At 63.5% G+C, this 44,310-nt stretch carries 49 protein-coding genes and 1 pseudogene; 23 read left to right on the forward strand and 27 right to left on the reverse strand.

Annotation, left to right across the window (positions count from 1 at the left end):
* Positions 1–296 (reverse strand): annotated as a pseudogene (locus AC0L3A_RS14045) (DUF2336 domain-containing protein); the annotation flags it as partial.
* A 253-nt stretch (positions 297–549) separates the two neighbouring features.
* Here AC0L3A_RS14045 and AC0L3A_RS14050 point away from each other — a divergent pair.
* Together AC0L3A_RS14050 and AC0L3A_RS14055 are read left to right on the forward strand one after the other, a co-directional pair.
* A complete protein-coding gene (locus AC0L3A_RS14050) occupies positions 550–738 on the forward strand; it encodes a hypothetical protein (RefSeq protein WP_473254596.1) in 189 nt (62 codons plus the stop codon).
* 15 nt (positions 739–753) lie between these two features.
* Entirely contained in the window at positions 754–1,515 is a 762-nt protein-coding gene (locus AC0L3A_RS14055) for a hypothetical protein (RefSeq protein ID WP_354127452.1), read from the forward strand.
* A 111-nt stretch (positions 1,516–1,626) separates the two neighbouring features.
* Here the strand turns inward: AC0L3A_RS14055 and AC0L3A_RS14060 are convergent, their stop codons facing one another.
* The 3 genes from AC0L3A_RS14060 to AC0L3A_RS14070 form a co-directional block, all read right to left on the reverse strand.
* On the reverse strand, positions 1,627–2,205 hold the full coding sequence (locus AC0L3A_RS14060) for an amino acid synthesis family protein (RefSeq protein WP_473254597.1): 579 nt from the start codon (positions 2,203–2,205) through the stop codon (positions 1,627–1,629).
* Between the two features lie 36 nt (positions 2,206–2,241).
* The gene (locus AC0L3A_RS14065; protein WP_473254643.1) at positions 2,242–3,105 is read right to left on the reverse strand and encodes a fumarylacetoacetate hydrolase family protein; all 864 of its coding nucleotides are present in this window, start codon (positions 3,103–3,105) and stop codon (positions 2,242–2,244) included.
* Between the two features lie 92 nt (positions 3,106–3,197).
* On the reverse strand, positions 3,198–3,899 hold the full coding sequence (locus AC0L3A_RS14070) for a GntR family transcriptional regulator (RefSeq protein ID WP_035995051.1): 702 nt from the start codon (positions 3,897–3,899) through the stop codon (positions 3,198–3,200).
* A gap of 111 nt (positions 3,900–4,010) precedes the next feature.
* Here AC0L3A_RS14070 and AC0L3A_RS14075 point away from each other — a divergent pair, with 111 nt between their 5' ends.
* The 4 genes from AC0L3A_RS14075 (at position 4,011) to AC0L3A_RS14090 (ending at position 8,514) form a co-directional block, all read left to right on the forward strand.
* Entirely contained in the window at positions 4,011–5,003 is a 993-nt protein-coding gene (locus AC0L3A_RS14075; protein ID WP_354127454.1) for a zinc-dependent alcohol dehydrogenase family protein, read from the forward strand.
* Between the two features lie 16 nt (positions 5,004–5,019).
* On the forward strand, positions 5,020–5,925 hold the full coding sequence (locus AC0L3A_RS14080; protein WP_473254598.1) for a VOC family protein: 906 nt from the start codon (positions 5,020–5,022) through the stop codon (positions 5,923–5,925).
* A gap of 75 nt (positions 5,926–6,000) precedes the next feature.
* Positions 6,001–6,978, forward strand: coding sequence for a tripartite tricarboxylate transporter substrate binding protein (locus tag AC0L3A_RS14085; protein WP_473254599.1), 978 nt, complete (start codon positions 6,001–6,003; stop codon positions 6,976–6,978).
* A gap of 129 nt (positions 6,979–7,107) precedes the next feature.
* Complete coding sequence (locus tag AC0L3A_RS14090) at positions 7,108–8,514, forward strand: carbohydrate porin (RefSeq protein ID WP_473254600.1); 1,407 nt, start codon at positions 7,108–7,110, stop codon at positions 8,512–8,514.
* A gap of 34 nt (positions 8,515–8,548) precedes the next feature.
* On the opposite strand, the gene arsC is transcribed toward AC0L3A_RS14090, so the two are convergent.
* The 3 genes from arsC to AC0L3A_RS14105 are packed head-to-tail and all read right to left on the reverse strand — an operon-like array spanning position 8,549 to position 10,006.
* Positions 8,549–8,950: an arsenate reductase (glutaredoxin) gene (arsC, locus tag AC0L3A_RS14095; RefSeq protein WP_473254601.1), complete on the reverse strand. Its 402-nt coding sequence runs from the start codon at positions 8,948–8,950 to the stop codon at positions 8,549–8,551.
* A complete protein-coding gene (locus AC0L3A_RS14100) occupies positions 8,947–9,651 on the reverse strand; it encodes an aquaporin (protein ID WP_473254602.1) in 705 nt (234 codons plus the stop codon). Before AC0L3A_RS14100 ends, arsC begins: the two co-directional genes overlap by 4 nt.
* Positions 9,644–10,006, reverse strand: coding sequence for an ArsR/SmtB family transcription factor (locus AC0L3A_RS14105; protein WP_219684896.1), 363 nt, complete (start codon positions 10,004–10,006; stop codon positions 9,644–9,646). Before AC0L3A_RS14105 ends, AC0L3A_RS14100 begins: the two co-directional genes overlap by 8 nt.
* 129 nt (positions 10,007–10,135) lie before the next feature.
* Between AC0L3A_RS14105 and AC0L3A_RS14110 the strand changes: the two genes are divergently transcribed.
* The 3 genes from AC0L3A_RS14110 to AC0L3A_RS14120 all read left to right on the forward strand — a co-directional run bounded on the left by AC0L3A_RS14110 (position 10,136) and on the right by AC0L3A_RS14120 (position 13,151).
* Positions 10,136–10,453 carry an ArsR/SmtB family transcription factor gene (locus AC0L3A_RS14110; protein WP_007593490.1) on the forward strand — a complete coding sequence of 106 codons (318 nt, stop codon included), beginning with the start codon at positions 10,136–10,138 and terminating at the stop codon, positions 10,451–10,453.
* Positions 10,454–10,504: 51 nt separating this feature from the next.
* The gene (locus AC0L3A_RS14115; RefSeq protein ID WP_473254603.1) at positions 10,505–11,857 is read left to right on the forward strand and encodes an NAD(P)-binding domain-containing protein; all 1,353 of its coding nucleotides are present in this window, start codon (positions 10,505–10,507) and stop codon (positions 11,855–11,857) included.
* Positions 11,858–11,969: 112 nt separating this feature from the next.
* Complete coding sequence (locus tag AC0L3A_RS14120; protein ID WP_473254644.1) at positions 11,970–13,151, forward strand: MFS transporter; 1,182 nt, start codon at positions 11,970–11,972, stop codon at positions 13,149–13,151.
* 12 nt (positions 13,152–13,163) lie between these two features.
* On the opposite strand, the gene AC0L3A_RS14125 is transcribed toward AC0L3A_RS14120, so the two are convergent.
* From AC0L3A_RS14125 to AC0L3A_RS14135, 3 genes are read right to left on the reverse strand one after another with little or no spacing between them, the layout of a single operon-like run.
* Positions 13,164–13,964, reverse strand: coding sequence for an ABC transporter permease (locus tag AC0L3A_RS14125; RefSeq protein ID WP_473254604.1), 801 nt, complete (start codon positions 13,962–13,964; stop codon positions 13,164–13,166).
* Positions 13,961–14,557, reverse strand: a complete 597-nt coding sequence (locus AC0L3A_RS14130) for an ABC transporter ATP-binding protein (protein ID WP_354127460.1) — start codon at positions 14,555–14,557, stop codon at positions 13,961–13,963. The genes AC0L3A_RS14125 and AC0L3A_RS14130 overlap by 4 nt, the downstream gene beginning before the upstream one ends.
* Positions 14,558–14,560: 3 nt before the next feature.
* Positions 14,561–15,595, reverse strand: coding sequence for a Cj0069 family protein (locus AC0L3A_RS14135; protein WP_473254605.1), 1,035 nt, complete (start codon positions 15,593–15,595; stop codon positions 14,561–14,563).
* A gap of 479 nt (positions 15,596–16,074) precedes the next feature.
* Between AC0L3A_RS14135 and AC0L3A_RS14140 the strand changes: the two genes are divergently transcribed.
* From AC0L3A_RS14140 to AC0L3A_RS14155, 4 genes are read left to right on the forward strand one after another with little or no spacing between them, the layout of a single operon-like run.
* Positions 16,075–16,308, forward strand: coding sequence for a hypothetical protein (locus AC0L3A_RS14140; protein WP_007593473.1), 234 nt, complete (start codon positions 16,075–16,077; stop codon positions 16,306–16,308).
* A 17-nt stretch (positions 16,309–16,325) separates the two neighbouring features.
* Positions 16,326–17,234, forward strand: a complete 909-nt coding sequence (locus tag AC0L3A_RS14145) for a DUF1259 domain-containing protein (RefSeq protein WP_007593472.1) — start codon at positions 16,326–16,328, stop codon at positions 17,232–17,234.
* Positions 17,235–17,249: 15 nt separating this feature from the next.
* Positions 17,250–17,909: a hypothetical protein gene (locus AC0L3A_RS14150; protein WP_157158569.1), complete on the forward strand. Its 660-nt coding sequence runs from the start codon at positions 17,250–17,252 to the stop codon at positions 17,907–17,909.
* A gap of 29 nt (positions 17,910–17,938) precedes the next feature.
* The gene (locus AC0L3A_RS14155) at positions 17,939–18,439 is read left to right on the forward strand and encodes a GlcG/HbpS family heme-binding protein (protein ID WP_473254645.1); all 501 of its coding nucleotides are present in this window, start codon (positions 17,939–17,941) and stop codon (positions 18,437–18,439) included.
* A gap of 130 nt (positions 18,440–18,569) precedes the next feature.
* Here AC0L3A_RS14155 and AC0L3A_RS14160 read toward each other — a convergent pair whose 3' ends face one another.
* Entirely contained in the window at positions 18,570–18,809 is a 240-nt protein-coding gene (locus AC0L3A_RS14160; protein ID WP_219684855.1) for a YjiS-like domain-containing protein, read from the reverse strand.
* On the opposite strand from AC0L3A_RS14160, the gene AC0L3A_RS14165 reads away from it, so the two are divergent.
* Positions 18,721–19,008, forward strand: a complete 288-nt coding sequence (locus tag AC0L3A_RS14165) for a hypothetical protein (protein ID WP_473254650.1) — start codon at positions 18,721–18,723, stop codon at positions 19,006–19,008. The genes AC0L3A_RS14160 and AC0L3A_RS14165 overlap by 89 nt on opposite strands.
* Positions 18,995–19,381, forward strand: a complete 387-nt coding sequence (locus AC0L3A_RS14170) for a hypothetical protein (RefSeq protein ID WP_473254606.1) — start codon at positions 18,995–18,997, stop codon at positions 19,379–19,381. Before AC0L3A_RS14165 ends, AC0L3A_RS14170 begins: the two co-directional genes overlap by 14 nt.
* Before the next feature lie 147 nt (positions 19,382–19,528).
* On the opposite strand, the gene AC0L3A_RS14175 is transcribed toward AC0L3A_RS14170, so the two are convergent.
* Positions 19,529–19,804 carry a hypothetical protein gene (locus AC0L3A_RS14175; protein WP_007593462.1) on the reverse strand — a complete coding sequence of 92 codons (276 nt, stop codon included), beginning with the start codon at positions 19,802–19,804 and terminating at the stop codon, positions 19,529–19,531.
* A 494-nt stretch (positions 19,805–20,298) separates the two neighbouring features.
* Between AC0L3A_RS14175 and AC0L3A_RS14180 the strand changes: the two genes are divergently transcribed.
* On the forward strand, positions 20,299–21,057 hold the full coding sequence (locus tag AC0L3A_RS14180; protein ID WP_007593456.1) for an alpha/beta fold hydrolase: 759 nt from the start codon (positions 20,299–20,301) through the stop codon (positions 21,055–21,057).
* A 632-nt stretch (positions 21,058–21,689) separates the two neighbouring features.
* Here AC0L3A_RS14180 and AC0L3A_RS14185 read toward each other — a convergent pair.
* The 3 genes from AC0L3A_RS14185 to AC0L3A_RS14195 form a co-directional block, all read right to left on the reverse strand.
* Entirely contained in the window at positions 21,690–21,884 is a 195-nt protein-coding gene (locus AC0L3A_RS14185) for a hypothetical protein (RefSeq protein ID WP_007593453.1), read from the reverse strand.
* Between the two features lie 602 nt (positions 21,885–22,486).
* Positions 22,487–22,945 (reverse strand): hypothetical protein, encoded by a 459-nt coding sequence (locus AC0L3A_RS14190; RefSeq protein WP_473254607.1) that lies wholly within the window; start codon positions 22,943–22,945, stop codon positions 22,487–22,489.
* Between the two features lie 15 nt (positions 22,946–22,960).
* Complete coding sequence (locus AC0L3A_RS14195) at positions 22,961–23,125, reverse strand: DUF2933 domain-containing protein (protein ID WP_354164706.1); 165 nt, start codon at positions 23,123–23,125, stop codon at positions 22,961–22,963.
* Between AC0L3A_RS14195 and AC0L3A_RS14200 the strand changes: the two genes are divergently transcribed.
* Both AC0L3A_RS14200 and AC0L3A_RS14205 read left to right on the forward strand, forming a co-directional pair.
* Positions 23,063–23,278 carry a hypothetical protein gene (locus tag AC0L3A_RS14200; protein ID WP_473254651.1) on the forward strand — a complete coding sequence of 72 codons (216 nt, stop codon included), beginning with the start codon at positions 23,063–23,065 and terminating at the stop codon, positions 23,276–23,278. The two genes, AC0L3A_RS14195 and AC0L3A_RS14200, sit on opposite strands and share 63 nt — an antisense overlap.
* 91 nt (positions 23,279–23,369) lie before the next feature.
* On the forward strand, positions 23,370–23,540 hold the full coding sequence (locus tag AC0L3A_RS14205; protein ID WP_007593448.1) for a hypothetical protein: 171 nt from the start codon (positions 23,370–23,372) through the stop codon (positions 23,538–23,540).
* A 322-nt stretch (positions 23,541–23,862) separates the two neighbouring features.
* On the opposite strand, the gene AC0L3A_RS14210 is transcribed toward AC0L3A_RS14205, so the two are convergent.
* The 3 genes from AC0L3A_RS14210 to AC0L3A_RS14220 are packed head-to-tail and all read right to left on the reverse strand — an operon-like array spanning position 23,863 to position 27,336.
* A complete protein-coding gene (locus tag AC0L3A_RS14210; protein ID WP_106942444.1) occupies positions 23,863–24,447 on the reverse strand; it encodes a DUF1254 domain-containing protein in 585 nt (194 codons plus the stop codon).
* A complete protein-coding gene (locus AC0L3A_RS14215) occupies positions 24,444–25,022 on the reverse strand; it encodes a DUF1214 domain-containing protein (RefSeq protein ID WP_007593444.1) in 579 nt (192 codons plus the stop codon). Before AC0L3A_RS14215 ends, AC0L3A_RS14210 begins: the two co-directional genes overlap by 4 nt.
* Before the next feature lie 25 nt (positions 25,023–25,047).
* A complete protein-coding gene (locus AC0L3A_RS14220; RefSeq protein WP_027516951.1) occupies positions 25,048–27,336 on the reverse strand; it encodes a transglycosylase domain-containing protein in 2,289 nt (762 codons plus the stop codon).
* A gap of 294 nt (positions 27,337–27,630) precedes the next feature.
* Here AC0L3A_RS14220 and AC0L3A_RS14225 point away from each other — a divergent pair, with 294 nt between their 5' ends.
* Positions 27,631–28,146 (forward strand): YcgN family cysteine cluster protein, encoded by a 516-nt coding sequence (locus AC0L3A_RS14225; protein WP_007593435.1) that lies wholly within the window; start codon positions 27,631–27,633, stop codon positions 28,144–28,146.
* Positions 28,147–28,301: 155 nt separating this feature from the next.
* Positions 28,302–29,882, forward strand: coding sequence for an MDR family MFS transporter (locus tag AC0L3A_RS14230; protein ID WP_354127466.1), 1,581 nt, complete (start codon positions 28,302–28,304; stop codon positions 29,880–29,882).
* A 3-nt stretch (positions 29,883–29,885) separates the two neighbouring features.
* On the opposite strand, the gene AC0L3A_RS14235 is transcribed toward AC0L3A_RS14230, so the two are convergent.
* The 3 genes from AC0L3A_RS14235 to AC0L3A_RS14245 form a co-directional block, all read right to left on the reverse strand.
* Entirely contained in the window at positions 29,886–31,523 is a 1,638-nt protein-coding gene (locus AC0L3A_RS14235; protein ID WP_473254646.1) for an alpha/beta hydrolase, read from the reverse strand.
* 78 nt (positions 31,524–31,601) lie between these two features.
* The gene (locus AC0L3A_RS14240; protein ID WP_473254608.1) at positions 31,602–34,103 is read right to left on the reverse strand and encodes a GAF domain-containing sensor histidine kinase; all 2,502 of its coding nucleotides are present in this window, start codon (positions 34,101–34,103) and stop codon (positions 31,602–31,604) included.
* 113 nt (positions 34,104–34,216) lie between these two features.
* Positions 34,217–35,872, reverse strand: a complete 1,656-nt coding sequence (locus tag AC0L3A_RS14245) for a thiamine pyrophosphate-requiring protein (protein WP_473254647.1) — start codon at positions 35,870–35,872, stop codon at positions 34,217–34,219.
* A gap of 441 nt (positions 35,873–36,313) precedes the next feature.
* Here AC0L3A_RS14245 and AC0L3A_RS14250 point away from each other — a divergent pair, with 441 nt between their 5' ends.
* Positions 36,314–36,526, forward strand: coding sequence for a hypothetical protein (locus tag AC0L3A_RS14250; protein ID WP_157158568.1), 213 nt, complete (start codon positions 36,314–36,316; stop codon positions 36,524–36,526).
* A gap of 153 nt (positions 36,527–36,679) precedes the next feature.
* The gene (locus tag AC0L3A_RS14255) at positions 36,680–38,122 is read left to right on the forward strand and encodes a hypothetical protein (RefSeq protein WP_473254609.1); all 1,443 of its coding nucleotides are present in this window, start codon (positions 36,680–36,682) and stop codon (positions 38,120–38,122) included.
* Between the two features lie 4 nt (positions 38,123–38,126).
* Here AC0L3A_RS14255 and AC0L3A_RS14260 read toward each other — a convergent pair whose 3' ends face one another.
* The 6 genes from AC0L3A_RS14260 to ku all read right to left on the reverse strand — a co-directional run bounded on the left by AC0L3A_RS14260 (position 38,127) and on the right by ku (position 43,724).
* Complete coding sequence (locus AC0L3A_RS14260; protein ID WP_219680761.1) at positions 38,127–38,810, reverse strand: class I SAM-dependent methyltransferase; 684 nt, start codon at positions 38,808–38,810, stop codon at positions 38,127–38,129.
* A gap of 8 nt (positions 38,811–38,818) precedes the next feature.
* Positions 38,819–39,814 carry a glycosyltransferase family 2 protein gene (locus AC0L3A_RS14265; protein ID WP_219680764.1) on the reverse strand — a complete coding sequence of 332 codons (996 nt, stop codon included), beginning with the start codon at positions 39,812–39,814 and terminating at the stop codon, positions 38,819–38,821.
* Positions 39,815–39,989: 175 nt separating this feature from the next.
* Positions 39,990–41,552, reverse strand: coding sequence for a hypothetical protein (locus tag AC0L3A_RS14270; protein WP_473254610.1), 1,563 nt, complete (start codon positions 41,550–41,552; stop codon positions 39,990–39,992).
* A gap of 182 nt (positions 41,553–41,734) precedes the next feature.
* The gene (locus tag AC0L3A_RS14275) at positions 41,735–41,899 is read right to left on the reverse strand and encodes a Flp family type IVb pilin (RefSeq protein ID WP_007593411.1); all 165 of its coding nucleotides are present in this window, start codon (positions 41,897–41,899) and stop codon (positions 41,735–41,737) included.
* A 547-nt stretch (positions 41,900–42,446) separates the two neighbouring features.
* Positions 42,447–42,683, reverse strand: a complete 237-nt coding sequence (locus AC0L3A_RS14280) for a hypothetical protein (RefSeq protein WP_354164366.1) — start codon at positions 42,681–42,683, stop codon at positions 42,447–42,449.
* A gap of 57 nt (positions 42,684–42,740) precedes the next feature.
* Positions 42,741–43,724 carry a non-homologous end joining protein Ku gene (gene ku, locus AC0L3A_RS14285; protein WP_007593405.1) on the reverse strand — a complete coding sequence of 328 codons (984 nt, stop codon included), beginning with the start codon at positions 43,722–43,724 and terminating at the stop codon, positions 42,741–42,743.
* A 234-nt stretch (positions 43,725–43,958) separates the two neighbouring features.
* Between ku and AC0L3A_RS14290 the strand changes: the two genes are divergently transcribed.
* The gene (locus AC0L3A_RS14290) at positions 43,959–44,114 is read left to right on the forward strand and encodes a hypothetical protein (RefSeq protein ID WP_007593402.1); all 156 of its coding nucleotides are present in this window, start codon (positions 43,959–43,961) and stop codon (positions 44,112–44,114) included.
* The last annotated feature ends 196 nt before the right edge of the window (positions 44,115–44,310 follow it).

Consider the following 44,310-nt stretch of genomic DNA (forward strand, 5'->3'; position numbering starts at 1 on the left):
AGCGGAACCCTGCGTCCCTCCTGCGCGGCTGACAGTCCGAGCTTCTGCATGATCGGGGCGGGCGTCGACGGATAGATCGCAAGCCGGGCCTTGACCGCCGCGCGCGTCGCGTCGTCGACCTGGTCGATCAGTCGTGTGGCGAGCTCGACGAACTGGCGCTGCTCGTCGTCGCTGTGGGTGCTCGACTGGACATAGAGGTCGGTCAGCACGCGCAGCAGCGTCGGACGAACATCGACGCCTTCGCGACGGGAGAGGGTCATCAGCCCGTCGAATCCTGGAAACAACGACTTGGTCATGGAGAGATACGCGACCTGGAAGAGATACTCGCCGCCAGCCTATCGCGGGCTCCTTTAAAGGCTCGTTAAGGAAAACGAGGCGTGAAGCCGAACGCTTGCTTTGAAGCGTTCTCGTGCCGCAACGGGACGGCGGGTCGCGCCCGTGCGGTTACGGTCCCGCCGGCACGTTTACACCCCGTTAACCATGAACTGATCTTAATGAATGCATGTTGCAGAGGCGCGCCGGGTCGCGCGGCAATTGAAGAGAGCTGATATGGGGACCATCATCGAATTTCCGGCCGGTCGCCGGGTGAGCGCGTCGGGGGACGTGGCTCCGCGCGCGGACATGGGCACGATTTTGATCCTTCCCGTGATCCGCATCGAGCGCGAGAGCGACGAGCCAAGCGGCAATCACGGGCCGGAGCAGGGCACAGCGCCGGGGCGCCGTCGTCGTCGCCGTTAGCCTTCGGCCTTTGCAATGCCGGAGAACCTCCGCCAGATCCGGCCCGTCGTAACGGCCATCATGCTCGCACTGCTGGGTGCGACGCTTGCCGCCTGTAGCGGCGGCGATTTCGGCCGCACCCGCGCCGACATGCGCAGCGACGACATGCATCGCTGGCTGGGCGCGGAAGTCACCTCCAGCGTTGGCCTGAAGCCATCCCAATTCCAGCTCACCGACGAGGAGCGCCAGCTTCGCGACCTCGCCTATCCCCTGATAGAGCCGCCATTGTCGCGGCCCGCCTGGAAGAGCGTGTTCGGCGACTACAAGGCGCTGCCCTCGCCCTGGCGGCAAAAGATCGTGTTCGACCGCACCATGTACGGTCGCACGCTGATCGACGAGCCGCACCGTTCGCATTCTTCGCGCTATACGCAGCTGATGGAGGACGTGCGCAACGACATCACCCGCTTCGAGCCGTTCTTCGCCTCCGCGATCCGCGTCATCGACCTCGACAAGAAGCGCAATGCCAGCATGGCGCGTGTCTCTTCCCTCTCGCCGCAGGAGAAAGAGGACGCGATCGAGCGCATGCAGGAGAATTCGCTGATCATCCAGTGGGTGCAGCAGTGCCTCGAGCAGCGCGTCTCGTCCTATCGCTGGGGTCTGGAGCGGCTGGTGATCCAGGCGCCCGACGGCATGGCCGCCGATGCCGACCGCCTCATCGGCGAGCTCGCCGCCCAGACCGCCAACCCGCCGGTCGCGGCCCAGCCGCCCTACGGCCGCGCGGTCGTCTCCAAGGGCTGATCGTTTGAAGGGTTGATCATTTTACGGCAGTGCGCCGGCGCTTGATTGCGTCGGTCTAGCGCGCTGCTTCAGCAGGTTTCCGACAAAATCCTTCAGCGCATCGTGCGCCCGTCAGCGCTGTCCGTCGTGCACGGAGATCGCGGAAGCCGCGAGGCCCCCGATGCGCGCGTGAGGCCGGCCGCCGGTGGCCATCACGAGCCCGAAGGCGATCTCGTCGCGCCGTGGTGAATCCCACAGCGTCATCTCCGCGGTGCCGAAATGGCTGCGGACATAGGCGGCGTGAATGTGCCCGAGCGGAACCATGAGCCGCGTGCCCGGACCGCCGATGGTCTTCGCCGCCGGAACGATCGCCTTGGGCTGACCGAGCACCTCGCGGATGCCCTGGCCGCCGGCCTCGTGCCAGACCGCACCGTGCTCGAGCTCGCCGTCCTCGCCGATGATGATGCCCTTGCCATAGGCTTCTATCTGCGCGGCACCGCCGAGCTGCGCGATCAGCCGCGTTGCGAGCTCGCGCCCGAGCTCGCGCAAGGATGCCTGAAACGGCATCAGGTCGGGTTCGAAGCGGCCCGAAAACGGATTGCGGATGACCGCGATGGCCGTTCCGACCAGCAGCGGCATCTCCAGCCGGGGACCGCGTTCGTGCCAGATGGTCTCGACGCTGAGCGCGGTCTTGCGGATGTCATGGGACATGTCTTGAACCACCTCTTGGGAGGACATGCGCTGACTCTAGGCTTCGTCGACGACGGGATTGCGCAGCACGCCGATGTTCTCGATCTCGACCTCGACCACGTCGCCGGGCTTGAGGAAGACCGGCGGCTTGCGGGTGAAGCCCACGCCGGCCGGCGTGCCGGTGGCGATGACGTCGCCGGGGACGAGGTCGAAGATGGTCGAGCTGTACTCGATCAGCCGCGGGATCGAGAAGATCAGCATCGAGGTGTCGGAGGATTGCACCACCGCACCGTTGACGCGCGTCTCGAGCTTCAATTTGGTGGGATCGCCGATCTCGTCCGGCGTGACCAGCCAGGGACCGAACGGGCCGGTGCCGACGAAGTTCTTGCCGGAGGCGATCTGCTGGGCGTGACGCTGCCAGTCACGCACGCTGACGTCGTTGTAGATCGAGTAGCCCGCCACGTGATCCCAGGCGTCAGCCTGGCTGATGTGACGGCCGCCCTTGCCGATGACGACGGCAAGCTCGCCCTCCCAGTCGAAATTGTCCGAGACCTTCGGCCGGATTACCGGCGCGTTGTGCGCGACCTGGGAGCGCCAGACCCGGAGGAAGATCGGCGGAAATTCCGTGATCTCGCGCTTCATGCCGAACGCCACGGCTTCATTGTGGTGGTCGAGATAATTGCGCACGGCGCAGACGATCTTCTCCGGACGCGGGATCACCGGCAGGTATTTGACGTCGCTTAGCGCCATCGTGGGCTTGTGCCCGGCGACGATGGCCTCGCGCCGCGCATAGTCGTCGCTGCCGAGGAAGTCCGCGAGAACAGGGTATTGGGGCAGGGCGCGGCCGAGATCCACGACGCCATTTTCGACAACGGCGCCCCAGCTTTCCCGATTTCCGTCCAAGAATGACAGCAGCTTCATGGTCTCGCCCCAAAGGTTGGCATTTTCGATCTTGCTCATTATTTTCGAAAATGTGGTGAAACGCAAGCCCACGGTGATAAAAAGCGTGCCGCCTATTCGGTGTCGAGCAGGTGCCCGGCGTAGGTCGCGACGTTGTCAGCCGTGGTGCGGATATGCGTCTCGATCAGCTGCACCGCGAGATCCGGATTGCGCGAGATCGCGGCCTGCATGATCGCCTGGTGCTCGCCGGCCTTGTCGCGCGGACGCGGCCGGAAATTGGCCGACAGATGCCGATAGCGCTCGGCGCGATCGAACAGATCGCCGCGAATGGCCAGCAGTGTCGCGGAGCCGCAGGCGGACACCAGGGCCTGGTGGAATTGGCGGTGGGCGATCTTCCATTCGGGATCGCGCAGCGGATGTTCGGGATCGCGCTGCTCGATTCGCTTCAATCTATGCAGTGTCGAGATGACGGCGATTTCCCAATCGTCGTCGCCCCGCTCGATCGCGCGGCGGATCAATTCCACCTCGATCAACACCCGCGCATCGGTGACCTCCACCAGATCCTGGCGGCTGACCGGCGCCACGCGAAACCCGCGCTGCTCCTGCGCGTCGACCAAGCCTTCGGCGGTAAGCGCCGTCAGTGCCTCGCGCAGCGTCGTGAAACTGACGCCGAATCGTTCGCGCAGGACGTCGAACCGTAGCGGTTCGCCCGGCGCCAGGCCGCAGGCAATGATCTCCTCGCGCAGCCGATGGGTGATGTCGGCGGCAACGGTCTTGCCGAATTCCTTGCGGGGGCGAATGGCGCTTTCGGACATGGTTTCTGTCATTGAATCGATGGCTCAACATGCCGCGCCAACGACCATCTTGCAATAATTTTCGTAAACGGTATTATTTTCGAAAATATGGCTTGGGAGGCGTGTGACATCATGAGAGCGGTGCTGGTGCGTCAGCCGGGTGGGCCGGATGCACTCGAACTGGTCGAGCTTCCGGTGCCTATGCCCGGACCCGGCCAGGTGCAGATCCGCGCCGAAGCATTCGGCGTGGGGCAGCCCGATGTGCTGATCCGGCGTGGCGTCTACAAATGGATGCCGCCGCTGCCGGCTAATCCCGGCAACGACGTCGCCGGCCGCATTGCCGCGCTCGGGTCTGGCGTCGAGGGGTTTGCGGTCGGCCAGAAGGTGCTGCTGAGCGCACGCGACCTGTCGCAGCGCGGCGGCTGCTACGCCGACTATGTGGTCGCGCCCGCCGACGCCATTCATGCGCTGCCCGACAATGTCGATCTGCAAGCGGCCGTGTGCCTGTCGAACTACCAGGTCGCCTACGCGCTGCTGCACGAGTGCCGCCATCCGCGCGCACCGGCGAGCGTGCTGGTGATCGGGGCGGCGGGTGGTGTCGGCACTGCGCTGGTGCAGCTCGCCAAGCTCGCGCAGATGAAAGTCATCGGCACGGTCTCCACCGAAGAGAAGGCCGCATTTGCGCGGGGCAACGGGGCCGATCATGTCATCTACTACCGCCGCGAAGACGTGGTGGCGCGGACCCGCGAGCTGACCAATGGCGAGGGCGTTGGCCTCGTGCTCGATCACGTCTGTGGGCCCGAGTTCACCGGCTATCTCGGCGCGCTCGGCAAATGGGGGACGCTGCTGTCGTACAACGCCTTCGCCGGATTGCCGGAGGAAAACCTGATGGCGGCGATGCGCGACCATCTCGACATCTGCCCGGCGATACGCTGCTTCTCATTCCACATCTACGACCACGATCGCGACGAGCGTCGCGCGCTCATGCGCAACGTGATCGACGCGCTGAGCCGCAATGCGATCAAGCCGGCGATCTCGGCGGTCCTGAAACTCGACGAGGTCAGGCAGGCCCACACGCTGCTCGAGCAGGGCTCGGCGCTCGGCAAGATCATCATGACGCCATGAGGGGGTGGATTGCACGATGACGACACAAGCACCCATTGCACGCTTCACCCGGCTGCGGCACGCGAGCTTTGCCTCGCCCGATCCCGAGCGGTTGCTCGACTATTACCGCGCCGTGATCGGTCTTGGCCTCGTCGGCCGCGACGGCAACCGCATCTTCCTCGCCAACGATGCCGAGCAGCTTTCGCTGGTGATCGAACCCGGCGACGCGGCGTTGACGAGCATCGCCTTCGAGATATCGCCTGATGTCCAGATCGAGGCGCTCGGCGCCGCGCTGAAGCAGGCCGATCTGCGGCCCGAACTTCAGAGCGATCCCCTGCCTGGCGTTTCCAGGCTGCTGTCGTTCAGCGATCCCGAAGGCACGCGCTTCGAGTTGATCCAGGGCTGGACGCCGACGCCCGCGCAGGAGCGGATCGCTGCGCTTGCCGTCAGCAAGCTCGGCCATGTCGCGCTTGGTACGCCCGATCCGCGCGCGGCCTCTGAGTTCTACGCGAACATGATGGGCCTGCGGGTCTCCGACTGGATCGAGGACCGCTTCGTCTTCATGCGCAGCGGCTATGAACATCACACGCTGAACTTCGCGCGCGCGCCCGGCCGCGGCCTGCATCATGTCGCGTTCGAGCTGCGGGGGCCGACCCACATGCAGCAGGCGTGCGACCATCTCGCCCGACATAAGCTCCCGGTGCTCTGGGGACCGGTACGTCACGGCCCCGGCCACAACACGGCGATCTATCACCGCAATCCCGACGGGCATCTGGTCGAGCTGTTCTTCGACCTCGACCGCATGACCGACGAGGCGCTCGGCTATTTCGAGCCGCGTCCCTGGCATCGCGATCGACCGCAGCGGCCAAAAGTCTGGGTCGGTCTGCCGCGCGACGTTTGGGGCATGCCGCCATCGCCTGAATGCACGGAGTTCGCCCGCTAGCAGATTCAAACTCGACTTGAAGAACGCCGCCTCGCTGCGGCCAACGATAGAACAATCAAAAGGGAGGACGCATCCATGCGAAGGATGAAGCGGCTTGCTGCGGCGATTTTTCTGTTTGGCGGTTTTTTAGCAATCACTTCGGCGTCGGCGGACAATTATCCGTCGCGCCCGATCCGGCTGCTGCATGGATTTGCCGCCGGCGGCGCGGCCGACACGCTGTCGCGCATCATCGCCGACGGGCTCTCGAAGAAGCTCGGACAACCGATCATCGTCGAGGCCAAGCCCGGTGCCGGCGGCAACATCGCCGCGGATGCCATCGCGAAAGCGGCGCCCGACGGCTACACGATCGGGCTCGTCACCGGCGCTCACGCCATTTCCGCGGCGACCTACAAGAGCCTGGCCTACCAACCGGCCGAGAGCTTCGAGATGATCTCAACGCTGGTCTATTACGCGCTCGTCATTGCCGTGCGTAGCGATTATCCGGCAAAATCGCTGGGCGAGCTCGTGGCCATGGCAAAGCAGAAGCCGGGCGCGCTCTCCTTCGGATCGGTCGGTTTCGGCAGCACGCATCATCTGGCAGGAGAGCTGTTGAACGCAGCCGCCGGCGTCGAGATCGTGCACGTGCCCTATCGCGGCGATTCTCAAGCGGTCACTGCGCTGCTCGGCGGAGAGGTTCCGGTGATCGTCGGCACCCCGGTCCTGCTCGCCGCGCAGATCCAGGGCGGTGCGATTCGCGGCCTGGCGGTGACCTCGCCGACGCGCACCGCATTGCTGCCCGATGTGCCAACGGTTCAGGAAGCCGGTATCAAGGGATATGACGTCCGCACCTGGGCAGGCCTGCTGGCGCCGAAGGGAACGCCGCCCGCCATCATGGCCGCACTCAATGCGGCGACGTTGGACGCTCTTAGGGATCCCGACCTCAAGCAGCGTCTGGAGATCGCCGTTGGCGGCGAGGTTCGCGGCAGCTCGCCGGAGGAGATGAAGACGCTGATCGAGACCGAGATCAGCAAATGGACCGGCGTGGTGGAGCGGGCGAAGATCCCGAAGATCTGACGATCGAAAGTATAGAAGTGAACATAGTGCCGCGCGCGGGAACAGGATTGCCGCGCCGGCTCACATTGGTCGACGACCGGCTTGAATGTCGGGCTGCGGCGTGCGTCATTGATCGCTCGGGAGGTGAGCGTGGCCGCCAGAGCAATCAGGCATTCGATGCGGGCGTTGATCGTTGCGGCTTGCCTGGTTGCGGCTGCCCAGTCCGTGGCTCAGGAAGACAAGAAAACCGACGACGACAAGCCTGCCGATCCCGACACCGGCGAGAGCACGGTCGCGGAGAAAACGCTCGGGCTGCTGCCGAACCCCTGGCAAAAGTACGGGGTGAAGTTTGCGGCCACCTATATCGGCGAGGTGCTCGGAAATCCGACCGGCGGTCTGAAGAAAGGTGCGGTCTACGAAGGCAGGCTCAATCTCGCCGTCGATCTGGATTTCGAAAAGCTCGTCGGCATCGACAAGCTGACCTTTCACGCCAACATGTTTCAGATCCACGGCGACGGCCTCTCGCGCTCGAATCTGCAGAATTTCTTCGTCGTCAGCGGGATCGAAGCGTTGCCCTCGACGCGACTCTACGAGGCCTATTTCGAGAAGCAATGGGGCGACAAGAAACTATCGCTCAAGCTCGGACAGCTGGCGGCCGACAGCGAGTTCTTCAATACCAAGTACACGGATGTTTTCACCAACGCCTCGATGGGCTGGCCGGCGATCACGTCGCTTGCTTTGCCAAGCGGCGGGCCGTCGCCGCCTTTGGCGGCCATGGGCGCGCGCCTCCTGTGGAACGTGACAGAGCAGTTGTCCATCCTTGGCGCGATTTTCGACGGCGACCAGGCCGGTCCCGGTCCCGGCGATCCGCAGGAGCGTAACCGGTATGGCGTCAATTTCCGGGTCAACGATCCGCCGCTCCTGCTCGGCCAGGTTCAATATGCCTGGAACAACAGGAAGGGTGACCCGAACTTGACCGGCCAGTTCAAGGTCGGTGGCTGGCGTCATTTCGGATCGTTCGGGGATCAGCGCTTCGCATCCAACGGCGTCTCGCTGGCCGCGCCAACGAGCAGCGGGGAACCACGGCTCTTGTCGGGCGATATTGGAGCCTGGGCGGTCTTCGAGCAGCAGATTTATCGGGTGCCGAACAGCGACGATCGGGGCATCGGCATTTTCGCACGCGTGTCGGGCGCGCCGGCTGACCGTAATCTGGTCGATGTCTATGCAGATGGCGGCGTCGAGCTGATCGGGCTTAGCAATGCGCGCCCCGACGACAAGTTCGGCATTGCCGCCGGATATGCGCATGTCTCAAAGCGGGCCCAGACGCTTGACGCCGATTATGCCAGGTTGGTCGACCCGCGCTGGCCGGTGCGAAGCTTCGAGGGGCTGCTCACGGCCGTCTATCAATACCAGATCAAGGATGGCTGGACCGTTCAGCCGAACTTTCAATACATCGTCCATCCCGGTGGCGGCGCGACGGCTCCGGCGAGTCCGCTGCCGGGAAGGGCATTGCGAAATGCCTCGGTTTTCGGACTGCGCACGATCCTGAAGTTTTAAGTCGAGGCAAACGCGAGCGAGGCCATGTCGGCAATCATCGCGCTTCGACCACCTCGCCATCCTCCTTCACGAACCGGCCGACGGGGTTGTCCAGGAGATCGATGACGGCTTCCGAGGGACGACACAGGCGTGTGCCCTTGGGCGTCACCACGATCGGACGGTTGATCAGGATGGGATGCGCGAGCATCTGGTCGATCAGCTCGTCGTCGGACCATTTGGGGTCGTCGAGGCCGAGCTCCTTGTAGGGCGTGCCTTTCTCGCGCAGCAGCGCGCGAGCGGAGATGCCCAGGGCCTTGATGAGCTCGACAAGCGTTTGGCGGGATGGTGGCGTCTTCAGATATTCGATCAAGACGGGTTCGACGCCGCTCTGCCGGATCATCGCCAACGTGTTGCGCGAGGTGCCGCAGGCGGGGTTGTGATAGATCGTGACGCTCATGAGGTAGTCTCCGCGATTGGGATGGGGCCTTGCGCCTGGGGCCGTCCGAGCAACCAATTCATCAACAGCATGCCGGCAAAGGCTCCGCACAGCTCCGCGAGAATGAATCCGGGCAGGTCGGTGGGACGTATGCCCGAGAACGTGTTTGTCAGCGACCTTGCGATGGCCACTGCCGGATTGGCGAATGAGGTCGAAGCCGTGAACCAATAGGCCGCCGTGATGTACAGGCCGACCAGCCAGGGGACGGCAGTCCGCTGAAACCGGATGCCGGCCAGGATTGTGACGACCAGACCGAAAGCAGCGACGGCTTCGGCGAACCATTGCGGTCCTCCGGTTCGCATTTTCGTCGAGAGATCGATCAGCGGCAGTCCGAACATCGGATGCGCCGCCATCGTTCCCGCGATGCCGCCAGCGATCTGCGCGACGACGTAAAGTGCGGCCTCGTTGACCGGCAGCTCGCGCTTGCCGGTGAAGACCAGCGTGACCGCCGGATTGAAATGCGCGCCGGAGATCGGTCCGAGCACGGTGATCAGGACGACCAGAATGGCGCCGGTCGGCAACGTGTTGCAGAGAAGCGCAAGCGCGACATCCTTGGTCAAGGATTCCGCCATAATGCCGGAGCCGACCACCGTGGCGACGAGAATGCCCGTACCGAGCGCCTCGGCCGCGAGGCGGCGCGGAAGATCGAATTGATCAGGCACGGCTTCGCTCCTTGCGTCTTGGCTTGCAGCAGGCTTGCAGGGTTTCGACGACCGGCTCGCAAACTTCCGGCCGCCCGCCGCAGCAATCCCGCAGCAGGAAGACCGCGACGTCCCGGAATTCGGTGAGGTTGGCGCGGTAGACGATCGAACGGCTGTGCCGCTCCGAGGTGACGAGGCGCGCGCGCGTCAGGATCGACAAATGCGCCGAGAGCGTGTTCTGAGGGACCTCCAACAGCCGTGCGAGATCGCCCGCAGCGAGACCATCAGGCTCGTGCCTGACCAGTGCGCGGAAGGCCTCCAGACGGGTCGACTGGGCCAGGGCGGCGAGCGCGAGGACAGCTTCTTCCGTTTCCATATATCCAGATTTATGGAAGTAATTGAAGCGCGTCAATCCGGAATTCCCCCTGGGCGACCCAGCCCGTATTTCGAACATTCCAGAAATATGGTTTGACAGTTTGGCATCCGCCGGCACATCGTGGCACGCATGAAGATCGATGACGCAGCAGCACGCCTTGAAGCCCTGGGCAACCGGACGCGACTCCAGATTTATCGTGCCCTGGTCCGGGCCGGACACTCCGGCATGCCCGTCGGTCGGTTGCAGGACAAGCTGAAGATCCCGGCATCGACGCTGTCGCATCACATCAAGACCCTGGTCTCGGTCGGGCTCGTCAGTCAGGTCCGGGAATCGACCACGCTGATCTGCCACGCAAACTTCGACGCGATGCGGGGTCTGGTCGATTTCCTGGCGGCGGAGTGCTGCGCAGACGAAGTCGGATGCAAGACGACGCAAACCGCGGCGTGATCCTTTTTGGCTGATATTGTTCGATTATTCTAGAAATATGGGAGAAGCCGAATGAACGCTAAGAGGGTCGCCATCGTCGGGGCAGGGCCTGTCGGCCTCGCAGCAGCTGCGCACGTCCTGGAGCGTGGCATGTCACCCCTCGTGCTGGAGGCAGGATCCGAAGCCGGGCACGCGGTGCGCCAGTGGCAGCAGGTCCAGCTCTTCTCACCGTGGGAATATAACATCGACAAGGCCGCGGCGCGCCTGCTGGCGCCGACGGGATGGAATTCGCCGGACCCGGGCTCCTATCCGACTGGTGTCGAACTGCTCGATCGATATCTGACGCCGCTCGCGACGCGAACGCCACTGCGCGAGGTGATCCGGACGTCCAGCCGCGTCTCGGCCATCAGCCGCGTCGGCTTCGATAAGGCGAAGACGAAGGGGCGTGAGCAGGCGCCGTTCGAAATCCGCTACCAGAACGGCAAGGGCCCCGAAGTGCTGCGCGCGGATGCCGTGATCGATACATCAGGCACATGGTTCTCGCCCAATCCCGCCGGAGGTAATGGTCTGCCCGCGATCGGCGAGCGTGAATGCGCCGGCCACATCGCCTATGGCATGCCCGATGTCCGGGGTGCCGGGCGCGCCAGATATGCCGGCAAGACCGTCGCGGTGCTCGGCGCTGGCCACTCCGCGGTGGGCACGCTGATTGATCTCGTGCATCTCGCGGGCGAGGTGCCGGGGACGCAAGCGATCTGGCTGTTGCGGGGCGCCGATCCCGCCAAGTCTTTTGGCGGCGGCCGGAATGACAAGCTCGCTGCACGCGGAGAGCTCGGCTCCACCTTCGCCGCGCGCGTGGCCGCCGGGAAGATCAGGGTCGAAACCGAATTCAGCGTCACGCAACTGTCGGACTCCGAAGGCCGCCTCGAGATCGCGGCCGGCACGCGAAGCGTGATCGTCGACGAGTTGATCGTCTCGACCGGCTTTCGTCCCGACTTTTCGTTCCTGTCCGAATTGCGCCTGCGGCTCGATCCCGCCATCGAGGCACCGGTCGCGCTCGCGCCGCTGATCGATCCCAACGAGCACAGCTGCGGCACGGTGCGCCCGCACGGCGCGCGCGAGCTCGCGCACGATGAGCCGGGCTTCTACATGGCGGGCATGAAGTCGTATGGCCGCGCGCCGACCTTTCTCATGATGACAGGATATGAGCAGGTGCGCTCGATTGCGGCCGATCTCGCCGGCGACAAGAAAGCCGCCGCAAGGGTGGAGCTCGTGCTGCCGGAGACCGGCGTCTGCACGCGTGGCGGCGTGGAGTCGGACGCCGCAGCGGGATGCTGCGGCGGGCCGGCGAAGGAAGAGCCATCGGCCTGCTGCGCCGCCGATGAAACGGCGAAGAAGGCGGGTGGCGCGGGGTGCGGTTGTTCATGACATTAGTTCTTGCTGGAGAAGCCGGAGAGTTGCCCATTGTGGTTGGTGCGCCGTGTCGAGCTGGGGGGAGGACAGCATTCGTAAGCTGAGCGGCCGGTCCCTGATCGCGGTGATGTGCATCGGCCAGGTCGGCAATCTGCTGCCGCATGTGACGCTCTCCGCGAACTTGGCGCAGCATCTGATGCCGGCGTGGGGCCTGTCGGCGGCCGAAGGCGGCTTGATGGCGAGCGGTTACGCGTTCGGCTACATGCTCGCCGTGCCCGTGCTGACGACGTTGACCGATCGGATCGACGCGCGGCTCGTCCTGCTCTGGGGCTCGATCGTCAGCGGGTTCGCGACCGCAGCTTTCGGCATTTTCGCGCAGGGGTTCTGGTCGGCGACCGCGATCTGGTCGCTTGCAGGGCTTGGATTTGCCGGCGCCTACATGCCGGGCCTGAAGGCGCTGACAGACCGGCTTCCGGCTGGCGACACCTCGCGCGCCGTCACGCTGTACACGTCGAGCTTCTCGGTCGGGGTCGGCCTCTCGTTCCTGGTCGCGCAAGTGATCGCCGACCGTTGGGGATGGCGGACCGCTTTCCTTGTCACCGGCTTCGGTCCTATCGCAATGGTCGTCGCGTGCCTTCTGATGCAGGCGCAGCGGCCCGCGCCGAAGGCGGGACGTCTGTTGAACTTCGCGCCTGTCTTCGCCAACCGCGAGGCGCTCGGATACATCTTCGGCTACGGCGCCCATTGCTTCGAGCTCTACGGCATCCGCACCTGGCTGGTCGGGTTCTGGACCTTCGTCGTCGCGCATCAAGGTGCGCCGTCGTGGTTGAGCCCCGTCGTGCTGAGCTTCTGCTTTGCGGTGATCTCGATGCCGGCCAGCATCCTCGGCAACGAGGCCGCGCTGAAGTTCGGCCGCCATCGCGCGATCACGGTCGTGATGATCGCGTCGGCCTGCGTCGCACTGATCATCGGCCTCAACGCGACGGCGCCGGCTTGGGTGCTCGCACTGCTGCTGCTCGTCTATGGCCTGACCGTGCCGGCGGATTCCGGCGCGTTGACCGCCGGCATGTCGGCCGCGGCCGTAACCGAACATCGCGGCGCGACCCTGGCCCTGCATTCGACGGTCGGCTTCGGCCTGTCGGCCGTCGGCGCCTGGGGCACCGGCGCCGCGCTCGACGCAGCCGGCGGTCCGCAGAGCGCGACCGGGTGGCTGCTCGCGTTCAGTGTTCTTGCGGTCGGAATTGCGTTGGGGCCGTTGGCGCTGCTGTGGGCTCGGAGGGTGCAGCTTGGTGGCGCGAAGTCGATGTGAGGTCGCGCAATTCTACTCGGCAGTGAGAATTCGATCGAGGCGCAATCGATGTCGATGATCGGTGAGAAGGCGAGCGCCTCCCGTCACGGCGGCGAGAGTTCCCAATCCCGTTCCGCCGGCGATCAAGAACATGATCAAGAGCTGATACTTGACGGCGTCGATCGGTTCGACGCCTGCAAGGATTTGACCGGTCATCATCCCCGGCAAAGAGACAAGGCCGATCGCGGCCATGCTGTTCATGATTGGCGTGAAGCCGCTTCTCAATGCGTCCCGCAGGACCGGCAGCAACGCCTGATACCGGGTGCCGCCAAGAGCAAGACAAGCTTCGACGGCGGCCCGTTCGCGCACCAGGCTATTTGTCAGCACGTCCAGGCCCAGGCTTATTCCAGTCATGGTGTTGCCCAGGATCATGCCCAGCAAAGGCAACGCATAGCGCGGATGATACCACGGATCCGGGCGTAGCTCCGTCAGCAGCGCGAACATTGTGACGGTCCCGGCCGCCAGCAGCATGCATCCCGCCCCTAAGCCATAGCTCCAGATACCCGGCAGGCGTCGCTTTTGCCGAGCGACGATTTCCCGTGATGCGAAGAGAACCATGATGAAGGCGGCGAGGGCGGTCCAGAGCGGCGAGACCACGGCAAACAGGAACGTCAATACGTATCCGACGAGTATCAGCTGAAGCACCATCCGCACGGTGGCGATGGCCAGCTGCTTTTCAAGCTTGAGGCGGAGAGCAAGCGAGAGCGCGCCATCCATGACGACAAGGAGCGCGGGCAGAACCAAATCGCCGTATGCCAAGTGAATGTAACTCACGGCCGATTTTCCTCGATTCCACCGTCGGCATTCATCACAAGGACCCGCGACCCGACGCGGCGGGCCTGAGCGTTGTCGTGAGTGCTCCAGACGACACTCGTTCCATTCGAAATGCGTTCCGCGATCAAGGATTCAACGGCCGCCGTCGATGCCGAATCGAGGGCCGATGTCGGCTCGTCCAGGAGAAGAACCCGCGACCTCAGCATCAGCGCTCGCACCAGCCCCAGCCGTTGTCGCTCGCCGGTCGAAAGTCTTTGGATCGGCCAGGGACCGCAACTGCGCGGCAACCCCAGTCTCGTGACCAACGGTAAGGCATCATCCCAGCCGCTGAAGTGGTCTTGCACGATGTCGGACCACCAGCCCGGTTCGGCGGCGAGATAGGTCACTCGCTTGCGCCAGGCCGGGGCAGGCATCGCCTCCCTGAGCGTTCCGTCCAGTTTGACCATTCCTTCGTTGGGATCGAGATCCGCGATCGAGCGAAGGAGTTGGGTCTTCCCTACGCCAGAGGGCCCTTGCAGGGCGACGCATTCGCCGTCCTGCAAGTCGAATGAAACGGAGATGTGCAAGCGCTTGAGCGCGCGGACCGTGAGCATGTGTCAAAGCTTGCGCCGGAGCCGATCGGCAACCCGCACTGCAATTTCCGCCGGCGCCTCGTCCGGATAAGGATGCACCGAGCTGACATTGATCTCGCCCAGGACATAGCTGTCGGTCCCGTCGGGACGGACCGGGCCAAGCATGAAGTCGGCGTCCCAAATCACAGGCAGGTCAAGTTGCGCAATATCCAGCAACGACGTCAGCTGCGGCGTCCACTCGTCCTCCATCAACCGACGCAGCCGCTGGAAGCGCGGGTCTGCGTTGGACGCATAGAGCCGTGGTCCGGCCTCGGAACGGGCGGCCGGCGAGTCCACCAGGGCCTTGACCTTATGATAGCCGAAGCCGGCACAGCGATCGCCCGCCATGTAGCAACGCAACACGCCTTCGCTCAAGCGAGGCTGGAATGGCTGATCGACCACGCTGCCATTTTCGAAATACTCCGCGCAACGGCGGACAAAATCATCCAGCGTCAGTTCCTCAGGCGCGTCCTTCGTCGCGTCCAGCACCTTTGTCATTGGAGAAGCCGGCAGCTTCTCGACCTTCCAGACGCCTTGGCCGCCATTGCCCCGGTTGCGCTTGATCACGCGCGGACCGGCGGCGAGCCGCGTCGGCAGCTCGGCGCGCATCGCCGCAGCGGTTTGATATAGCGTCGTGTCGCTTCCCCAGCCCATCGAGCGGGTACGATACAGAACCTCCTTGGTGCCCATCTTGAGGATGACATCGGGATGAGCGCTGACCCACACGCCCCGTGCGGCGACGTCGCGCAGCAATGCGTCGAGACCAGCGCGATCCCGACCGTCTTGAATGGGGTTGACCCAGACGAGCACGCCGTCCACCCCGAGCAATTGTTCACGGACGTCCTCGGCGAAACTTTCATCATAGATCGCCGGGCGCGCCGCGATACCGACGGCGGCGAGGGCTTCGAAAAGCTGCGCGAAGCGGCTGTTTTGTGCCGTCGCGTCGCGGCGCGCGGCAGCGTCTCCGCGTGAGAGGATGGCGACGGTGTGTTGGTGAGAAGGGTGTCGTTCGGTGTCCATGCGCAAGCTCCACGAATGGCGTGCTGCGCAGAGCTTGGACCGAGGCCTCACGGGGAGTCTGCTTTGTCCCCACGCAAAGGACACTAGCGGGGCCGTCCGCGAGTTTCAAGATGTGGCTGGCGCGGTTCCGCGGAGCAGTGAATTCTTCGTGACGTTCGCCGGCGGCTTTGGTGGGCAGCCCGAAGCTCCCGCCGGTTGACAGCTCCCGCCCGGGGGCTTTTACTTGGGGCTCGGGGATATGCGATCTCCCCGTGAGGCGACATGCCCAAGCATCGCGTCCTGATCACCAAGGGCGCAGCATGTCATCATATACCCCCGATTTCATCCGTCAGACCGGCTCGACTTTTCGGCACGGCGTCCGCGCCGGTCGCATCGCTGTGCGCATCGATGCCCGCCGCCTCTTGCGCCGTGTGGGTATCGCGTAGGGCAAGATCGCGAAACGGACTTCACCTGGGGCAGGACAAACCAGGAGAATGGTCATGCGAACACGAACAATCTTCCGCACGGTTCTGCTGCTTGCGGTCGCGGGCGGGCTGTCGAGCGTGCACGCTCTGACGCAGGAGGAACTCGTCGCCAGGATCCAGGCGGCCGGCTACGCGCAAGTCAGCGACATCAAGTCGACGGCCGAGGGTATCACCGCAAAGGCGGTGAAGAACGGCAAGGCGGTGACGCTGGTCGTCGACAGCAGCGGTCAGGTCAAAGAGCGAAACTAAGCCTAGGGAGCAGCACGATGAAGAGAATCATCTGGGCCGTGGTCGGCATTGGCATCTGTCTTCTTGCATTTCGCTTCGGTCCATTCGTCCCGGCATATGCCCAAGATGCCGACTGGCAGAAGGTGGACGAGACCCTGGGCCGCAAGCCCGCCGTCTCGGACGACGTCCGCCGTTACGGCTTTCCCCGCAGCGATCTCTCCGTGACGTTGGACGGGGTTGCGATCAAGCCGGCGCTGGCTCTTGGCGGCTGGATCGCGTTCAAGCCTGCGCATGGCGGCGCAATGATCATGGGCGACCTCGTGCTGCTCGAGACCGAGATCAATCCCGTGATGGCGAAAATGATTGCGAGCGGGCTCGAGATCACAGCCGTGCACAATCATCTGCTGCGCGCGAGCCCGGCCACGTTCTACATGCACGTCGCCGGACACGGCGATCCCGTCAAACTGGCCTCGGCGCTCCATGATGCCCTGGCCGAAAGCAAGACCCCGCTGACGGTCACGGCGCCGGCGAACCCGCCGCCCGCCATCGACCTCGACACGGCGAAACTTGACCAGATCATCGGAGTGAACGGGAAAGCGAATGGCGGCGTCTACCAGTTCAACGTGAAGCGGCGCGACCCCGTCACGGAAGACGGCATGTTGCTGACCCCCGTCGCCGCGATGGGCGTCGCGATCGCCATCAATTTCCAACCGACGGGCACGGGCAGGGCGGCCATCACCGGCGACTTCGTGCTGACCAGCGACGAGGTGAACCCGGTCATCCTGGCGCTTCGAACGCACGGAATCGAGGTAACCGCGCTGCACAGCCACATGCTGGACGAACAGCCGCGGCTCTTCTTCATGCACTTCTGGGCCAACGACGATGCCCTCAAGCTCGCAGAGGGCCTCCGTGCGGCGCTCGACAAGACGGCGAGCACGAAGGGCTGATGCATGGACACGCACATGAACAAGCTCATGGGCAAGCTTGCGCTGGCATCCATGCTGGTTTTATTCGTGGGAGGGAACGCCATGGCCGAGACCCTGAATTTCGACAACGCTGCTGCCGGAACGTCGCCCGACGGATGGACCTTGACGATGACCGGCAAAGGACAGCCGAAATGGACCGTGGAAGCCGAGGCGACGGCGCCCAGCAAGCCGAACGTTCTCAAGCAATCGGGACGGGCGACGTTTCCCCTCGCCATCAAGCGCGATACGGCCATCCGCGACGGCTTTGTCGAGGTGAAATTCAAGGCCGTCGCCGGCTCCGAGGATCGCGCCGCGGGAGTTATCTGGCGTGCGAAGGATGCCGATAATTACTACGTGGTCCGGGCTAACGCGCTGGAGGACAATGTCGTGCTGTACAAGACGATCAAGGGCGTTCGAATGTCGCTTGAGATCGTGGGTCGCAAAGGCGGCTATGGCGTCAGCGCGCCGGTGTCATCCGGGCAATGGCACGTGCTGCGCTGCGACTTCGCAGGACGTCGGTTCAAGGTGAGCTATGACGGAAAGCAATTGTTCGAGGTGGAAGACGCCACCATTCCGGACGCCGGCATGATCGGCCTGTGGACCAAGGCAGATAGCGTGACCCTGTTCGATGATCTGACATATGGTGAGACCAAATAGGCGTTTGGTCACCTATGCCGGAGATTGCCATGAACGTTCGATGCCTGTCGGTCGCGACGGCCCTGCTGATTGTGTCCATCTGCCCACTGCGGGCGGAGGAAGGTCTGGTCGCCTACAAATCGCTCGGTCCGGAACTGGCGCTCGATCTTGCGCGCGCTGCGTTGGCGAACTGCCGCACCCGTGGATACCAGGTTGCAGTTGCCGTCGTCGATCGCTTCGGCGTCACGCAAGTGATGTTGCGCGACCGCTTTGCAGGTCCTCACACGCCCTCGACGGCAGCAGGCAAGGCGTGGAAAGCCGCCTCGTTCAAGACCAGCACGACCGAGCTGAACGCGATCAGCCAGCCGGGCATGATGCAGGCGGGCATTCGCAACCTTCCCGGAGCGGTCGTCATCGCCGGAGGACTGATCGTCGAAGCCGGCGGCTCCCTGGTCGGCGCGATCGGCGTGTCCGGCGCTCCGGGCGGCGACGCGGACGAAGCGTGCGCGAAAGCCGGAATTGACGCCGTACGCGACAAGCTGGACTTCTGAGGCGTAAAGATCGCGGTGAAAAAGTCCTTCAGCCTTTTCGCGAGCCTGGCGGCCGTCTGATCCGCAGGGATAAGCAGACGCGCCGCCTTCGCACGCTCAGGTGTGGCCGCTCATTGACAGGATTTGACGATCACCCATCGTCGCGCCAACCTGAGAAGTAACACCGTCGAGCCTCGCCAACGATTGTTCTCGATAAGCCGATGTCCGCGAGAAGCCGGTCGTCCAGTTCGAGAAGCTCGTCGTATTGGCGGCGCCGTGTGATGCCGTCCAGCAGTGCGAGCGTGAGTTTCCAGAACCATCCAGGGTTTGGAGAAGGAACGAAGGCTGAGCTGGATGTGCCGATTGAGCCAGTGGTGCTGTCGCAAGACATGTTTCACCTCCATAATGGAGCGAAACAACGCTTGGCTCGAAAGCTGGTCGGGCGGTTGTGTTTGACCCGATGGCCTTTGCTATCATGCTCGTCCTTGCCGCACAAGCGATCCGCTGATCTGGAAGCTGAAGGTGTCGCTGAAGTGCCGGTCATGCCAAAAGCGACGATCGGCGCCGCCCGTCCACATGTTTCAAGCTGACGGCGATGCAAAGCATCGCACCCTGCAAATGAGTGCATCCGATCGAGGAGCGCTGATCGGAGCGCCGCCTGATGGTAGAGATCCTCGCTCCCTCAGTGGTACAACTGAGATGGGTATGCTGCCATTTGCAAGGCAGACCCTGTTCCCGCGAGATGGTTCTATGGACGCGAAATCAGCCGCACGATTTAAATGGCACATAGAGCGGGTCATTGAGGAGTTATCCTTGGCGCTCACGCTCGCTAAAGAGGCCTCTCCAGCAGGTGAGTTTCTGAGCTTGAGGATGTCGGTGGGCGATATCATCTCTCAGATAGACGCCGTGCTTCAGGACAACATTTACAAAGATCATCCCGGTCTGGATGGCATGAAAGACTGACCGTTAACGTCCGCTTCGGGGCAAATGCGAAGAACTCAACCTGATCAAACCTGGTCCGTTATGCATCGCTTAGTGGACCTGAACGAGGTGCGCCGCTACTTCGCTGATGGGCCACGGGCTGACCTGCACTAGCAGCATCCCTTTGACTCAAAATAGACTGCGAAACTCGGCGATTGCCCTGGCTACGTCTTGCCGCCTGACGTCTTCGCGCGTTCGCTCCCCACCACGTTTGAAAGAGATCGTGACTTTGTCGGGATTCGTCCGGAGCCGACAGTCTGTCTTCCATGACAAATCGCCAAGCTTGATCTCCACCAATTCTTGATCATCATACGCGCGCTCGATCGATCGGAAGATTTGCCTGGTTTCATCGATCGAGAGCATCATCGACTGTATGACCTCGGAGCCTCCGGCACCAAATGACATCAGCCACACCTCGTCCGTCGGGAGTGAAACACGAAAGTATGTCAGTCGGGACAAATCGACTAGTTTGAAGGTGCTGAAGTACGATAACCTCCGCGACACAAGCTTGGAAATTTCATTCCGCAAGTACCGTACAAGTGTTCGCAGGTGGAGTTGGTCGCTCTGAAACACCACGAATAGGCTCCCTGAAAACAAATCGGCAACTTAGAACAATTCCCGAGACCCAGCCAAGCTAACGGCATCCTGAGGCTCGGACTTCCGCTCAGGGTCAAGAAGCGAAGAACTCGGCCTGAGCAAATCACGTGCACCATGCATCGCTGAGCGGACCTCTCTGAGCTGGGCGGTGCGCCCCCACGAGCCGCCTTGCCGCTTTGGCGGATACTCTCTATGATCGACAACTCATAGTAGCGGATTGCCTCACGAGAGGGATACGCGTCGTGGCAGGAATTCACGTTAGTCGCCGCCGCTTGCTTCGCAGTGCTGCAGCAAGCGGTCTGATGGCAACAGCGGCATCCAGCGTGATTGGTGCCGCCCGCGCCCAATCGGCGCGAAAGACCTTCGTCTTTGTCAGCGGGGCTTTTTGCGGCGGCTGGATATGGCGCCGGGTCATTGACCGGCTCGAACAGGGCGGCCACAAAGTGTTCGCTCCGTCGCTCACGGGTTTAGCCGAGCGCTCGCATTTGCTGAGCAAGGACGTCAATCTGGACACCCACATCGCCGACGTCGTCAACCTGATCAAATGGGAAAGTCTCGACAACGTCTGTCTTGTGGCGTGGTCCTACGCGGGCTTCGTAGGCTCGGGCGCGCTCGAAAGCATCGGCGATCGCGTCTCCTCGGTTGTATGGCTTGATGCCTACATTCCCGCAGATGGACAAAGGGTGGCGGACTTCGCAGCCGAGCCGGTTCGCAAAGGCATACAGGCGGCCATCGACAAGGGCGAGGCAGGCGTCCGTGGATCGCCGACGTATCCGCCCAGTGTCGTTGCCGAACGCGATCGGGTATTCGCCGAGTCCAAGGTTACTCCGCATCCGATCGGCACCTATCTCCAGCAGGTCAAGCTTTCCGGAGCGCTCCAAAAAGTGGCGAAGAAGACATACATCCGCCTGCCGAAATTTCCTCAGCCGGCCTTCGACAGGGCACTGGCAGACTGCAAAAGCGACAAATCGTGGGCCACGTTCGAATTGCCGGACATTGGGCACATGGCCATGCTCGATGCACCAGATCGCGTCAGCGAGTTGACAGTGCAAGCCGCGTGAGATCGACCTCCCCATGAGTTAAGGTGCAGACGTCGCGCCGGAGTGCGCTATGCCCGCTTGGGTCACAGGCGTCGGTTCGGTGCTCAGCGGCAAATTTCCGCGGTGGCCCCATCAACCAACACGTAGCTGCATCGCGTCAACGGAAGCGGCCGATTGGAGGTATTGCCGGCGCAACTGATCACCTCGTCCAGGGCGAACAGCTGGGCGGGCAGATCAAAGCGGGCACGCGGGCTCATCGTTCGCGCCCTGGCTGGTTTGCTTTCGGTTGCACGTCAATGGCACCGACGTTGGGGTGACGATTGTCGGCACGCCCTCGCTGCCTCATGCCGTCGCCTCGCATCCGTCCATCAAATAGGAAAGGCTGTGTTTCATACGCGCTGGCAGCGGCCGGCTCGTGCGATCGTCCGGACGCAGTATTTTGCGCGGTAGCAGAGGTCACAGAAAGTGCCGACACGAATACGATCGCTAGTCTCGACATGACGGGCTCCTTGGCGGAGAGCAGGAACGCGCAGTGGGATAACTCAGTCGAAATCGTCGAGAAGGAGCTGGGCGCCAAGATGGCGGCGAGACTATGCCGAGACTATGCAATGTCGAGAGCGGCCTGTTCAGCTACGCCATCCACCGAGGCAGCCTTAGTTCTTCGTCAAGGGCTTGGGCGGCTCTTCGGCCATAGCCTCGACATCAATGGCAGGAAGCTCGCCGGTGCGGTCTTTCAGGTCTGCCGCACGCTGTACCAAGCCAGCAGCGACCGTGGGATCCTTTGTTGTTTTTGCCATGCGCAGCAATGCCGCTGCGGCCTCACGGGCGAACTGATTTAAGCGCGACACGGTTAGACATCCGACACTTAGCTGACATGGAATGATTCAAGGGTCGAATATTCGTTCCGAATTCGGCTTAAAAATGTGCGCACGACACAGAAAGGACTTCAGCTCGGGGCTGGGCCAGCTGAGGTCCTTCGTGTGTCGGCACCACATTATTTGAGGCGCGGTGGCGAATGGTGCCCAACTCAACAAGTGGTTCTTGGTTCCCGTTATCAGCCCAAATTTCGAGAAAAAACGGGCCCCAGCTCGCGGGGATATTGGGGGGCATGGAGCTGGGGCCACTCGGGGTCGCCCTTGGGGAAGGGCATCGGGAAAACTTGGCAATTGCAGGAATGTTCCTGTCTTTTTCCAAAGAGCGAGTGTGTAGATCAATCGCACAAGCGGGGGACAATCTCGAACGCGCCGCCATTCTAAGCGCGCGGTCGTCGCCTGAAGTTGTTGCCTATGTTCCGCCGATGGAACAACCAGGCCTTGTGAGGAAACATCAATCTGATCTCTAGCCTGATGAACCCCTCCGGCTGAGGGTGCTCATAAATGTCGGCTCACCGACGTAAAGCGGAAGTCACCCACCTTGAGCGTGATCTGCGGCTTGTGACACCTAGCGGACATCAGCAAACGGGGCTGGTGTCGAACCGGCGAACTTCAGCGGCGAAGGCCGCGATGCTGGCAGCCCAGATGAGCGCAAATCCGAGCAGTACCCATTTGAAGTCCGAGTTGATCATAACGTTGACGGCCGCCATCCAGCCTATCGAGACCACACCTGCAACAATAGCACCAGCCAGCGCCAAAGTACTTCGTTGGCGAAAAGCCGTCATGGCTAGAGTGAGCGTAAGCACACCCGTCGCCATCACGTAGCCGCCCATTACGTTGAATACGTGTGCAAGCCACCTTGCCAACCTTGGACCAATCGATTCCAGCTCGACAGGCGTAAGGTTCATGTAGCGGATGTCCTCCGGCAGCAGCGCAGGCCGAAGGAAAAGGAAATACCCGCCGACACTGATCAGGATGATTCCGGAAAGCCCCAGAAGGATTGACGAAGCAGACCAGCCGAATTCTTTGCTGCGCATAGGGCGCTCCCAAATTCAGCCGTGGTGATGGCCCCCAGCTCCTCGATGCCTACCGTGCATGAAAAAATGCATAAGCGGACAAGCCAAAAGGGGCAGCCAAAGCAGAGCACCGAGTACATGAGCCTGATGCTGGGTGAACAGGAGCGCTCCGGAGATTGCCGCGATGACGGCAAGCCCCATAACGATGAGGGAGTTGCGCGACAAGCCCCGGCGTGCGCCGGTCTGATCGTGAACATGATCTGGCAAGGTCATCGCAGCATCCTCAAGACGGCACCATTGCCTGATTGCCCTGTTGCCAACAGGACCAAAACCAAACTCGCAGGTTTCGCATGAAAGCCCTTGATGCAAATCAAACGTCGGGTCCCGCAACGGTCGGCAACCGCAGTTGATGTGGGTCAAATCGCGATTTCAAGAAGCTGGTTTGATGGCGGTCTTTCCCGGTTTCAAGATGATTACCGTCGGCAGCTTCATGTACGGCCTTGCAGCCAGCATGATCTACGGGTGGGCAGTTGCGATCATCTACGTCTTCTTCTTCAATCTTTGGCCGCAACTCCTTCCTGCTGTTATTAGACCGCGAGCGGTGCATCGCACCTGAAGCGGGCACCAGAAACTACTGCCGTCTCCCGCGAACATTCCGCCCGCCTGCTATGGCAACGATAGCCATCCGCGGATCATGGCAATCTGCCCCGGCATGAAAAAACCCGCGCCGGATTGCTCCGCGCGGGTGAACTTTCGATGCTCCCATTCTGCCAGTGTTTTGCCCGACGAGTCAAAGCTGAACTGCGCGACGGGCAGGGATGTATCGGTCCAAACGCCTATTTGGCACAACCAAAATGGTTAACGATTTCAATGCTAATGCTACTGTGCATGGGGTTGTTTTTCGACTTTTTGTTTTCGCGTCGCCGAAGCTGCGCGCCTCAGCGCCGTCCCCGCGGTGCTTCCGCCTTGGCGGGCGGCTCGGTCTGCGGTCCGCAGCTCGCGGCCGCGAGCGAGCCTTGCGCCTGCGGCATCAGGCCAGGCTCGGGGGCGAGCGCCTTCATCACGATCAGGCCGGTGGTGCTGGGGGAATCGATGATCAGGCGGTCGGCCGCGGTGATCTCTTCGTCCTCGGGCAGCTCGTTGTGCTGCGGCTCTGTCATCAAATCGAGCTCGATCACCTTCTTGCCGGCCGAACGGTCGTTGATGGCGTAATAGGCGATCTCGTTGCGGGTGTAGAACGACACCGAGGTGTAGGCCTGGCTGACGGGCACCGTCAGCTTGATCGGTCCGTTCGACAGATCGTAGCGGCAGATCGCGAGCGCAAAGGCCGGGTCCATGAACGGCATCGGCGAGGTCTGCGGATCGGCGAGCGGAAGCTGCGTGACGGCATTGAGCTTGGTCATCGGCGTCAGACGCGAATAGGCGTCCTGGGTCGCGATCCGCGGCAACGCCAGCACGCTGACGAGATGGACCACGAGGCCCAGCACCACGCCGGCAACGATGGTGAACAACAGCCGGATCATGAGCAGCCCGCCGTCGTGATCGTGGGCATCGGCGCATCGCGCTGGGTGCGTGTGGCAACGCCGACCGGGGTGTCGTAGAGCCGCAGCATCAGCGCGTAGCGTTCGATGCCGCCGGTCGGCAGCCAGTTGCCGGCGCGCGAGCGCGAGGCGATGCGGATCTCGAACGAGCCGTCGGACTGCCGCACGATCTCCTGGCTGGTGAAGCCGTAGCGCTGCAGCGAATTGGGCACGAGATGACCCTTGCGGTCGTAGAGAGTGAGCGTCCAGAACCGCGCCGGCGGCGTCACGCCGGAGACCACGACGTCGCAGCGGCCGTCGAGCACCTTCTTCTTGTCGTCGGCGGTCGCGGTAAAGGCGACGCCGTCGCCGGTGCCGATCGGCAGCTCGCCGTTGCGCACGATGGTGGCGCGCGAATAGGGATCGACGTCGGCGGTGCCGGTGCGCGGGCGCGCGGTCCACGGGCCGATGGTCAGCGCGCCGATCTCGGTGCCGCGCGTCGTCGTCATCCAGGTCGCGCCGACGCCCACCACGGTTGCGAGCAGAAGAGCCGTCAATGTGATCAGGATCAGCCGCACTTGTTTCGATCAGTTCTTGTTTCGATTAGTTCTTGCGCGGGGCGGATGCGTTCGCATTCTCTTCCGCATAGTTCTGCGGGAAGGCGAGCGCGCTCGTGGACGATGCCGGTTTGGCTTGCTTGGGGTCGGTGGCGGCCGATTTGGTCGCGGTCCGGGCCGCGTCATCCAGCAGCTTCTCGACCCGCACCAAAACGTCAGCGCCGCGCTTGGTCAATACGGGCGGCGGACCGGGCTTGGTCTCCAGCACCTTCGGCGCCGCATTGGCCTGCGCGTTGGCGATCCGCTCGGGCGGCAGCTTCTGGCCCATGCCTATGCCGGCGATTTCCCGGACCTCGACGCCCTGATGCGCCGCGAGCATGATGTCGTGCCAGGTCTGCGCCGGCAGCGAGCCGCCGGTCATGCGGTTGGTCGGCGAATAGTCGTCATTGCCGTACCAGACCGCGCAGGTGAAATTGCCGGTGTAGCCGACGAACCAGGCGTCGCGATACGCATTGGTCGTGCCGGTCTTGCCCGCGGTCGGAATGCCGTCGAGGGCTGCGCGGCGCGCGGTGCCTTCGCTGACGACGTGGCTCATCATGCCGGCCATGTCGGCGGCCACGGAGGCGGGAATGGCCTGGCGCGGCTTCGGCCCGTCGCGGTCCCAGCGCCAGACCGGATCTCCGGCGCCGGTGCGCACTTCCAGCACGGAATGCGGCGTCACCGCCTTGCCGCGGTTGGGGAAAGTCGCGTACGCCACCGCGTGCTCGAGCACGGTAACTTCGTCCGAGCCGATCGGCAGCGACGGCGTGTCGGGCAGCGGCGCCTTGAGGCCGAAGCGGCGCGCGACCTCGACGATCTTGGCGCGGCCGATCTTGGCCGGGTTCGGCGCCTTCGGCTGCTCCTTCTGGCCGATCGCGATCGACAGCTTGACGGGTACAACGTTGATCGAGCGCGTGATCGCCTGAGTCAGCGTCACCGCGCCGGAATAGGAATGGCCATAGTTCTGCGGGCACCAATTGCCGATGCAGACCGGGCCGTCGACCACGATCGAATTCGGCGTGAAGCCGTTGAGGAGCGCGGTTGTGTAGACGTAAGGCTTGAACGACGAGCCCGGCTGGCGATAGGCGTCGGTGGCGCGGTTGAACTGGCTGGCACCGTAGTCGCGGCCGCCGACCATGGCGCGGATGCCGCCGTCGAGATCGGAGACGACGGTCGCGGCCTGCGTCGCGTGATAGTCGCGGCCGAACTGGCGCAGCTGGTTCTCGACCGCGTCTTCCGCCGCCTTCTGCACATTGGTGTCGATCGCGAGCCGGACCACGAAGACGCGCTCGGTGTAGGATTTCGGGAAGGTGTCGACCAGCTTGCGCATCTCGTCGAAGGCGTAGTCGAGATAGTAATTCGGCGACGCCTCGTAGCGGCGGTCGACCGCGAAGGCGGGATTGCGGCGGGCGCCGAACACCTGGCCCTCGGTCATGAAGCCGGCATCGACGAGGTTGTCGAGCACGACGTTGGCCCGGGCGCGGGCAGCGGGCAGGTTGATGTGGGGCGCGTATTTGGTCGGCGCCTTGAACAGGCCGGCGAGCATCGCGGCCTCGGCGAGCGTCACGTCGCGTGCCGACTTGTTGAAGTAGAAATGCGCGGCGCCGTCGACGCCGAAGGTGCCGCCGCCCATATAGGCGCGGTCGAGATACAGCTTGAGGATCTCGTTCTTGGTCAGTCGCCATTCCAGCCAGACCGCGAGGAAGGCTTCGTTGACCTTGCGCTCGATGGTGCGCTCGTTGCTCAGGAACAGGTTCTTGGCGAGCTGCTGGGTGATCGAGGAGCCGCCCTGGCGGACGCCGCCGGCCTGGGCGTTGGTGACGAGCGCGCGTGCGGTGCCGGCGATGTCGATGCCGAAATGCTCGTAGAAGCGGCGGTCCTCGGTCGCGAGCGTCGCCTTGATCAGCACGTCCGGAAAATCTTCCAGCGGGATCGAGTCGTTGTGCTTGATGCCGCGGCTGCCGATCGGGTTGCCGTAGCGGTCGAGGAAGGTCACCGCGAGGTCGGACTTCTTCAGCCAGTCCTCGTCCGCGGTCTCGCGGAAGGCCGGGATGGCGAGGGTCAGCATCACCACCAGGCCGCCGAGGCCGAGGGTCGCAGCCTCCGACAGCGGCTCGATGAACACCCATCGCTTCCACCGCCCGACATAGAAGCGGTCCATGAAGGTCGAGTAGCGCTCGTAGAGCTCGCGGATGCCCTTGGCCGAGGAGAACAGCGAGGAGTCGATGCGCGCATCGAGATCCAGGAAGAAATTCCGGATCCGGGCCTTCCAATGCGGTGGTATGATCTGGCGCACCTAGAACCCTTGCGGCTTGGTTCGAAAGCGTTCAAGCACCCCGCCGGGGCGGCATCGAGACGTCTTGCGGGAGTGTTGCGGCAAACCCAAGGCGCCCGGCCAGCGACGGTGGGGACTTGCTGTTCCTTCTAGCCGAGCAGGGCCTATAAACCAATGGTCACGCTTGCGATTTTGAACAACAGGCCTAATTGACCCCGGTTCATTACGGGCCTCACGCGGGCGTCGCTTGCGGCCCCATGGCCGCACGCCCTAGATGGCACCAACCGTAGCTCTTTCGAACTTTTGTTGAGGCGCATGACCGCAGCTCCCAAACGACCTTCAGGCCAGGAAGGATTCTTCTGGAAAACCAAGACGTTGGAAGAGATGTCGGGGCCCGAATGGGAAAGCCTGTGCGACGGCTGCGGCCGCTGCTGCCTGAACAAGCTCGAGGAAGATGGCACCGGCGACATCTATTTCACCCATGTCGGCTGCAAGCTGCTCGATGGAGTGACCTGCGGCTGCAAGGACTATGCGAATCGTTCCGACAAGGTTCCGGACTGCGTCCGCCTGACCCCGGCCAATGTCCGCACCCTGAACTGGCTGCCGCCGAGCTGCGGCTACAAGCTCGTGGCGGAAGGGCGCGACCTCTATTGGTGGCATCCGCTGGTGTCAGGCGATCCCAATACCGTGCATGAGGCCGGCGTCTCCGTACGCGGTCGGGTCGAAGGCAGCGAGGTGGAGATCCCGGACGATGAGCTCGAGAACCACATCGTGCAATGGCCGGCGCAGCTGCCGAAACGGGCCCGCCTGAAGCGACGTCCGAAGGACTGATCCGTCGCACCAGATAGATCACGTCTTCGGGATGGCCGTGGGGTGGGATGCTCCCATGCACCGCGGTGCCTGCCCGAGAAGAACTTTGCTGTCTACATTGGCTGCATAGAACGAATCCTTCGCGGCGTTGGGCCGCCTCATGGCTTCCGATCGAGATGAACAAGTTCGAGCGGCAGAGCAGTTCTGCCGACACCCAAACATTGCCCGACGATATCGCCGAGGAATTGTCGCGCCTTTCGAGCGAGGTCTTGAGCGTCGACGACGCTCCCTCGCTCGCGCCGCCGGCGCCGCTGTCGCAGGACGAGGTCCGCACCATCGTCATCAGCCTGATGCTGACGATGTTTCTGGCAGCCCTCGACCAGACCATCGTCGCAACCGCGCTGCCGACCATTGGGCGCCAATTCCACGACGTCTCCAATCTCTCCTGGGTCATCACCGCCTATCTGCTCGCCTCGACCGCAGTTGCGCCGGTATTCGGCACGCTCAGCGACATCTACGGACGCCGCGTGATGATCATCATCTCGCTCAGCCTGTTCGTCGCGGGCTCGGTGCTGTGTGCGATCGCGCCGAACCTGCCGATGCTGATTCTTGCACGCGGTCTCCAGGGGCTCGGTGGCGGCGGCATCATGCCTGTCGTGCAGACCGTGATCTCCGACGTCGTGAGCCCACGCGAGCGCGGCCAATATCAAGCCTATTTCTCCAGCGTCTGGATGGTCGGCGGCATTCTCGGCCCGGTCATCGGCGGCGTGTTCGCCGAGCATCTGCACTGGTCGATGATCTTCTGGATCAATGTGCCGCTCGCGGCCGCGGCGATCGCGCTGCTGCTGCCCAGGATGAAGAAGATTCCGGTGTTCCACCGCAAGCGCAAGGTCGACTGGCTCGGCGGCGTGCTGCTGATGGCCTCCGCCGTGGTCTTCATGCTGGTGCTGACCTGGGGCGGCACGCGCTTCCCGTGGCTCTCGCCAACCGTGCTTGCGATGGTGGGCGGCGCCGTCGCGCTCGCGGTCACCTTCGTGTGGCACGCACGCCGCGCGGACGAGCCGTTCCTGCCGCTGCCGCTGCTCGGAGGATCGGTTGTGCCGTTCGGGCTGACGGCCGGCGGTTGCGCGCTCGGTGCGATCACGGGCCTCACAGTGCAGCTGCCGCTCTATTACGAGGCGGTCTATCACCTCAGCGCCAGCGAAGCGGGCCTCGCGCTGATTCCGCTCGCGGCGGTCTCGACCTGCGGCGCGGCCATCGCCGGTCGCACCATGGCGCGGGCCAAGCACTACAAGCGGGTCGCCATCGTCGGAACGTCCTGGGCTGCGCTGTGCGGCCTCGGCCTCACGTTGACGACGTTGCCGCTCTGGGCACTGCTGACGCTGATGGCTGCGTTTGCGCTTGGCCTCGGCACCACCTTTCCGGTCTGCGTGGTCTCGGTGCAGAATTCGGTCGCCCGCCCGCAGATCGGCACCATCACGGGCGCGTTGAACTTCTTCCGCTCGCTGATGTCCTCGTTCACGGTCGCGGCGTTCGCGGCCATCCTGCTCATCGCGCTCGGTGCCGACGTTCCGCTCGCCGGCGAACATCACGGCGCTGTCAATGCGATTCCCGCCGACGACATGCGGCATGCGTTCCGCTACGTCTTCGGCGCCGCGACGGCGCTGATGGCCGGCGCCGCGCTCTGCCTGATCATGATGGAGGAGCGGCCGCTGGCCGGTCCGTCCGTCACGCAGCAGGTGGAGATGGCGGAGTAGGGGTTAGCCACCGCGATCGGGATCGTCGTCGCCATTGCCCGTCTTCCGCGCTTTCGCTGCGAGCTGCTGCTTGAGCCGTGCGAGCGCTTCGGCAGACCAATCGCCGACAGCGGTGACCGCGACCCAGCCATCGACGTAGTGTTCGGGTGCGTAGACATGGCCGAAACCCATCGGCGTGTTGGTTGCGACCGCCATGTCGAGGGCGAGCTGCAGCATCGTCACGATAGGATACCATCGCAGCTCCGGTGATACGTCAGGCCCGCGCGGCGCATTCATCCAGGCCGGCGCCTGATAGGCATCGCGGTAGGCGAAGAATGTGATCGCGTCACTGGCGTATTGCAAATAGACCACGCGCATCGGGCCCCAGGGCGTATCCGGCGCCACCGTCAGCCCGTTCTGGTTCATGAAGCGCACGAAGCGGCCGTCGCGGAATTCCGGCAGCCAGGCCGGTGATCCTGGATTGCGGTTATCGGTAATCGAGCGCCAGATGCGGCTCTCGAATGGCGCTCCGCTCCATAGCGCACCGGCAATGGGGTCGCCGATTGTTTCGAACAATTCTGCGGATTTTTCCGAGTTCATGGCACCGAGGCTGAGCCCGTGCAGATACAGTTTTGGCCGCTTGTCCTTGGGCAAGCTCGTCCAGTAGCCGTAGATTTCGGCGAACAGCGCACGCGAGGCTTCTGCTCCGTACTCCGGCTGAAACAGCAGCGACAGCGGGCTATTGAGATAGGAATATTGCATCGCGACGCTCGCGACATCGCCATGATGGAGATATTCCACCGTATCCATCGCGGATGGATCGACCCAGCCGGTCCCGGTCGGTGTGACGACGATCAGGACCTTGCGTTCAAAGCCGTACTGGCGCTTGAGCTCGTCGAGCGCAAGCCTGGCGCGCGCCTGCGCCGTGTCGCGGCTGCCGAGGCCCACATAGACGCGCACGGGATTCTGCGCGGGCTGTCCCGTAACGGCGCTGATCTCCGTCGCGGTCGGGCCCGAGGCAATGAACCGGCGCCCCATGCGCCCGAGTTCCTGCCACTTCACCAGCGACGCAGAACTTCCGGTTCGATCGGGGGCGGCCGGTTGCGGCCGCTCGGGCTCTTGCAGGGCGTCGAGTTCGCGGAAGGAGGAGTCGAGCGCGTTGAACGCGGTCCGGACCAGGACGTTGCTGGCGATCGACCAGAACAGCAGGCCTGCGATCAGCACGCCGAGCACGTTGGCGAGCTTCCGCGGAATGGCGTGCTTTGTGCGCACGGCGAGGAAGCGGGCGACAAACACGAACAGCCGCCCCAGCACCAGCAGCACGGCGAACGTGATCAGGGCGATGACGCAGACCTTGAGCGGATGCGCGGTCTCGACCGGCGTCATCTTCATCACTGTGCGGATCGAATTCTGCCATTCGGCGGTTCGCCGCAGGAAGATAACGACGACCAGCAGGCAACCGGCCGTGACCAGCGCATTCGCAATCGACCTCGCCCGCGGCGAAGGTTCGGGCAATTCGAGATAGTGCCATAGCCGGCGCCACAGCACGCCGGCGAAATAGCCGATCGCGAAACAGCCGCCGGCAAGCGCGCCTTGCGTGAGATAGCTCCGCGGAATCAGCGTCGGCGTCAGCGCGGCAGCAAAGAACAGAGCGCCCAGCATGAGGCCGACACCGGACAGCGAGAGCAATTGCCGTCGAACGAGCCAAGCCAGATTCGTCACGGCATCCTCCGGGCGAGTCTATCTCTTGTTCTGGTCTGAAAGGCTGCTCTGTCGCGGCAGCCGGATCGTGAATTCCGTGAACTTGCCCGGCTCCGTCGCGACGTCGATGGTGCCGCCGTGCTGCTTCACGACGATGTCGTGGCTCATCGACAATCCGAGGCCGGTGCCTTCACCGGCCGGCTTGGTGGTGAAGAATGGATCGAACATTTTTTCCTTCACCTCGTGCGGAATGCCGGTGCCATTGTCGCGGATGCGGATCTCGATGCTGTCGCCGCGGTCGCGTGTCGCGGCGATCACCACCGGCTCGTAATCGGCGGCGCCGTCATCCGACTTGCGCTTGGCCACCGCGTGGAAGCCGTTCGAGATCAGGTTCAGCAGCACCCGGATGATCTCCTGCGGAAACACTTCCGCTTGCCCGGCCGCTGGATCGAGCTCGCGCTTCAGCGTCACGTCGAACTGCGGCTTCTCGGCGCGTGCGCCGTGATACGCCAGGTTGAGGCTCTCCTCGACCAGCGCGTTGATGTCGCTCAGCCGATGCTCGCCGCCGCCCTCGCGGGAATGCAGCAGCATGTTCTTGACGATGGAGTCGGCGCGCTTGCCATGCTGCACGATTTTCGCGAGATTGTCCTTCAACAGTCCGGTCAGCTCGTCGACCTCGCTGCGGACGTCGTCCGCGAGCGGGAGCGGCGCCAGCGTCTCGTTCAGCTCGTCGGTCAGCTCGGCGGAGAGCGATGCAAAATTGTTGACGAAGTTGAGCGGGTTCTTGATCTCGTGCGCAATGCCGGCGGTGAGCTGGCCGAGCGACGCCAGCTTCTCGGTCTGGACCAGCCGGTCCTGGGCTGCGCGCAAATCGTCGAGCGATTTGGCCAATTCCCTGGTGCGATCCTGCACCTCGTTGAACAGGCGCGTGTTCTCGATGGCGATCACGGCCTGGTCGGCAAAGGTCTTGAGCAGGGCGATCGCCTTGTCCGGGAAGGGACCGGCCTGCGGCCGCGTCACGCCGATCGTGCCGATCGCGACGCCGTCGCGCAGCATTGGGATCACGAGGATGCTGCGATAACCTCGCGTCCGCGCCAGCTCTCTCATGGCGTCCGTAAGGTCGGGCTCGTTCTGCATGTCGCTGCGGAATGCGAACTCTCCGCTTCTTGCCACCCGGCTGTGAATGCCGGATGCCGACAGCGGCGTCGGGAACGAGCTGAGCAGCTCTTCGTTGCCGGCTTCGTTGTCGGTGCTGAAGGCGGCCAGGTGCAGCAGGCCGTCGATGACGCGCGTGACGGTGGAGGAATGTCCGCCGACCAGGGACTTGGCGCTGTTGGAGATCGCCTGGAACACCGGCGTCACATCCGCGGGCGAGGCCGCAATCACCTTGAGGATGTCGGCGGTCGCGGTCTGCCGTTCCAGCGCTTCCCTCGTGGTGTTGAACAGGCTGACATTCTTGATCGCGATCACCGCCTGGTCGGCGAAGGTCTGCAACAGCCGCACATGATGCTCGCCGAACGCGCCGGTCGCGCGCCGCGTGGCGATGATGACGCCGATGGCCTCGCCATCGCTCATCAAGGGCGCGAATAACATGCTGCGGTAGCCGCGGGCGCGCGCGATGTCCCGCGCCGCCGGTTCGACCTCGGTGTCGGGCAATTGCGCCGCCACACCACTGGCCACGAGCCCGTAGGGCGGGAACTGCGTGAATGGCACCGGGAACGAGGACTGCAGCACCCGATCGCCGGCCGGATCGGTCGGCGTGAACGCCGCAAGATGCGCGGCGCCGTCGATGTAGCGCAGGACTGCCGTGGAGAAGCCGCCGATCAGCCGGTTGGCATTGGCGGCGATGGCGTCGAACACCGGCTGTACGTCAGACGGCGAGGCGGCCATCACTTTCAGAATGTCGGCGGTGGCGGTCTGGCGCTCCAGCGTCTCGCGCGTCTCGTTGAACAGCCGCGCGTTCTCGATCGCAATCACCGCCTGGTCGGCAAAGGTCTGGAGCAGCTGCACGAGGTCGGCTGCGAACGCGCCGGGCTCGGCACGAGTTACGCTGATCATGCCGACTGGCGTCCCCCGATTCATCAGCGGCATGAACAGCACGCTGCGAAAGCCGCGCAGCCGCGCAAGGTTCCGGTTCAGCTCCGGGACCTCCGCGGCTTCGCTATCGGGAAACTGGATCGTCTCGCCGCCGCGCACCAGCGCGAAGGTCGGAAAGTCGGCAATCTTGCGCGGGAACGACGCCTTCAGCCCTTCGTCCGCCTCGGTGCTCGTTGGTGTGAACGCCACGAGGTGGAGCTCGTCATCGATGAACTGAAGCACGGTGGCGGAGAAGCCGCCGAGCAAACGCCGGGAGCTGGACGCGATCGCCTCGAAAACCGGCCGGGCATCGGACGGAGAGGCCGCGATGGTGCGCAGAATCCCGGCGCTGGCGCTTTGACGATCGCGCGCAATCGCGAGCTCACTGCGAAGCTGCGCGTTCTCGGCTGTGGCCGCCTGTAACAGGCGCTCAAGTTCCGCGATGTCGTTGGAAGGGGCGGTCATTCGCAATCCGGCTTGATGCCGCGACAAGCGCGGCACCAGGGCGGATTATCACATCTCCTGCGGCCGGAGCCAGCGTCCGCGATAGCGAGTTTGCTGCCAGAATCCGGTCCGCTTCACGTGCCCGGCCGCGACACCTCGGTCTCCTTGCTGGTGATGAACTCCAGCAGCACGGGAATGCCTTCCTGCGTCTTCTGGATGCCGCGCCTGATCGCGGGGATGATGTCCTCAGGTCTCGTCACCCGCTCGCCATAGCCGCCGAAGGCGCGCGCCATCGCGGCGTAGTCGCCGGAAATGTCGGTCGACCGGTATTTTTCGGTCGAAACCGGCATCACCTTCAATTCGATCGCCATCGAGAAATTGTTCAGCAGGATCGACATGATCGGAATGCGCTCGCGCACCGCGGTCTCGAAATCCATGCCGGTGAAGCCGATCGCGGCATCGCCCCAGACATTGATGCAGAGCTTGTCGGGTTTTGCGAGTTTCGCGCCCATGGCTAGCCCAAGGCCGTAGCCGAGCTGCGTCGTCTTGCCCCAGCCGAGATAGGTGAGCGGCTCGACCGACTTCCAGAACGGCGAGAGCTGGTCGCGCGGGCTGCCGGCATCGTGGGTGATGATGGTATTGCCGATGTCGACGGTGTGTTGCAGGTCCCACAGCACGCGATAGGGGCTTAAGGGCGCATCATTGCTGGTGAGCTTCGGCATCCATTTCGCCAGCCACTCCTTGTGCGAGGCCGCGATCTCGGCCGCGACCGCCGAGGCGTCGCGATCTGCGGTGACGGTCTTGCCGATCTCCTCCAGCAGCGCATCGAGCACGAGCCCGGCATCGCCGACGAGGCCGATCCTGGCTTCCACGTCCTTGTTGAGATGGTTCGGATCAAGTGTGGAGTGGATGATGGTTTTGTCTTTCGGCATCGCGATGCCGAAATTGGTCTCGGTGAAGGAGCAGCCAATGCCGAAAATGACGTCGGTCTCGGCCAGGAACTTCGGCACCGCGCGCGGCACCGCAAGGCCGCCAGAGCCAAGCGAGAGCGGATGCGTCTCCGGGAAGGACGATTTGCCCCCAAGGCTGGTCGTCACGGGAATGGCGAGCCGTTCGGCCAGCCGTTTCAGTTGCGGCCAGGCCTGCGCGTAATGCACGCCCTGGCCGGCATAGATCACCGGACGCTTGGCGTTGACGAGCAGGTCGGCCGCCTCCTTCACATGAATAGGGTCCGCGCCATAGCGGGTGCGCAGCACCGGCGTATAGTTCAGCGGCTCCGGCACGTCCTCGTTCCACATATCGGCGGGAATCTCGACGATGACAGGCCCGCCGCGGCCGTTCTTCAGCTTGGTGAAGGCGCGACGAAAAATGTTGGCGACTTCCGCGGCCAGGATGATCGGCTCCGACGATTTCGAAAACGCCTTCATCGCTTCGCTCGAATTGAAGTTCGGCTCGATATGCGCGAGCCTGCGCTGATAGCCCATCGGCAGCACCAGCACGGGAACGGATTCGCCGTAGCATTGCGCGACACCGCCCATCGCATTCTCCGCACCAGGGCCGTGCTGCATGCAGAACGCGCCGATCGAGCGTCCCGATGTCACCCGCGAGATCGCATCCGCCATGTGGATGCCGACGCGCTCCTGCCGCACCATCACGGGCCGGATATCGGCCTTGGCCGCATGCTCGATCAGATGATTGACCGGATAACCGCAGAGGATCTCGATCCCCTCGCGCTTCATGATTTCCGCAATCGCGGTGCCGAGCTTCATGGCGTTTCTCTCCCTGGGCAGGCCGGTTGGTCCGGCCGATTAGGGAAGAGAGGATCAGGAATCGGGGAAAGGGTAAAGCGCGGGCGATGAGAGTCGCGGTAGGTCAGCTATGCAGCGAGCTGCCGTAGCCCGGATGGAGCGCAGCGCAATCCGGGGCCGTGCTACCCGGACATACCAATGACGAATTCGCCGCGCTCCATCCGCTACGACCGCTACTTGCAGCTTTGGCAGATCCTCAGCTTGCGTTTCAACGCCTCGTCTTCTTGATCGATCAATTGCTCAGCGGCGCCTTTAGCACCCGGATCGGCCCTGGAGCCCTTCGCCGTGCGTGACCTCACAGGCGGCACCACTTGGCTCGAGGTGTCATTGCCCTCGCCGGGGCCTACGCTGAAGCCATCGTAGTCGGCGGCCGGGTTCGGCGCCGATGGAAGCCCGCCGATCACCGGCGGCGAAGCTTCTCTGATGGATGCTGCCGGCGGAGGTCTGGAATTTTTGGCGCCCGCATGCGGCGGCGATGCATTGGGCGGAGAAAGCGAAACCGGCGGGGCGGCCGAAGTCTGTCCTCTTGCGCTGTCCTGCGACCAGACGCCGACAACGATGAGGCTGAAAGCCAGGAGCATCACGCTTCTCATCCGCATCCTTCAAGCAGCTGTGGTTGGTGGATTGACAGTGTGAAGCGTATCAGGACCCACATGGTCGTCAAAGCGCCGCAGCCTGGATTTCGCAGCCGGGAGTATAGTTCACAAAGCGTGACCGGCCCGCCGCACCAAGCCAGGCGCGGTGAAGTCAAAGAGGAATTTAACGCTTGCGCCCTAACTTGCGCTCGCCATGAGTGACCAGGTCGTCCACAGCGAGGTTCAACCGTTTTCGGCGCGTGCTGCGCTTCCCTGGCTGGTGAGCCTTGGGGTATATGCCCTGTTGCTGATTCTTGGACCGCGGCTGCTCAATGATCCCGACAGCTATTCGCACATCGAAGTCGGGCGCTGGATCATCGCGCACGGCATGCTGCCGGCGACTGACCCATTTTCCTTTTCGAGGCACGGCGCGCCCTGGATCACCTTCGAATGGCTCTCGGAGATCATCTACGCCGGTGCCTACGCGCTTGCCGGCTGGCAGGGCGTCCTCGTCGTCGCTGCCGCGGCGATAGCGCTCGCCTTTGGTTTGTTGACGTTCTTCCTGCTGCGCGAGCTTTCGCCGACCCAGACGCTGCTCATGGTGATCGCGGCCGTCATCCTGTTGGCGCCGCATATGCTGGCGCGGCCACACGTGCTGGTGCTGCCGCTGATGGTGACCTGGGCGGCTGCCCTGGTGCGCTGCATGGAGCGTGGTGGGCCTCCGCCGTATTGGGCCCTTCCTCTACTGGTCGTGTGGGCCAATCTGCACGGCAGTGTGGTGCTGGCGCTTGGACTGATCGGCCCTGCGGGGCTCGAGGCGCTGCTGCGCGAGAAGCGTAGCGAATGGCCACGCGTGTTCCTGCAGTGGCTGCCGTTCACCGCGCTCGCGGTCGCGGCGTCCTGCCTGACGCCCTACGGGCCGGAACCGCTGCTGATGCCGCTGACGACGCTCGGCCTCGGCCCCGCGCTCGGTTGGATCGCGGAATGGCGGCCGCAGGATTTCAGCCACATAGGCTTCTTCGAATTGCTGCTGCTGGCCGGCATCTTCGCGCTCTCGCGTGGCGTGACGCTGCCGGTCGTGCGTGCGTTGGTCGTGATCGGCTTGCTGCATTTCGCGCTGGCCCAGATCCGCAATGCGGATCTGCTGGCCATGCTGGCGCCGCTCTATCTGGCGGCTCCGCTGGGGCGGACGTTCGGCGGACCGGTGGGAGAAGATGCTCCCGGCTCGTCACGCGGCCTGAACCTGGCCACGCTGGGTGTGTTGATCGTGGTGAGCGGGGCGACGCTGGCGCGTGACATACGACCGGCTCCGGCCATTACCCCTCAGGCTGCCATCGCTGAAGCCAACCTCGCCACGGCGGGGCACGTGCTCAACGATTATTCCTTTGGCGGCTATTTGATGTTTGCCGGCATTCCCACCTTTATCGACGGTCGCGGTGAACTGTACGGGGGAGCGTTCATCAACCGCTACAATCGTGCCCTGGCGCTGGTCGATCTCGGCGACTTTCTCAAGTTGCTCGACGAATACAACATCGGCGCAACGCTGCTCGCGCCGGGAACGCCGGCGATAGCGATGCTGGACCGGCTGCCCCAATGGCAGCGCGTCTACAGCGACGACGTGGCGGTCGTGCACAAGCGGCGAGATATGCCGCAATGATAGATCAAGCGGTCCCGTAGGCGGCGTATTGGCCGCCGAGCGGCACGCTGCTCAGGGTCGCTTCGAGGCGCCGCGCCGGCTTGGTGTCCCAGGGCAGCAGCAGGAAATGGCGCGCACCGATCTCGCGCAAGCCGCCGGCAGCCATCAATTTTCGGGTTGTGCCGGCCCCGAGCAGGACGGCGTCCCGGTCGAACTCACAACGCGCGACGGCAAGGCGGGTCAGCGGGTTGTACGGATTGTGCTCGATGACGCAGACGAGTCCCCCGGGGCGGGTCACGCGCCGCATCTCGGCGATGAATTGCGCCCATTCGGCCGGCACGACGTGGTGCATCACGCAGACGGCGGTGACCAGATCGAAGCTGGCATCGTCGAAAGGAAAGGTGCGGCCGTCAAACTCACGGTAGTCGACCTTGCCGTTGTCAGCGCGTGCCTGCGCCAGGCTGGCCGAAGAAACGTCGATCCCGCTCAAGCGGCCGACCATGCCGTGCAGCAGGGGATGAAGGCTGCCCACGCCGCAGCCGACGTCCAGCATGTCGGGCCTCTCCTTGTCGAGCCGCTGCGCGATCAGATTGCCCAGGAGATCGGCCTTGGCGCGCATGAAGAAGTGATGCGGCAAGCCGGAGAAGTCGATCGAGGATTGGACCACGTCACGGTAGTTGTCGTGATAACCGTCAAAGAGTTCGGTCATGCGCCGGCTCACTCGTTGACGGCGTGGATCGCGGGTGCGGCCGCCGTCTCGTTGCGGTCGAAGCCAGCGCGTGTCTGCACCACATAGAGCGGGCGACGTTTCACCTCGGCATGGATGCGGCCGACGTAAAGCCCCACGATACCCGTCATCAGCATGTTCATTCCACACAACAGGGACACGACGACCATCGTCGAGGACCAGCCGGTCACGAGATGACTGTCGTTGCTGAGCCACAACAGGATCACCCAGCCGCCGTAGAGCAATGCCAGACCTGAGACCGTCAATCCGCACCAGATTGCGAGCCGCAAGGGCAGATCGGAAAAGCCGAGCGCGGCGTTCATCGCGAGCCGCACCATCTTGAACACCGGATATTTGGTCTCCCCCGCTGCACGCTCGAGGCGGTGGAAGGCGACCTCGGCCTGCCGGAAGCCGAGCCAGGCGATCATGCCGCGTACGAAGCGGTCCTGCTCCGGCATCTGCCGAAGCGCGTCGAGCACCTTGCGATCGATCAGGCGGAAGTCGCCGACATCGGCGGGGATGCCGACCGAGGACATCCTGCCGAGAAGCCGATAGAACAGATGCGCGGTCGCGCGTTTGAATCGGCTTTCGCCGTCGCGCGACAGGCGGCGGGCGTGGACGATGTCGTTGCCTTCCTGCCATTTTGCGATCAATTGCTCGATCACTTCAGGCGGATCCTGCAAATCGGCATCCATGACGATGATTGCTTCACCTTGCGCGGCGTCCATGCCGGCGGTGATGGCGATCTGATGCCCGAAATTTCGCGACAGGCCGATATAGCGAAAGCGCGGGTCGCGCGTGGCGAGCGCCTGTAGCACGATCGAACTGGAATCGCTGCTGCCGTCGTCGACGAAGATCGCCTCAGCCGGCCCGTCGAGCCGGGACAAGACCAGGTCGAGCCTGCGCAGCAGCACCGGCAACACGGCTTCCTCGTTGAACACGGGGATGACGAGGCTGTAGCGGATCGACTGGAAATTGGCCGCCATGCGAGAGAGTCCAACTCGTTGCAGGAGCGGAAGTCTATGCCGGGGGTGGTTAAGGTCGCCTTGCCACAACCGTTAAAGGATATGGGGAGCCGGGGTGGCTTCCAAAAAGCGGTGCGAATGGTGATGCCCGATTAACCACGCCGAGCAGCCGCGGCTTTGGCCCAGGACTTGCGGCCTAGGACTTGCGGCGGATCTTGTAGAGAACAAATCGCTTCGAGGTATCCAGCGCTTCCAGCAGATCCGGCAGTGGGTTTACGGCCCGCGGTCCGAGGACGTAGAGATAGTCGAAGTCCTGGGGCCAGGTGCTGACGAACGGCGGAACGCCATCCGGCGGCCGGCTTGCCGCAATCGCGGTCAGCACGCCCAGCGGCATCGGCCCCCCGTAGGGAATGGCAAGGCGGCGCACGTCCTCGCGTGGCCGCACGGGCTGCTTGCCCGCTTCCGTAAATAGATTGGGCACGAACGCGTTGGCATAGTGCACGGCGAGCGTAGGCGCATAATACATCGGATATGAGGTGAGGTCGGCGAAGGGCGGGTCTCCATTGTCGTCCGTGCTGGCGACCAGGATGCGCGAGCCGCGATCGATCTTGTGGAACGACTCGACGATGGCCGCATAGTCGGTGCGGTAAGGCAACCACACCGCGAGCACGACGGCGAGATTGACCAGGATGATGCCACTGATCGCGGCGAGCGCTGCCATTCTCCATGTCCGGCTGGGCAGCGTAATAGAGCAGAAGGCCGGCAGGATCAGAGCCGCAGCGGGAATCACGCGAAGGTCGACGAACGAAGTTCCGAACAGCTTCGAGGGAATGACGACGTAGAGCAGCGCGAAGCCGGTCGCGAGCCAGATCCCGGCTGCTTCGAGCTTGAGGACGCCGCGTCTTGCGGCGAAAAACAGCGAGATCATCAGCGCAAGCCCGGTCGCAGCCGCGATCGTCAAATTGTAACCGTTCATGATGCGCAACGGCCAGATCGGCTTGAATCCGAAGAACCAGTTCGTTCCTTCGCTTCCGATCGATCCCGCGGTCATGCGCATGATCCCAAACAGGGCAAGCGCCGGTACGGCCAGCGCGGCGAGCCGCGCGGCGGCGACACCGTACGATATTCGCCCATGGCGGATGCGCGAGAGCTCGTAAAGGCCGAGCGTCGCGCCGTAGATGCCGAGGGAGAAGAAATGCGCCGCAAATAGCGCAGCGACGAAGACCATGTTGACGACGAAACGCAATGGCCATGGGCGTTCCGCGAGCATCAGATAGACGGCGATGCCGCAGAGAGCGAGGCCCAGTCCGAACTCGAAATTCACGAAGCCCCAGCTGAACGGTAGGCAGTAAAGGAACGCGAGCGCCGCAAAGCCGGCGAGATGGACCCGTCCCTTCCGCGCCCATTCGAGCAAGAGCGCGCCCCCAACGATCAGCAATTGACTCAGGAGCAGAAACAGCCGCGTGGCGTTCTCGACGCTGATCAGCCGCGCTATCTGCGGGACCAGCAGATCCATGCCAAGGTTGGGATAGAATGCCCAAGCCACTTCGTAATGCGGATTGGCGTTGGGGGTGCCGTTCTGGCTCAGAATATACATCCGGGCGAGGTGATTGGGATAGTCGACCATCGCGGGGATAGGGGTCAGCAGCACCGGAAGAAACGACACAGCCGCCAGGACAGCAAGAACGGTGATCGCCACCGATCGGTCCGAGCCAAGACCAGCCCGGATTGTCGAGGTCGGCTTGTCAGAAGAAATCATGTCATCGGGCCGCTGCAGTTTGAGCTTACGCTCTACGATGGCGCAACCGCCCGACACAACGCCATATTGCGAATTCGCGAAAATCAAGCTGGGTCGTCGCCGCATCGGAAGGAGGAGCCCGTCATCCGACGCGCTGCACGCGGACTTGTGCTGATGAGATTGCGGCGCGCCGGCAATGCCGGCTACTTGACCGCCGCGCCGACCGAGTTGAATTTGCCGCTCAGGAGTGCGCTGCCGGTGTTGTTCACGGCCGCGATGATCGCAAACGCGATGCCGGTGGCGATCAGACAATACTCGATGGCAGTGGCACCATTTTCATCGGCAAGAAATGACTTGAGCAAAGTCATCGTCAACTCCTGTTCATCCGTCCAACCTAGGCTGGTGCCGTTTTCGGAATGGTAAATTGATTCAGCAATTTTTCGCGGGCGCGTCAAAACCCAGGTGGATGGTCCTCACCTGCCGTTTGGTATGGTGTCACCGATCGACTTAAGGTTTCGTCACCCAATTCGGACGCATTTGGCGATATCGTCATCCCGTCTCAGGACGAGATCTGGCGTTCCGGCGCGGCCTTGCCGGGGCGTTTCAGCACCGTTGCCAGGCGTCCGACCAGATAGCTCACCGCGCATGGCTGCGCCCGCGCGGAGCTGCCGGCGAGGCTTTCTTCCTCGGCCCGTCGTTGACGATGCCGATGTAGTTCTGTCTGGCGTCCTGCTGCTGCACGAGCCTGCAAATCCCGGGTTCAATCGAGGCGCAACAATGCTGCGCGGAGCGGGAAGCGTCGGTTAATTTTGCCTTCCGTAGGATTACGTGTCGTCCCCGCGACCGCGGGCAGACGCTGAAAGCGCGGGCTTGGCTTAACGGATTGTTGAGCCTGTTCTTGAGCGGGGCGCCGGCTCAGTCGCGCCGACCGTCCACATTCAACGCCCGTAACACCGCGATGCGGGCGAACATCATCCAGCCGCCGCCGGTCTCGGCCGCGTTGATCAGGGTTTCGATCGCGGTCTGCCAGTGGCTCGCATGCTGCGTGTCCTCGGGCAGTCGCATGATGTGATCGGCAGCTTCTTGCAGCGTCCGCAGCTTGCGCCCGCCACGTAACGAAATGGGATCGTCGAATGCGGTCGACCAGGGCATGTCAGGTCGGCCGATCGACGAGGGGAGGCATCACGGCGCCGTCGCTGTGCGATGCTGCTAGCCGGCCTTCTTCGCCCGAGCCGGCGCGCGCACCGGCTTGTCGCCTTTTTTGGGAGCGGCTTTCGCAGCAGCGTCCTTGCCGCCCTTGCCGGCGATTGGCAGCAGCATCTCGCGCTGGCCTTCGACGCGCTTTTTCGGCTTCTTGCCCTTGAGGGCGTCCTTGGTCACATCCTTGGCCACTTTCGCCGCGGGGCCTGCGTCCTTCTCGTTCGCGATGCTCTTCTTCAGCGCGTCCATGAGGTTGATGACGTTGCCACCGGTCTTGGGCGCGGTCTTTGCTGCGATGGGCGCGCCGCTGCGCTTCTTGTTGATGAGGTCGATCAGCGCGGTCTCGTAGTGGTCCTCGAACAGCTCGGGCTCGAACGCGCCGGACTTCTTCTCGACGATGTGCTTTGCAAGGTCGAGCATGTCTTTGGTCAGCTTCACGTCCTGGATGTCGTCGAAATAGTCGTTCTCGCCGCGCACCTCGTAGGGGTAGCGCAGCAGCGTCCCCATCAGGCCGCTCCCGAGCGGCTCCAGCGCGATGATGTGCTCGCGGTTGGTCAGCACCACGCGGCCGATCGCGACCTTGTCCATGCTCCGGATCGTCTCGCGGATCACCGCAAAGGCGTCGTGACCGACCTTGCCATCGGGCACGAGATAATAGGGACGGATCAGATAGCGGCTGTCGATGTCGGTCTTCGGTACGAACTCGTCGATCTCGATCGTGTGGGTGGAGTCCAGCGCGATGTCGTCGAGCTCGTCCTTGGTGACCTCGATATAGGTGTCGGTGTCGACCTTGTAGCCCTTGACGATGTCCTCCGAAGTCACCTCGTCACCGGTCTCGGCGTCGACCTTGAGGTACTTGATCCGGTGGCCGGTCTTGCGGTTGATCTGGTTGAACGAGACCTTCTCGGTATCCGAAGTGGCCGGATAGAGAGCGACCGGGCAGGTCACGAGCGACAAACGCAGAAAACCCTTCCAATTGGCGCGGGGGGCCATGGGCTACTCCAAACGCAACGGGGACAGAAGACGAAGATACCATCGGGGAACACCGAATCATAGCAAGGCGGATCGCTGAATCTTGCATCTGCGTTAACCGGCCGTCCGGCGCGCGGTTGCAGCCTGATCCGGCTGCAAAGGCCGGAACATCATATCCGATCATGCGTTGCCACGGGACATTCCGCCGCGAGGAGTCGCAGCCATCCGACGCGACGGCCAGAAATTGAGGTCACCATGGCAACCACGCGAGACCAACGTCAGATCGTGGAAACTCCGACCGAGGCGCGCCAGGGCGAGCCCGGGCCGTCGGTGGCGGCGCTGCTCGCCATATCCACCGGGCTCGCGATCCTGATCCTCGCGGTCATCTGGTTCGTTTTCTTCCGGACCTGATCGGCAGATCGACCGGACGGTTCGCACCTTCCGACTCGCCGCGTAACGCGGCACATTGCGCCCCCCCCCGCCCCCGGGGGGGGGGGGGGCGGGGGGGGGGGGGGGGGTTTTGGGGGAGGGGTGGGGTTTGACCAAAAAGTTAACCCGCCCGTTTCCCGGGTTGATATTAAGTTAACGCCGGGATTTGTGATCAGGG

The sequence above is a fragment of the Bradyrhizobium sp. MI1.3 genome (assembly GCF_055811695.1).

Excerpts from the sequence above, each read along its gene's own strand:
- AC0L3A_RS14115 (WP_473254603.1), top strand. The coding sequence starts at position 10,505 with ATGAACGCTAAGAGGGTCGCCATCGTCGGGGCAGGGCCTGTCGGCCTC.
- AC0L3A_RS14150 (WP_157158569.1), top strand. The coding sequence starts at position 17,250 with ATGAACAAGCTCATGGGCAAGCTTGCGCTGGCATCCATGCTGGTTTTA.
- AC0L3A_RS14190 (WP_473254607.1), bottom strand. The coding sequence starts at position 22,945 with ATGCGCAGCAAAGAATTCGGCTGGTCTGCTTCGTCAATCCTTCTGGGG.
- AC0L3A_RS14205 (WP_007593448.1), top strand. The coding sequence starts at position 23,370 with ATGGCGGTCTTTCCCGGTTTCAAGATGATTACCGTCGGCAGCTTCATG.
- AC0L3A_RS14230 (WP_354127466.1), top strand. The coding sequence starts at position 28,302 with ATGAACAAGTTCGAGCGGCAGAGCAGTTCTGCCGACACCCAAACATTG.
- AC0L3A_RS14235 (WP_473254646.1), bottom strand. The coding sequence starts at position 31,523 with ATGCTGGGCGCTCTGTTCTTTGCTGCCGCGCTGACGCCGACGCTGATT.
- AC0L3A_RS14070 (WP_035995051.1), bottom strand. The coding sequence starts at position 3,899 with ATGTCCGAAAGCGCCATTCGCCCCCGCAAGGAATTCGGCAAGACCGTT.
- AC0L3A_RS14060 (WP_473254597.1), bottom strand. The coding sequence starts at position 2,205 with ATGTCCCATGACATCCGCAAGACCGCGCTCAGCGTCGAGACCATCTGG.
- AC0L3A_RS14260 (WP_219680761.1), bottom strand. The coding sequence starts at position 38,810 with ATGACCGAACTCTTTGACGGTTATCACGACAACTACCGTGACGTGGTC.
- AC0L3A_RS14065 (WP_473254643.1), bottom strand. The coding sequence starts at position 3,105 with ATGAAGCTGCTGTCATTCTTGGACGGAAATCGGGAAAGCTGGGGCGCC.
- AC0L3A_RS14175 (WP_007593462.1), bottom strand. The coding sequence starts at position 19,804 with ATGTCATTTGGTGCCGGAGGCTCCGAGGTCATACAGTCGATGATGCTC.
- AC0L3A_RS14200 (WP_473254651.1), top strand. The coding sequence starts at position 23,063 with ATGAGCCTGATGCTGGGTGAACAGGAGCGCTCCGGAGATTGCCGCGAT.
- AC0L3A_RS14210 (WP_106942444.1), bottom strand. The coding sequence starts at position 24,447 with ATGATCCGGCTGTTGTTCACCATCGTTGCCGGCGTGGTGCTGGGCCTC.
- AC0L3A_RS14255 (WP_473254609.1), top strand. The coding sequence starts at position 36,680 with ATGAGTGACCAGGTCGTCCACAGCGAGGTTCAACCGTTTTCGGCGCGT.
- AC0L3A_RS14290 (WP_007593402.1), top strand. The coding sequence starts at position 43,959 with ATGGCAACCACGCGAGACCAACGTCAGATCGTGGAAACTCCGACCGAG.
- AC0L3A_RS14250 (WP_157158568.1), top strand. The coding sequence starts at position 36,314 with ATGGATGCTGCCGGCGGAGGTCTGGAATTTTTGGCGCCCGCATGCGGC.
- AC0L3A_RS14085 (WP_473254599.1), top strand. The coding sequence starts at position 6,001 with ATGCGAAGGATGAAGCGGCTTGCTGCGGCGATTTTTCTGTTTGGCGGT.
- AC0L3A_RS14225 (WP_007593435.1), top strand. The coding sequence starts at position 27,631 with ATGACCGCAGCTCCCAAACGACCTTCAGGCCAGGAAGGATTCTTCTGG.
- AC0L3A_RS14275 (WP_007593411.1), bottom strand. The coding sequence starts at position 41,899 with ATGACTTTGCTCAAGTCATTTCTTGCCGATGAAAATGGTGCCACTGCC.
- arsC (WP_473254601.1), bottom strand. The coding sequence starts at position 8,950 with ATGAGCGTCACGATCTATCACAACCCCGCCTGCGGCACCTCGCGCAAC.
- AC0L3A_RS14105 (WP_219684896.1), bottom strand. The coding sequence starts at position 10,006 with ATGGAAACGGAAGAAGCTGTCCTCGCGCTCGCCGCCCTGGCCCAGTCG.
- AC0L3A_RS14145 (WP_007593472.1), top strand. The coding sequence starts at position 16,326 with ATGAAGAGAATCATCTGGGCCGTGGTCGGCATTGGCATCTGTCTTCTT.
- AC0L3A_RS14080 (WP_473254598.1), top strand. The coding sequence starts at position 5,020 with ATGACGACACAAGCACCCATTGCACGCTTCACCCGGCTGCGGCACGCG.
- AC0L3A_RS14155 (WP_473254645.1), top strand. The coding sequence starts at position 17,939 with ATGAACGTTCGATGCCTGTCGGTCGCGACGGCCCTGCTGATTGTGTCC.
- AC0L3A_RS14140 (WP_007593473.1), top strand. The coding sequence starts at position 16,075 with ATGCGAACACGAACAATCTTCCGCACGGTTCTGCTGCTTGCGGTCGCG.
- AC0L3A_RS14135 (WP_473254605.1), bottom strand. The coding sequence starts at position 15,595 with ATGGACACCGAACGACACCCTTCTCACCAACACACCGTCGCCATCCTC.
- AC0L3A_RS14160 (WP_219684855.1), bottom strand. The coding sequence starts at position 18,809 with ATGTCTTGCGACAGCACCACTGGCTCAATCGGCACATCCAGCTCAGCC.
- AC0L3A_RS14130 (WP_354127460.1), bottom strand. The coding sequence starts at position 14,557 with ATGCTCACGGTCCGCGCGCTCAAGCGCTTGCACATCTCCGTTTCATTC.
- AC0L3A_RS14110 (WP_007593490.1), top strand. The coding sequence starts at position 10,136 with ATGAAGATCGATGACGCAGCAGCACGCCTTGAAGCCCTGGGCAACCGG.
- AC0L3A_RS14170 (WP_473254606.1), top strand. The coding sequence starts at position 18,995 with ATGTTTCAAGCTGACGGCGATGCAAAGCATCGCACCCTGCAAATGAGT.
- AC0L3A_RS14240 (WP_473254608.1), bottom strand. The coding sequence starts at position 34,103 with ATGACCGCCCCTTCCAACGACATCGCGGAACTTGAGCGCCTGTTACAG.
- AC0L3A_RS14050 (WP_473254596.1), top strand. The coding sequence starts at position 550 with ATGGGGACCATCATCGAATTTCCGGCCGGTCGCCGGGTGAGCGCGTCG.
- AC0L3A_RS14270 (WP_473254610.1), bottom strand. The coding sequence starts at position 41,552 with ATGATTTCTTCTGACAAGCCGACCTCGACAATCCGGGCTGGTCTTGGC.
- ku (WP_007593405.1), bottom strand. The coding sequence starts at position 43,724 with ATGGCCCCCCGCGCCAATTGGAAGGGTTTTCTGCGTTTGTCGCTCGTG.
- AC0L3A_RS14265 (WP_219680764.1), bottom strand. The coding sequence starts at position 39,814 with ATGGCGGCCAATTTCCAGTCGATCCGCTACAGCCTCGTCATCCCCGTG.
- AC0L3A_RS14180 (WP_007593456.1), top strand. The coding sequence starts at position 20,299 with ATGGCAACAGCGGCATCCAGCGTGATTGGTGCCGCCCGCGCCCAATCG.
- AC0L3A_RS14055 (WP_354127452.1), top strand. The coding sequence starts at position 754 with ATGCCGGAGAACCTCCGCCAGATCCGGCCCGTCGTAACGGCCATCATG.
- AC0L3A_RS14075 (WP_354127454.1), top strand. The coding sequence starts at position 4,011 with ATGAGAGCGGTGCTGGTGCGTCAGCCGGGTGGGCCGGATGCACTCGAA.
- AC0L3A_RS14120 (WP_473254644.1), top strand. The coding sequence starts at position 11,970 with ATGTGCATCGGCCAGGTCGGCAATCTGCTGCCGCATGTGACGCTCTCC.
- AC0L3A_RS14280 (WP_354164366.1), bottom strand. The coding sequence starts at position 42,683 with ATGCCCTGGTCGACCGCATTCGACGATCCCATTTCGTTACGTGGCGGG.
- AC0L3A_RS14195 (WP_354164706.1), bottom strand. The coding sequence starts at position 23,125 with ATGGGGCTTGCCGTCATCGCGGCAATCTCCGGAGCGCTCCTGTTCACC.